Source organism: Brevibacillus reuszeri (genome assembly GCF_001187725.1).
Taxonomy (GTDB): domain Bacteria; phylum Bacillota; class Bacilli; order Brevibacillales; family Brevibacillaceae; genus Brevibacillus; species Brevibacillus reuszeri.
This window is the reverse complement of record NZ_LGIQ01000016.1, coordinates 1-56,704: the sequence shown is the minus strand read 5'-3', so window position 1 is coordinate 56,704 and position 56,704 is coordinate 1. Positions and strand designations below refer to the sequence as shown.

The 56,704-nt window shown below is 48.4% G+C and carries 60 protein-coding genes (1 of these 60 cut by a window edge); 51 read left to right on the top strand and 9 right to left on the bottom strand.

Features of this window, described 5'->3' with window-relative positions:
* Positions 1–829 carry the 3' portion of a peptide ABC transporter substrate-binding protein gene (locus ADS79_RS30850; protein WP_049742317.1) on the top strand. It extends 824 nt beyond the left edge of the window, so 829 of the gene's 1,653 nt are visible here — the last part of the coding sequence; its start codon lies off the left edge, out of view; the stop codon is at positions 827–829.
* 173 nt (positions 830–1,002) lie between these two features.
* On the opposite strand, the gene ADS79_RS30845 is transcribed toward ADS79_RS30850, so the two are convergent.
* On the bottom strand, positions 1,003–1,452 hold the full coding sequence (locus tag ADS79_RS30845) for an SRPBCC family protein (protein WP_049742316.1): 450 nt from the start codon (positions 1,450–1,452) through the stop codon (positions 1,003–1,005).
* Positions 1,453–1,569: 117 nt separating this feature from the next.
* On the opposite strand from ADS79_RS30845, the gene ADS79_RS30840 reads away from it, so the two are divergent.
* Positions 1,570–2,370, top strand: a complete 801-nt coding sequence (locus tag ADS79_RS30840; protein ID WP_049742315.1) for a helix-turn-helix domain-containing protein — start codon at positions 1,570–1,572, stop codon at positions 2,368–2,370.
* A gap of 55 nt (positions 2,371–2,425) precedes the next feature.
* Here the strand turns inward: ADS79_RS30840 and ADS79_RS30835 are convergent, their stop codons facing one another.
* Together ADS79_RS30835 and ADS79_RS30830 are read right to left on the bottom strand one after the other, a co-directional pair.
* Entirely contained in the window at positions 2,426–2,671 is a 246-nt protein-coding gene (locus ADS79_RS30835; protein ID WP_049742314.1) for a hypothetical protein, read from the bottom strand.
* Positions 2,641–3,678: a nucleotide-binding protein gene (locus ADS79_RS30830; RefSeq protein ID WP_049742313.1), complete on the bottom strand. Its 1,038-nt coding sequence runs from the start codon at positions 3,676–3,678 to the stop codon at positions 2,641–2,643. The genes ADS79_RS30835 and ADS79_RS30830 overlap by 31 nt, the downstream gene beginning before the upstream one ends.
* Positions 3,679–3,942: 264 nt before the next feature.
* On the opposite strand from ADS79_RS30830, the gene ADS79_RS30825 reads away from it, so the two are divergent.
* The 10 genes from ADS79_RS30825 to pstB (ADS79_RS30780) all read left to right on the top strand — a co-directional run bounded on the left by ADS79_RS30825 (position 3,943) and on the right by pstB (ADS79_RS30780) (position 14,946).
* Positions 3,943–5,571, top strand: a complete 1,629-nt coding sequence (locus ADS79_RS30825; RefSeq protein WP_049742312.1) for a peptide ABC transporter substrate-binding protein — start codon at positions 3,943–3,945, stop codon at positions 5,569–5,571.
* Positions 5,572–5,919: 348 nt separating this feature from the next.
* Positions 5,920–7,569: a peptide ABC transporter substrate-binding protein gene (locus ADS79_RS30820; RefSeq protein WP_049742311.1), complete on the top strand. Its 1,650-nt coding sequence runs from the start codon at positions 5,920–5,922 to the stop codon at positions 7,567–7,569.
* A gap of 131 nt (positions 7,570–7,700) precedes the next feature.
* Positions 7,701–7,958 (top strand): hypothetical protein, encoded by a 258-nt coding sequence (locus ADS79_RS30815; RefSeq protein WP_049742310.1) that lies wholly within the window; start codon positions 7,701–7,703, stop codon positions 7,956–7,958.
* Positions 7,959–8,022: 64 nt separating this feature from the next.
* Entirely contained in the window at positions 8,023–8,475 is a 453-nt protein-coding gene (locus ADS79_RS30810) for a hypothetical protein (protein WP_236700160.1), read from the top strand.
* A gap of 225 nt (positions 8,476–8,700) precedes the next feature.
* Positions 8,701–10,383: an N-acetylmuramoyl-L-alanine amidase family protein gene (locus ADS79_RS30805; RefSeq protein ID WP_049742309.1), complete on the top strand. Its 1,683-nt coding sequence runs from the start codon at positions 8,701–8,703 to the stop codon at positions 10,381–10,383.
* A gap of 15 nt (positions 10,384–10,398) precedes the next feature.
* Entirely contained in the window at positions 10,399–10,947 is a 549-nt protein-coding gene (locus ADS79_RS30800) for a GerMN domain-containing protein (RefSeq protein WP_049742308.1), read from the top strand.
* A gap of 222 nt (positions 10,948–11,169) precedes the next feature.
* Positions 11,170–12,117 carry a phosphate ABC transporter substrate-binding protein gene (locus tag ADS79_RS30795; RefSeq protein ID WP_049742307.1) on the top strand — a complete coding sequence of 316 codons (948 nt, stop codon included), beginning with the start codon at positions 11,170–11,172 and terminating at the stop codon, positions 12,115–12,117.
* 178 nt (positions 12,118–12,295) lie between these two features.
* Positions 12,296–13,243: a phosphate ABC transporter permease subunit PstC gene (pstC, locus tag ADS79_RS30790; protein ID WP_049742306.1), complete on the top strand. Its 948-nt coding sequence runs from the start codon at positions 12,296–12,298 to the stop codon at positions 13,241–13,243.
* Positions 13,244–14,134, top strand: coding sequence for a phosphate ABC transporter permease PstA (gene pstA / locus ADS79_RS30785; protein ID WP_049742305.1), 891 nt, complete (start codon positions 13,244–13,246; stop codon positions 14,132–14,134).
* Positions 14,135–14,148: 14 nt separating this feature from the next.
* The gene (pstB, locus tag ADS79_RS30780; protein WP_049742304.1) at positions 14,149–14,946 is read left to right on the top strand and encodes a phosphate ABC transporter ATP-binding protein PstB; all 798 of its coding nucleotides are present in this window, start codon (positions 14,149–14,151) and stop codon (positions 14,944–14,946) included.
* Positions 14,947–15,017: 71 nt separating this feature from the next.
* On the opposite strand, the gene ADS79_RS30775 is transcribed toward pstB (ADS79_RS30780), so the two are convergent.
* A complete protein-coding gene (locus ADS79_RS30775) occupies positions 15,018–17,045 on the bottom strand; it encodes a methyl-accepting chemotaxis protein (protein ID WP_049742303.1) in 2,028 nt (675 codons plus the stop codon).
* 214 nt (positions 17,046–17,259) lie between these two features.
* Here ADS79_RS30775 and pstB (ADS79_RS30770) point away from each other — a divergent pair, with 214 nt between their 5' ends.
* From pstB (ADS79_RS30770) to ADS79_RS30745, 6 genes are all read left to right on the top strand, one after another.
* The gene (pstB, locus tag ADS79_RS30770; RefSeq protein WP_049742302.1) at positions 17,260–18,012 is read left to right on the top strand and encodes a phosphate ABC transporter ATP-binding protein PstB; all 753 of its coding nucleotides are present in this window, start codon (positions 17,260–17,262) and stop codon (positions 18,010–18,012) included.
* Positions 18,013–18,157: 145 nt separating this feature from the next.
* Positions 18,158–19,450: an arsenic transporter gene (locus ADS79_RS30765; RefSeq protein WP_049742301.1), complete on the top strand. Its 1,293-nt coding sequence runs from the start codon at positions 18,158–18,160 to the stop codon at positions 19,448–19,450.
* Between the two features lie 68 nt (positions 19,451–19,518).
* Entirely contained in the window at positions 19,519–19,911 is a 393-nt protein-coding gene (locus tag ADS79_RS30760; protein ID WP_049742300.1) for a hypothetical protein, read from the top strand.
* Between the two features lie 5 nt (positions 19,912–19,916).
* Positions 19,917–20,519, top strand: coding sequence for a gluconate 2-dehydrogenase subunit 3 family protein (locus ADS79_RS30755; protein ID WP_049742299.1), 603 nt, complete (start codon positions 19,917–19,919; stop codon positions 20,517–20,519).
* A gap of 49 nt (positions 20,520–20,568) precedes the next feature.
* Positions 20,569–22,143, top strand: a complete 1,575-nt coding sequence (locus ADS79_RS30750; protein WP_141261096.1) for a GMC family oxidoreductase — start codon at positions 20,569–20,571, stop codon at positions 22,141–22,143.
* Between the two features lie 95 nt (positions 22,144–22,238).
* A complete protein-coding gene (locus ADS79_RS30745) occupies positions 22,239–22,574 on the top strand; it encodes an ArsR/SmtB family transcription factor (protein ID WP_049742297.1) in 336 nt (111 codons plus the stop codon).
* A gap of 66 nt (positions 22,575–22,640) precedes the next feature.
* Here the strand turns inward: ADS79_RS30745 and ADS79_RS30740 are convergent, their stop codons facing one another.
* On the bottom strand, positions 22,641–22,886 hold the full coding sequence (locus ADS79_RS30740; RefSeq protein WP_049742296.1) for a glutaredoxin family protein: 246 nt from the start codon (positions 22,884–22,886) through the stop codon (positions 22,641–22,643).
* 207 nt (positions 22,887–23,093) lie between these two features.
* On the opposite strand from ADS79_RS30740, the gene ADS79_RS30735 reads away from it, so the two are divergent.
* The 14 genes from ADS79_RS30735 (at position 23,094) to ADS79_RS30670 (ending at position 35,048) form a co-directional block, all read left to right on the top strand.
* Complete coding sequence (locus ADS79_RS30735) at positions 23,094–23,282, top strand: gamma-type small acid-soluble spore protein (RefSeq protein WP_084766145.1); 189 nt, start codon at positions 23,094–23,096, stop codon at positions 23,280–23,282.
* A gap of 116 nt (positions 23,283–23,398) precedes the next feature.
* Complete coding sequence (gene acpS, locus ADS79_RS30730) at positions 23,399–23,785, top strand: holo-ACP synthase (protein WP_049742294.1); 387 nt, start codon at positions 23,399–23,401, stop codon at positions 23,783–23,785.
* Positions 23,786–24,025: 240 nt separating this feature from the next.
* Positions 24,026–25,060: an outer membrane lipoprotein-sorting protein gene (locus ADS79_RS30725; protein WP_049742293.1), complete on the top strand. Its 1,035-nt coding sequence runs from the start codon at positions 24,026–24,028 to the stop codon at positions 25,058–25,060.
* 183 nt (positions 25,061–25,243) lie between these two features.
* Positions 25,244–26,671: a coiled-coil domain-containing protein gene (locus tag ADS79_RS30720; protein ID WP_049742433.1), complete on the top strand. Its 1,428-nt coding sequence runs from the start codon at positions 25,244–25,246 to the stop codon at positions 26,669–26,671.
* Positions 26,672–26,806: 135 nt separating this feature from the next.
* The gene (locus tag ADS79_RS30715; RefSeq protein ID WP_049742292.1) at positions 26,807–27,247 is read left to right on the top strand and encodes a hypothetical protein; all 441 of its coding nucleotides are present in this window, start codon (positions 26,807–26,809) and stop codon (positions 27,245–27,247) included.
* 2 nt (positions 27,248–27,249) lie between these two features.
* Positions 27,250–28,452, top strand: a complete 1,203-nt coding sequence (gene alr, locus ADS79_RS30710; protein ID WP_049742291.1) for an alanine racemase — start codon at positions 27,250–27,252, stop codon at positions 28,450–28,452.
* A gap of 365 nt (positions 28,453–28,817) precedes the next feature.
* Positions 28,818–29,117, top strand: coding sequence for a CopG family ribbon-helix-helix protein (locus tag ADS79_RS30705; RefSeq protein ID WP_025845698.1), 300 nt, complete (start codon positions 28,818–28,820; stop codon positions 29,115–29,117).
* A gap of 3 nt (positions 29,118–29,120) precedes the next feature.
* Complete coding sequence (locus ADS79_RS30700; RefSeq protein ID WP_005830205.1) at positions 29,121–29,471, top strand: type II toxin-antitoxin system PemK/MazF family toxin; 351 nt, start codon at positions 29,121–29,123, stop codon at positions 29,469–29,471.
* Between the two features lie 320 nt (positions 29,472–29,791).
* A complete protein-coding gene (locus tag ADS79_RS30695; RefSeq protein ID WP_328135989.1) occupies positions 29,792–30,175 on the top strand; it encodes an anti-sigma regulatory factor in 384 nt (127 codons plus the stop codon).
* Positions 30,169–31,170: a PP2C family protein-serine/threonine phosphatase gene (locus ADS79_RS30690; protein ID WP_049742289.1), complete on the top strand. Its 1,002-nt coding sequence runs from the start codon at positions 30,169–30,171 to the stop codon at positions 31,168–31,170. Before ADS79_RS30695 ends, ADS79_RS30690 begins: the two co-directional genes overlap by 7 nt.
* A 25-nt stretch (positions 31,171–31,195) precedes the next feature.
* Positions 31,196–31,522, top strand: a complete 327-nt coding sequence (locus tag ADS79_RS30685; RefSeq protein ID WP_049742288.1) for an anti-sigma factor antagonist — start codon at positions 31,196–31,198, stop codon at positions 31,520–31,522.
* On the top strand, positions 31,522–32,019 hold the full coding sequence (gene rsbW / locus ADS79_RS30680; RefSeq protein ID WP_049742287.1) for an anti-sigma B factor RsbW: 498 nt from the start codon (positions 31,522–31,524) through the stop codon (positions 32,017–32,019). Before ADS79_RS30685 ends, rsbW begins: the two co-directional genes overlap by 1 nt.
* Positions 31,988–32,776: an RNA polymerase sigma factor SigB gene (gene sigB / locus ADS79_RS30675; RefSeq protein ID WP_049742286.1), complete on the top strand. Its 789-nt coding sequence runs from the start codon at positions 31,988–31,990 to the stop codon at positions 32,774–32,776. Before rsbW ends, sigB begins: the two co-directional genes overlap by 32 nt.
* A gap of 109 nt (positions 32,777–32,885) precedes the next feature.
* Positions 32,886–35,048 (top strand): Tex family protein, encoded by a 2,163-nt coding sequence (locus ADS79_RS30670; RefSeq protein WP_049742285.1) that lies wholly within the window; start codon positions 32,886–32,888, stop codon positions 35,046–35,048.
* Positions 35,049–35,081: 33 nt separating this feature from the next.
* On the opposite strand, the gene cmpA is transcribed toward ADS79_RS30670, so the two are convergent.
* Together cmpA and ADS79_RS30665 are read right to left on the bottom strand one after the other, a co-directional pair.
* Entirely contained in the window at positions 35,082–35,204 is a 123-nt protein-coding gene (gene cmpA / locus ADS79_RS35135; RefSeq protein ID WP_141261090.1) for a cortex morphogenetic protein CmpA, read from the bottom strand.
* Between the two features lie 77 nt (positions 35,205–35,281).
* Complete coding sequence (locus ADS79_RS30665) at positions 35,282–35,617, bottom strand: hypothetical protein (protein ID WP_049742432.1); 336 nt, start codon at positions 35,615–35,617, stop codon at positions 35,282–35,284.
* 108 nt (positions 35,618–35,725) lie between these two features.
* On the opposite strand from ADS79_RS30665, the gene ADS79_RS30660 reads away from it, so the two are divergent.
* From ADS79_RS30660 to ADS79_RS30630, 7 genes are all read left to right on the top strand, one after another.
* Positions 35,726–36,199: a SprT family protein gene (locus ADS79_RS30660; protein ID WP_049742284.1), complete on the top strand. Its 474-nt coding sequence runs from the start codon at positions 35,726–35,728 to the stop codon at positions 36,197–36,199.
* Positions 36,200–36,282: 83 nt separating this feature from the next.
* Positions 36,283–37,296 carry a thiamine-phosphate kinase gene (gene thiL / locus ADS79_RS30655; protein ID WP_049742283.1) on the top strand — a complete coding sequence of 338 codons (1,014 nt, stop codon included), beginning with the start codon at positions 36,283–36,285 and terminating at the stop codon, positions 37,294–37,296.
* Positions 37,297–37,311: 15 nt separating this feature from the next.
* Entirely contained in the window at positions 37,312–37,782 is a 471-nt protein-coding gene (tsaE, locus tag ADS79_RS30650) for a tRNA (adenosine(37)-N6)-threonylcarbamoyltransferase complex ATPase subunit type 1 TsaE (RefSeq protein WP_049742282.1), read from the top strand.
* Positions 37,763–38,485: a tRNA (adenosine(37)-N6)-threonylcarbamoyltransferase complex dimerization subunit type 1 TsaB gene (tsaB, locus tag ADS79_RS30645; RefSeq protein WP_049742281.1), complete on the top strand. Its 723-nt coding sequence runs from the start codon at positions 37,763–37,765 to the stop codon at positions 38,483–38,485. Before tsaE ends, tsaB begins: the two co-directional genes overlap by 20 nt.
* A gap of 4 nt (positions 38,486–38,489) precedes the next feature.
* Positions 38,490–38,945, top strand: a complete 456-nt coding sequence (gene rimI / locus ADS79_RS30640) for a ribosomal protein S18-alanine N-acetyltransferase (protein WP_049742280.1) — start codon at positions 38,490–38,492, stop codon at positions 38,943–38,945.
* A complete protein-coding gene (tsaD, locus tag ADS79_RS30635) occupies positions 38,945–40,027 on the top strand; it encodes a tRNA (adenosine(37)-N6)-threonylcarbamoyltransferase complex transferase subunit TsaD (protein ID WP_049742279.1) in 1,083 nt (360 codons plus the stop codon). The genes rimI and tsaD overlap by 1 nt, the downstream gene beginning before the upstream one ends.
* Positions 40,028–40,293: 266 nt before the next feature.
* Entirely contained in the window at positions 40,294–42,540 is a 2,247-nt protein-coding gene (locus tag ADS79_RS30630) for an alkaline phosphatase family protein (RefSeq protein ID WP_049742278.1), read from the top strand.
* Between the two features lie 2 nt (positions 42,541–42,542).
* Here ADS79_RS30630 and ADS79_RS30625 read toward each other — a convergent pair whose 3' ends face one another.
* Complete coding sequence (locus ADS79_RS30625; protein WP_049742277.1) at positions 42,543–44,477, bottom strand: ABC-F family ATP-binding cassette domain-containing protein; 1,935 nt, start codon at positions 44,475–44,477, stop codon at positions 42,543–42,545.
* A 106-nt stretch (positions 44,478–44,583) separates the two neighbouring features.
* Between ADS79_RS30625 and ADS79_RS30620 the strand changes: the two genes are divergently transcribed.
* From ADS79_RS30620 to ADS79_RS30595, 6 genes are all read left to right on the top strand, one after another.
* The gene (locus ADS79_RS30620; RefSeq protein WP_049742276.1) at positions 44,584–45,162 is read left to right on the top strand and encodes a 5-formyltetrahydrofolate cyclo-ligase; all 579 of its coding nucleotides are present in this window, start codon (positions 44,584–44,586) and stop codon (positions 45,160–45,162) included.
* A 98-nt stretch (positions 45,163–45,260) separates the two neighbouring features.
* Complete coding sequence (locus ADS79_RS30615) at positions 45,261–45,776, top strand: MogA/MoaB family molybdenum cofactor biosynthesis protein (RefSeq protein ID WP_049742275.1); 516 nt, start codon at positions 45,261–45,263, stop codon at positions 45,774–45,776.
* Complete coding sequence (locus ADS79_RS30610; RefSeq protein ID WP_049742274.1) at positions 45,770–46,771, top strand: molybdopterin-binding protein; 1,002 nt, start codon at positions 45,770–45,772, stop codon at positions 46,769–46,771. The genes ADS79_RS30615 and ADS79_RS30610 overlap by 7 nt, the downstream gene beginning before the upstream one ends.
* Positions 46,772–46,813: 42 nt before the next feature.
* Positions 46,814–47,194: a twin-arginine translocase TatA/TatE family subunit gene (locus ADS79_RS30605; RefSeq protein WP_049742273.1), complete on the top strand. Its 381-nt coding sequence runs from the start codon at positions 46,814–46,816 to the stop codon at positions 47,192–47,194.
* An 18-nt stretch (positions 47,195–47,212) separates the two neighbouring features.
* Complete coding sequence (gene tatC, locus ADS79_RS30600; RefSeq protein WP_049742272.1) at positions 47,213–47,986, top strand: twin-arginine translocase subunit TatC; 774 nt, start codon at positions 47,213–47,215, stop codon at positions 47,984–47,986.
* A gap of 164 nt (positions 47,987–48,150) precedes the next feature.
* Positions 48,151–48,561, top strand: coding sequence for a hypothetical protein (locus ADS79_RS30595; RefSeq protein WP_049742271.1), 411 nt, complete (start codon positions 48,151–48,153; stop codon positions 48,559–48,561).
* Between the two features lie 70 nt (positions 48,562–48,631).
* Here ADS79_RS30595 and ADS79_RS30590 read toward each other — a convergent pair whose 3' ends face one another.
* Positions 48,632–49,969 carry a CAP domain-containing protein gene (locus ADS79_RS30590; RefSeq protein WP_049742270.1) on the bottom strand — a complete coding sequence of 446 codons (1,338 nt, stop codon included), beginning with the start codon at positions 49,967–49,969 and terminating at the stop codon, positions 48,632–48,634.
* A 262-nt stretch (positions 49,970–50,231) separates the two neighbouring features.
* Between ADS79_RS30590 and groES the strand changes: the two genes are divergently transcribed.
* The 6 genes from groES (at position 50,232) to ADS79_RS30560 (ending at position 56,464) form a co-directional block, all read left to right on the top strand.
* Complete coding sequence (gene groES / locus ADS79_RS30585) at positions 50,232–50,516, top strand: co-chaperone GroES (RefSeq protein WP_049742269.1); 285 nt, start codon at positions 50,232–50,234, stop codon at positions 50,514–50,516.
* 54 nt (positions 50,517–50,570) lie between these two features.
* Positions 50,571–52,202 (top strand): chaperonin GroEL, encoded by a 1,632-nt coding sequence (gene groL / locus ADS79_RS30580; RefSeq protein WP_049742268.1) that lies wholly within the window; start codon positions 50,571–50,573, stop codon positions 52,200–52,202.
* Positions 52,203–52,507: 305 nt separating this feature from the next.
* A complete protein-coding gene (locus ADS79_RS30575) occupies positions 52,508–53,815 on the top strand; it encodes an ABC transporter substrate-binding protein (RefSeq protein ID WP_049742267.1) in 1,308 nt (435 codons plus the stop codon).
* Positions 53,816–53,893: 78 nt separating this feature from the next.
* A complete protein-coding gene (locus ADS79_RS30570) occupies positions 53,894–54,853 on the top strand; it encodes a carbohydrate ABC transporter permease (RefSeq protein ID WP_049742266.1) in 960 nt (319 codons plus the stop codon).
* A gap of 10 nt (positions 54,854–54,863) precedes the next feature.
* Positions 54,864–55,685 carry a carbohydrate ABC transporter permease gene (locus ADS79_RS30565; protein WP_049742265.1) on the top strand — a complete coding sequence of 274 codons (822 nt, stop codon included), beginning with the start codon at positions 54,864–54,866 and terminating at the stop codon, positions 55,683–55,685.
* Positions 55,682–56,464, top strand: coding sequence for an HAD family hydrolase (locus ADS79_RS30560; protein WP_049742264.1), 783 nt, complete (start codon positions 55,682–55,684; stop codon positions 56,462–56,464). Before ADS79_RS30565 ends, ADS79_RS30560 begins: the two co-directional genes overlap by 4 nt.
* Positions 56,465–56,704 lie beyond the last annotated feature (240 nt).

Sequence of the window (56,704 nt, the reverse complement as noted above, 5' to 3'; positions counted from 1 at the left end):
CAATGAGCTGGACTGGGCAGGTCAACCATTGGGGGGATTGCCGGTAGATGCGATTCCATCCCTGAAGGAATCCGGAAAGCTGGTCATTCATCCAAAAGCGACCATGTACTGGTACAAGATCAACACGACCAAAGGACCGCTTAGCAATGCGAAAATTCGCAAAGCATTGGCCTATGCGGTAAACCGTCAAACGATCGTGGACAACATCACACAGGTAGGACAGGTGCCAACGATGGGCCTCTTGCCGCAGTCCATGATTGTGAAGCCAGAGGGCTACTTCAAGGATAATGATGTCGAGACAGCCAAAAAGCTGCTTGCAGAAGGAATGGCAGAGCTAGGCTTGACCAAGCTGCCTCCAATCTCACTCTCGTATAATACGACAGATCGCCACACCAAGATCGCTGAAGCGCTGCAAGACCAATGGAAAAAGGGCCTCGGCATTGATGTGAAGCTTTCCAACAAAGAATTCAAGGTGCATTTGCAAGACATGCATGAGCTGAAATACGAGCTGGGACGCCTCGGCTGGAACGCAGACTTTAATGACCCGATCAACTACCTGGAAATGTTCCGTGACGCCAATACGGGAAACAACGATACAGGCTGGGAGGACCCACGCTACCAAGAGCTGTTGAAGCAATCTGCCTTGGAAGGAAATCCGGAGAAGCGTAAAGAGCTGTTTGCTCAAGCTGAACAGATTTTCATGGATGCTATGCCTGTGATCCCGCTCTTTACGGATGTAGACGTATGGGTACAAAGTGACAAGGTAAAAGATGTACAAGTAGATGGACTCGGCTTCATTGATTTGAAGTGGGCAAGCAAAACAGAGTAAACGATTGAACGGTCCGTAACAAAAGGGTCATGACCGTTTTATGAAAAACGTCGAGATCGCTTTTCACAGAAAAAAGCGGGCAAGAAGAGGAATCCCGTAGCCATTGAGTGAGGCTGCCAGAAAAACTTCTTGTCCGCGTTTTTTTAGTCAGAGAGAATGCCTATATCACGGAATTAAAATCCCAAATCGAGCGTTTTGCCTGTTTCTGCGTAGGTTTTGATGTTGGAGAGAATCATTGGCCAGTGATTGCTTGTATTGGCGTAAGAGGGATGATCCTTTGTCCATTGGTCGTTCATTAGGGTTAACTTTGTGCATTGGCCGACCGGCTCTAGAGTAATAGTGACACGTGTCTCTAGTTCAGCATGGTTTTCATAGTAAGAAGGACCAGGATGCTCGAGGTAGCTGATGATTCGGTTTGGTTCGAACTCCAGCAACTTGCCATATACATGTACGGTTTGGTCACCATCGTTTCCAGGACCCACATAAGCTAACTCGTCACCTACTTGAAAAGAAGAGCGAATCGTGCACCCCCAGAAAATTGCAGATACACCTTCATCAGAAACAAGAACATGCCATACTTGCTCGGGGGTAGCTCCGATATAAAAATCGTAATGAAGATCCATATTCGTGCCTCCTGTGATTTCTAAAGTTTGGAATTGAAAACATTCCTTTCAACCACTACTCTTAGTATAAACAGGAATGGATAGGTCGTATTGTAAAAACGCGACAGGAGGCCGGGCATGGATAAAATAGCAGAAAAGTTTCCGAAGGGCGTTCTGCACGCATTGATCGGAGAGAAAAAATTCTCGCTCAGCAGATTGCAGCCGTCAGCAGAAATTGGTTATTTTGTGCAGCATTATTGGATTGTCAGATGGGATTTACGAGGACAAGCCCCCTATTCCCAAGTCGTCATTGCGCATCCAAATGTAAACCTCGTTTTTGAAAAAGGGGCGAGCGGGATCTTCGGGGTAGCGAAAACGACCTCCTCCCACTTGCTGAAAGAACAGGGCTGGGTCTTCGGAATAAAGTTCAAGCCAGGGGGCTTTTATCCGTTTTTGCAGGCGCCTGTCTCTACATTAACTGGCGGTGTGATCGGTCTTGAGGAAGTATTCGGCATCGATACAAATCAGCTGGAGGCTGAGATCCTAAGCCAGCCTGATGACGCAGCGATGTTGAGACTGGCCGAACAATTGTTAACTGCCCATATGCCAGAGCAAGATCCAAACACCGCGCTGGTTGCCGATATCGTCCAGATGATTCAGCAAGACCGGACGATCCTGAGAGTAGAGGATGTAGTACATCTTACTGGCATGAATAAGCGTACCATGCAGCGAATGTTTGACCGGTATGTAGGCGTCAGTCCGAAGTCGGTCATTCAGCGCTATCGCCTGCATGAGGCGGCTGAGCGTATGGATCAGGGAACCGCAGGGGATTGGCTGGATCTGTCCATCGCGCTTGGTTATTACGATCACTCGCATTTTATTCGCGATTTCCGTTCGATCGTAGGGGTTTCACCAGAAGAATATCGCCAATACAAGTAAAAAAAGAGCTGACCTCCGCTATTGAACGGATGTATCAGCTCTTTTTTCTATTATATTAGCCGATGTATCGCGGTCTTTTAAAGCCTGCCTCTTTGGTCGCTATCACAACGATGCCTTCATCTGAATCCAGTACAGACGGCCCATCGTGATAAATGACGCCCTGAAGAGAGGGTATGGAGCCATGAACCTTTCTCGCTCGTTGTGCCAACAAAGAGCGCCAAACTTGGCGAGCAACATGTCTGGATACAGGTCTGACGTGACCCGATACAGTCATGTGGGCATTCGATTTTCGAGATGGCATGGCATCGTTCCCCTTTCTAATATGGTTTCAAAGTAATAGAAGAGATCTTCATTCAGACGGATCAGCTCTTCTGCGATTTCGTTCAGCTCCATCGGCACTTCTTTGGCTAACAGATGAATAGTAAAGACAAATATTTTCGCCACAGTAAAACTGAGGATGAGCTCTTTTTCATTCCCGTATTTCTTGCCCGTATACGAAATAACCTTTTTGTTTGTTAGAAAGGAATCGACTACGTAGCTTCTGGGATGGCTGCTACTTACATTGTATTCCAAAAAGTACGTTTTTGCATGATCTTTTATCGCGCCTGACACGCCGATTTGAACCAATGCTTTGCCATCTTCTGTCAATTGAAACAGCGTTGTGCCTTTTACTCGAAAATCGGCCATCGGGTAAAACTCGTTGTGTAAAGCGCCGAGCACAGCATGAATACGGGGAATCATCTGGTCGCTGGACTCGATGGCGGAGAGGAGAAACCGCGCATGAGACTCTAGTCTGTGGATGTAGCTCTGGCTTTCTTTTTCCGATACGCCCTGCGCCAGCGGTCCAAGCTTCTGCAGCTGTCGCCTGATTTGATGACAGGCAGAACCGATTTTTGCTGGAAAAAGGGTGGGGTCAGCCGTGTGTTCATACGTGATGGGCGCAATCCCGAGCAAATCTGTTGGCAGATGCAATCCGGGAACATGGCGTGGCGTTAGAAAGAAGACCCGTTCGATCCCGAGCCGTCCGGTAAAGAGACCAAATTCAAATAGCACATTGTCACGGACCGTTTTGACTTCCTGTTTCCGATAGGTAGTCAGATCGTCTGGTGTAAAAACAAAAACGGCAAAATCCACCTGTTTGCTCATTTCGATCAGATCGTGCAGCGTGACACTGCTTGGATCAAAAACACCCTGGGGCCAAACGATGCAGTCAGCATCATGCTCAAGAGCAGACTGAATTTCGTAGGCAACAGGGAGGCCTTCCACGGATGATCCGATAAAAATTTCCGGCTTTTGCTTATTGTGCATGCTGCCACACTCCTTCTGGCAACCCATTCCTTACCAAACCAATTACTTCCAGTGTAGAGGAATTCTCCTATTTTGCATAGTTTTTCTTGCCCGAGGCATACTTCCTTTGATGAAGGTTTCGAATTTATTTCCCTTAATATACTTTGATATTCGAATAAAACATAATTAAACTTGCTTAAAATGTCTTCAATATTACTAAAAATGAAGTATATTGTTGGAGTAGCTTTCAATGGAGTTTTACCGATATAAAGGGGGTCAACACCAATGAAAAAAAGCGTATTTGCAGCTATGAGTTCTATTCTGGTTTTGAGTGCGGCGCTGGCAGGCTGTGGCGGCGGCGGTGAAAAAACCGGTGAACAAGGAGCTTCTACTGGTAAGGAGCAAACTAGCGGTCCAAAAGTATTGCGCATGAACATGCACAGCGAGCCACCAACAGCTGACCCTGCGTTGGCTGAGGATTCAACATCCGGTGCGCTTCTCCGTGCAACATTTGATGGACTTACTCGTATTAATGAAGATGGTAAACCTCACGAGTCCGTAGCTGAAAAAGTTGATGTATCTGAAGATGGCTTGACATACACGTTCCACCTGCGTGACAGCAAATGGAGCAACGGCGACGCTGTTACTGCAAAAGACTTTGAATATGCATGGAAGCGAGCGCTCGATCCGAAGCTTGGCTCCACTTACGCATATCAGTTGTACTACCTGAAAAATGCTGAAGAGTACAACATGGGTAAAGCGAAAGCAGACGAGGTTGGCGTAAAAGCACAAGATGATAAAACTCTTGTAGTGACATTGAAAAACCCAACTCCATTCTTCCTGGAGCTGACTGCTTTCTACACGTACTTCCCTGTTAACCAAAAAGTAGTTGAGTCCGATGCAAAATGGGCAGGAGAAGCAAAATCCCACGTAGGTAACGGTCCATTCAAGATCGACACTTGGGAGCACAAGAGCAAACTCGTTCTCGCGAAAAACGACAACTACTGGGATAAAGATGCTGTAAAACTGGACAAGATTGATTTCTCCATGGTTGAGGATGAAAACACAGAGCTGTCCATGTTTGACAATGGCGATCTGGACTGGGCAGGAGCTCCTATGAGCGCACTCCCTACTGACGCTGTTCCAGCATTGAAAGATTCCGGCAAAATGGAAACTCGTGCAATTGCGGGAACTTACATGTACAAATTCAATACGGAGAAAGCACCTTTCAACAACGCGAAAATCCGTAAAGCGTTTGCGTATGCAATTGATCGTAAATCCATCATCGACAACGTAACGCAAACGAACCAAGAGCCAGCAATGGGCCTCGTACCTCCAACAATGGCTGTGGCAACAAGCCCTTACTTCAAGGACAATGATGCAGAAACAGCGAAAAAATTGCTGGAAGAAGGTATGAAAGAAGAAGGCATCACCAAAATGCCTACTCTGACTCTGTCCTTCAATACTTCCGAGGGTCACAAAAAGATTGCAGAAGCGATCCAAGACCAATGGAAAAAAGTATTGGGTGTAGACGTGAAGCTGGAAAACAAAGAGTGGAAAGTATTCTTGGATGACATGCACCAAGGTAAATTCCAAATCGCTCGTTCCAGCTGGACTGGCGACTACAACGATCCATACACTTTCCTGGATCTGTTCAAGAACAAAAAAGGCAGCAACAACGATACCAACTGGGAAAATCCTAAATATCAGGAGCTGCTGAACAAATCTGCTCTTGAAAAGGACCCAGAAAAACGTAAACAAATCCTGGCTGAAGCAGAAGCAATCTTCATGGATGAAATGCCTGCAGCGCCAATCTACTACTACACTCATTCCTACGTGAAGAGCGACAAAGTAAAAGGTGTTGTTCTCGACGGTCTGGGCTTCGTAGACTGGAAATGGGCAGACATTCAATAATCGAACAACCATATGCGATACAAGAAGAAGGGCAATTACGCCCTTCTTTTTTTGTTTACATACTTGAACAATAAACTTTCTATTTATTCAAAATTTTATAACTAAAATAAAATAAAGTTGACTCTGCAGGCAGTTCAGATGGGTGAATAGCGAAAAGTAAAAAATGGAGAAGGTTCATAAATCCCTATTTTATAAGGTTTTATTGGCTTTTATAGAAGGGAGGAATCTTTTTCCGTTTTATTTTATCGATAAATTTATTTTTATAANTTAAATCAATCTAAAACATGTTTAAAAATAATATAAAAGGATGTATATTGAGAAAAGATTTAGAAAAGGGGGATTACTTGTATGAAAAAGAATGTTTTCGTAGCAATGAGTTCCATCCTCGTCCTTGGTGCAGCCCTCGCAGGTTGTGGCGGCGCAGGTAATGAAGCAGCTAAACCCGCAGACAACAACGCATCTCAAGGAGCTACAGCTGAAAAACCAGCTGCTGGACCAAAAGTATTGAGACTGAACCTGCACTCTGAGCCACCAACAGCTGACCCAGGTATTGCAGAAGATTCCACTTCCGGTACAATCATTCGTGCAACTTTCGAAGGTCTGACTCGTAACGCCGGCGACGGTAAAGTACACGAGGCAGCAGCAGAAAGCTACACTGTTTCCGAAGATGGTAAAACATATACATTCAAAATCCGCGATGCAAAATGGAGCAATGGCGATGCTGTAACTGCTAAAGACTTCGAATATGCATGGAAACGCGCTTTGGATCCAAAAACAGCTTCCAACTATGCTTACCAGCTGTACTATGTAAAGAACGGTGAAGCATTCAACAAAGGAACTGCAAAAGTAGAAGACGTAGGCGTAAAAGCGCTTGACGATAAAACACTGGAAGTTGTTCTGGAAAACCCAACTCCTTTCTTCCCTGAGTTGACAGCTTTCTACACATACTTCCCTGTAAACCAAAAAGTAGTAGAAGCTAACGACAAGTGGGCTGCTGATGCAAAAACTCACGTAGGTAACGGACCGTTCAAGCTTGACCTGTGGGAGCACAAAAACAAGCTGAACCTGGTGAAAAACGATAACTACTGGGATAAAGACAACGTAAAATTGGACAAGATCGAATTCTCCATGGTAGAGGATGAGAATACAGAGCTGTCCATGTTCGATAACGGCGAACTTGACTGGGCTGGTGCACCTACAAGCGCACTGCCAACAGACGCTATCCCAGCTTTGAAAGATGCTGGAAAAATGAAAACCCAGCCAATCGCGGGTACTTACTGGTACAAATTCAATACGGAAAAAGCACCGTTTAACAACGTGAAAATCCGTAAAGCATTCGCATACTCCATCGATCGTCAAGCTCTGATCGACAACGTACTGCAAGCAGGTCAACTCCCTGCTACAGGTGCAGTACCACCGTCCATGGCTCTGAACAAAGATGGCTATTACAAAGACAAAGACCTGGAAACAGCGAAAAAGCTGTTGGAAGAGGGTATGAAAGAAGAAGGCATCACCAAGCTGCCAACCGTCACTCTTTCTTACAACACTTCCGAAGGTCACAAAAAGATTGCAGAAGCAATCCAAGACCAATGGAAAAAGCAACTCGGCGTAGACGTGAAGCTCGAAAACAAAGAGTGGAAAGTATACATCGAAGATTTGCATCAAGGCAGCTTCCAAATCGGTCGTATGGGCTGGTTGGGTGACTTCAACGATCCAATCAACTTCCTGGAGCTGTACAAGGACAAAAAAGGTGGCAACAACGACACCAACTGGGAAAATCCGAAGTACAAAGAGCTCTTGAACCAATCCGCTCTGGAGCAAGATCCAGAGAAGCGTAAAGCAATCCTGGCACAGGCTGAGCAAATCCTGATGGATGACATGCCGATCATGCCAATCTACTTCTACACGCAATCTTGGGTACAAAACGATAAAGTTACTGGCGTAGTTATCGACGGTCTCGGCCAAGTTGACTACAAAAATGCTGACATCGCTCAGTAATAGAAGGATGAGAAGAGAGGCGCCTAGCGTGCCTCTCTTCTTTTTTTGCTGACTTATGGACAAATGACCAAACCATCGTACGCCTCCTGACATAGATTGAAGGGAACAAACTGTGATCAGGGGGGATAACTGTGGATATCGGCAAATTGCTGAGTATTGTGGGCTCGATTCCTAAGGATAAGTTGAAGACGGATGCAGGTTTAAAGGAAGTTATCCGCGACATGGGCAAAAAGGTAGGAAAGAATTTCTCGGATAAGGAATTGAACAGCTATGTAGCGCAGTTCAGGCAAATGTCCAAAACGGAGAGCGTCGGCAGTCTGATGAATAAGCTATCCAAAAAGGGAATCAATACGAAAGATTTAAACAACCTCAAGAAACGCTTCAAATAAGAGAAAGCGTCAAAAGGAGGGAGGTGGGATTATCGCTACCAAGACGAAGAAGAAGCAAAAGCTATTGGTTTCCCAAGATCGACTGCTCGAGTCGGTGAATAAGCTCGCGGATGCTCAGAATTCGAACAGTGCACAGATGCTTCGCGAGATGAACCAGGTTCGTCAGGAGCTGCAAGATATGAAGGATACTTTGGGCCGTCTCAAAGCCAGGCCATTGCCAGACCAGCGGAGAAGCCTTTTATTCGGAGGTAGGCGGCAAACGATTCCTGTACAACCCATTCCAGAAAAAACAAAGCCTGCGTTTTCTATAGAAGACCTGTTGCCCCTTTTGCCTCATTTGAGTGGTGCTTTCCCTCAATTAAAGAATTCGAAAGTGGCCGATTCAATCAAGGTTCTTTCCAATCCAGCCGTTTTGTCGATGATCCAGCAGTTTGTCGCAAATGGAGGATTAAACATGCTGAAGGGACCTGTTGAGCAGGTGAGCAAGAGAGAGCGACGTGGATTGTTTCGCTTATAATAGAATAGCGGCAAATGGGTTGCCAAACACACCTAGAGGGAGACTGTCTTTCAACAAAAAAAGAGACAGTCTTTTTCTATTTGCCCAAAAAATCGCTCAGTTTATGACGATTTTGGTACCAAAAGACTACAAACTTTACAGAGAGTGATGCGTCTAATAAAATGGTGAACGTTGCACAATGGCGTCATGCCACAAAACAAAACAGACATCACGGAGGAGGACAGGATGAAAAGACGATTGTACCCGTTACTTCTTGCGATGCTAGTCCTGCTGCTAATCCCCGGTTGGGCAACAGCGGCAAAGGCAGCGAGCGAGGAAGCCGTCAAGCTGATCATTGGTGGACAAGCTACCGTACCTGATGTGCCGCCAGTCATCAAGAATGGGCGGACATTGGTTCCTGTTCGTGTAATCGCGGAAGGTCTCGGGGCTGAGGTAGAATGGAATGAAAAATCCCGAACAGCCGTCATTACACGAGGAGCCCAGCAGCTATCTCTCACACTGGATTCAAAAAAAGCAGTGGTGAACGGCAAGCAGGTAAGCCTCGACACGGCACCTGTCATCGCAAAGCAGCGCATGTTATTGCCACTGCGTTTTGTCGGAGAATCACTTGGTGTTACGGTGGGCTGGGATAACAGCAGCCGTACAGTGATCGCCAACGAAACACCGCAGGTCCTTTTAAATGGACATGCCCCTTCACAAGCGATCAAGACGTACCAGGTGTCTGATACGATGTATGTGTCGGCACAGACAGTAGCAGAGCAAGTTGGACAAAAAGGATTTGCCTGGAAAAGACCCGAGCGTGGAATGACGATTGATGATCAGCTGGTTCTTCCACTAGAGCAAATCGAGAATGAGCTTGGCGGTTCGTTCACATGGAATAAGAAAAAGAACGTGGTTGAAATCGATCGATTGAATCATCTGAAGGATTTAACGATGGATAAAGAACGCGTTCACATTAAAACCTCGATGCCCGTTCAGGCACAGGCGTTTGTACTGACCGGACCACATCGCATCGTACTCGACCTGCCGCAAACCTCCTTGGACGACAACCTCAAGGAGCTGTTGGAAGAGCAGAACAGCAACATTGGCAGTATCGGAGAGAGTGAAGAAAAGCAGCGAGCTTCGCAAGCCGATGAGGATGAGGACATGGATGAGGATACAGAACAGTCCTTCTCTTCCGACGATCAGGCAGCCAAAGCTGCAGAGCCAAAAGAAGAACCTTTGATTTCAGCACTGCGCTTTAGCCAATACAGTGCTTCGCCTGATACTGTCCGTGTGGTGATTGAATTAAACCAAAAGAGCCAATACAATTTGGTGAATACAGATGATGGCATTGAGGTGCAGCTGACGCCGAAGCCAAAGAAAACAGGATATTTGATTGTCATTGATGCGGGTCACGGTGGAAAAGACCCAGGTACACTAGGGACTGCAGGCAACCATGAAAAGGATTATAATTTGGCTGTAGCCAACAAGGTTGTTGAGCTCTTGAAACAGTACCCGGAGTTTCAAGTCGTGCCTGTTCGCACAACAGATGTGTTTTATGAGCTGTCAGAGCGTGCGGCTATCGCGAACGATCGAGAGGCTGATTTATTCCTGTCGATCCATGCAAACGCGGCTCCAAGCGCGACGGCTGGTGGTACGGAAACCTTCTACTATAATGCAAACAGTAAGACATTTGCGGAAGTTGTACATAAACATCTGCAGGGCGCAACGAAATTCCAGGACCGTGGAGTCAAGGCAAGCGGTTTTTACGTCATTAAAAACACGAATATGCCAGCCGTTCTGACGGAAACGGGCTTCCTGTCCAATCCGACAGAGAACGCGCAGCTGATGAATCCGGCGTTCCAGGACAAAATCGCGAAAGCGCTTGTAGCAGCGATCCGCGAATACTATCAGTCGTATCAGTAAGGGAGGTTTATTCCGATGAAAAAAAGTCGTTTGATCTGGATGGCAGCTCTCGCTATGGTGCTCATGGCTGGTTGTGGGCAAAAAGCGGCTCCCGCCCCGCAGCCGACGACTCCGGTCGAACAGCCGTCTGGCTCGACTCCATCGACACCTGAGCCGAAGCTGACGAAGCAAAATATTACGGTATACTATTCGGATAGTGATCTGATGGATCTGCAAAAGGAGGAGCAGGAAGTTTCTTTTGCCGAAGACATCGAAAAGTACAAAAAAACGCTCACGATGCTAGAGAAGCCGCAGAAGACAGAGGAGCATTTTCCACTTTGGAAAGACTTCCACTATCATTCCGTGACATTTGACAAAGGAACGTTGACAATCGATGCAGACAGTAAAAACCAGTACAATCTTGGAGCTGGCGGCGAAGGAATGGCACTGACTGCATTGCTGAAAACCTTTTTCCAATACGCGGAAGTACAAAAGATCGTGATTTTGGAAGATGGGAAAAAGACAGAATCGTTGATGGGGCACGTAGAGATTACCGATCCATTCACACGCGATAGTTTAAAATAGCTCGTATAGAAAACGGCACGTCCTGAAGACTTCGGATGCGCCGTTTTTTTGTTTCGATGATCAGGTTCTTTCCCTGCAATTGAACGGCTCATTTATACAATTTGGTCCTCATCTTTAAGAAAGCTTAACAATGGCAACACAATACAACAACATTCGAGCTGTATAGTTTGTACTTGTAAGAGAGAAAAAATACCCGACCCTTTTAAGGAGGATTTTCATCAAATGAAAAAACTCAGCAAAATGTTTATGGCGCTGACTTTTGTAGGAGCTTTGCTCGCAGGTTGCGGAAGCAATAATGCCGCACCAGCACCAGCGCAACAACCAGCAACATCAACACCAGCACCAACGACTCCTGCTCCAGCACCAGAAGCTAGCAAGCCAGCAGCTTCCAGTGAGCCAGTTACGGCAGTGGGTTCTACAGCATTGCAACCTCTCGTAGAGCAAACAGCTAAAGACTTCATGGCAAAAAATGAGGGCGTTCAAATTCAAGTACAAGGTGGAGGAAGCGGTACTGGCCTTAGCCAAGTAGCGAGCGGAGCGGCAACAATCGGTAACTCCGACATTTTTGCAGAAGAGAAAAAAGGAATTCCAGCGAATGAGCTGGTCGACCATAAAGTAGCTGTCGTAGGTATGGCAGCAGCAGTAAGCCCTAAAGTAAAAGTAGACGACTTGACGAAGCAACAGCTGATCGACATCTTTACAGGTAAAATCACAAACTGGAAAGAGGTTGGCGGCGATGATATGAAAATCACGCTTGTAAACCGTCCGAAATCTTCCGGTACTCGTGCAACATTCAGCAAATTCGCATTGGATGGAAAAGAAGAAGCAGAAGGTATCACAGAGGATTCCTCGGGTACTGTTCGCAAAATCATTGCTGAAACACCAGGCGCAATCGGTTACCTCGCTCTGTCCTATTTCAACGATACTGTTAAAGCAGTGAAGTTGGATGGAGTAGAAGCAAATGCAGAAAACATCACGTCAAATAAATACCCAGTTTGGGCATATGAGCATATGTACACGAAAGGTGAGGCTTCTGGCAACGCAAAAGCATTCCTGGACTTCATCCTGACAGACGAAGTACAAAAGAAAACAATCACAGAGCTCGGCTTCCTGCCTATTACTGACATGAAGGTAGAGCGCGATGCAGAAGGAAAAGTAACGCAAAAATAAATAGTCAAGCAGTTAAAGCAAGATAGAGGGGTGGGTGGGGGCACTTACCCCTCATTTTGCTTGTAAAGATGTAAAAACCTATACCTTTTTCGAGATAAATAACACGCTCGTACCTCCATGAGGAGGTCTCAGAAGAAGCTTTCTGATGTTAAGTCGTTTTCTTTCCAGGAGGGAGAACATGAACCATCGTACCTACGGGTCAAAGACAGAAAGGCAATCCATGATTGCGCGAAAAATGCTGACGTACAATAAACGCCAGTTTACAGAGAATATAACAGGCAGAACGATCGCAATGGTTTGTGCGGCCTTGCTAGTCGTTGTCGTTTTGTCCATCACGTATTTCATTGCTTCCAAAGGATTGTCCACGTTCTTTGTGAACGGAATTAGCATCACGGAATTTTTAACACAGCTTAAATGGGACCCAGAGGGCGAGCCTTCGGTATACGGTGTGTTTCCCTTTATTCTTGGTTCGTTTTTAGTAACGGCTTTGGCTGCGCTGATTGCTGCTCCGCTTGGCATTGGTGCTGCGATTTTCATGACAGAGATCTTCCCGAACTTCGGTAAAAAAGTGTTGAAGCCGGTTATTGAGCTGTTGGTGGGGATTCCATCCGTTGTTTACGGCTATGTGGGTCTTACCTTGCTTGTTCCTTTTATTCGTGAACAATTTGATGTATTGGGCTTTAGCTTGCTGGCAGGGGGTCTTGTACTTGCTCTGATGATCTTGCCAACGATCACAAGTGTGGCTACTGATGCGATTCAGGCAGTGCCACAGGATTTGCGCAATGCCTCACTGGCATTGGGAGCCACACGCTGGCAAACGATTTGGAATGTCGTTTTGCACTCCTCGCTTCCAGGTTGTTTAACGGCAATTGTTTTGGGTATGGCGCGCGCGTTTGGAGAGGCTTTGGCGGTTCAGATGGTTATCGGGAATACGACAAAGCTGCCAGGCAGCCTCTTGGACCCAATCAGTACGCTGACGAGCGGAATTACGCTCAACATGGGGAATACGATTCAAGGTACCCCATACAATAATGCGCTTTGGTCGATGGCATTGTTGCTCTTGCTCATGTCTTTCATCTTCATCATGATTTTGCGTATCTTGGGCAGAAAAAGGATGGTGAAATAGATGAAAGCAAGAATAATGGACCGCGCTGCAACGATTATATTGACACTGATCGCCGTTTTGATTATCGGCACGCTGGTAGGACTTCTCGGCTTCATTTTGTCGCAGGGGTGGCATAAGCTCAATCTGGACTTCCTGACGTCACCACCTGACATCGTCAATGCAGGCGGCGGGATCGGACCGCAGCTGTTTAACTCTTTGTACCTGCTTGTTTTAACGATGCTGATTGCATTGCCGCTCGGTATTGGCGCAGGTATTTATATGGCTGAATATGCGCCGGATAACAAGTTTACGCAGTTTATCCGGATGAGTATAGAAGTATTGTCTTCTCTTCCTTCGATTGTTGTCGGTTTGTTTGGTTTGCTAGTGTTTGTAAATATGACTGGTTGGGGATATACCCTGTTTTCCGGTGCCTTGGCCCTGACAGTGTTTAATCTGCCATTACTGGTTCGTGTTACAGAAGATGCGCTGCGCAACGTACCGCGCAGTCAAAAAGAAGCGAGCTTGGCGCTTGGCATCACCAAATGGCGGACGATTGTCTCAGTCATTTTGCCGGCAGCTTTGCCAGGGATTCTTACAGGAGCAATCCTCGCATCGGGACGTGTGTTTGGGGAGGCCGCAGCTTTGCTGTTTACTGCGGGTATGTCTTCTCCAAACCTGAATTTCACCGATTTCACATTAAACAGTCCGACTTCACCACTGAATCCGTTCCGTCCAGCTGAAACTCTTGCTGTACACATCTGGAAAGTAAACAGCGAAGGGTTGACGCCGGATGCACGCGATGTTGCAGATGGAGCCGCTGCCGTACTCATCATTGCCGTGTTGCTCTTTAACGTCTCGGCCCGTTGGTTTGGTACATGGGTATACAAAAAGATGACGTCAGGATCAAACTAAGAGGAGTGGTAAGTATGTCCGTACTCACGATGCAAGACACAGTGCAAGACGCTGTCAAAGATACGATTATTCAGACCCAGGGTGTCTCTGTCTTCTACGGGGAAAAACGTGCAGTGAACAGTATTAGCATGGAGATCGAGCGGAATTCTGTCACGGCCTTCATCGGGCCGTCTGGCTGCGGCAAGTCTACGCTGCTCAGAAGCTTGAACCGTATGAACGATCTGGTTCCCTCTTGCCGTGTAACAGGCTCGATCATTGTTGATGGGATTGATATTACGAGTGAGCAAGTAAACATCGAAGGCTTGCGTCAAGTTGTTGGGATGGTATTTCAACGGGCGAATCCATTCTTTAAATCAATTTACGAAAACATCGCGTTTGCCCCTAGATTTCATGGCTTGACCGATAGACGCGCACTCGATGAATTGGTAGAGAACAGCTTGCGCAAGGCTGCACTTTGGGATGAGGTCAAAGACCGCTTGCGTGACTCAGCCTTGTCACTCTCTGGTGGACAGCAGCAGCGCCTTTGCATCGCTCGCGCCATCGCCATGCAGCCAACTATTTTGCTGCTGGATGAGCCGGCTTCCGCGCTCGATCCAATCTCTACAATGAAAATCGAAGAGCTGGTCATGCAGCTAAAAGAAGAATACACAATCGTGATTGTGACGCATAATTTGCATCAAGCAGCACGTATCTCTGAAAAAACGGCTTTCTTCCTGTTAGGTGAGCTGGTGGAGATGGATCACACATCCAAAATCTTTACTTCTCCGGAAAATGAAAAGACCGAGGCATATATTAGCGGTCGATTTGGTTGATGTATATGCCCTCCGTTTCAGCTTCTTGCTGCGGGGAGGGTTTTTGTATACCAAGAAAAAGAAAAGGCCCTCTATGCGGAGGGCCTTTCGATTGTGCGGAAGAAGCGTATTTCTTGTTCCAGATCTTCTACGATGCCTGTCAGACGCTCCGAATCGTGTAAGAACTGCTCCGAGAGGGAGAGGCTTTCCTGGTTGGCTGCGACGGCTTGCTGTGTGCCAGAGACGACCTCTGTAGCGGATAAGGCGAGGCTGTCTACTCGGTCCTGAATCACCTGGCTCTGGCTGTAAATCCATTCCGAGAGCTTCTCAATCGATTCAAACTGGCTCGTGAGGACTTCACTGATCTGCACGGTTTTTGTAAAAATATCGGTAGCTTGGTGCAAGGTATTGATGCCATCTACAGTCGCGTGGTCCGTTGTTTCCAAGCATTCTGAGACGTGAGCCATTCGGTTTTCACCTGATTGGAGGACTTGCTGGATGCGCGTCGTGGCTTCTTCCGTTTGCTCGGACAGCTGGCGGATTTCGTCTGCGACAACACCGAAGCCGAGTCCAGCTTGTCCGGCTCTCGAAGCTTCAATGCGAGCGTTAAAGGACAGGAGCTTTGTTCTTTTGGAGATGGAGGAGATCAAAGCGAGAATATCCCTGATGTCGTTCATGCTTTCTTTCATCGAGGACATAGCGTGAAGAGATGCTCGCATGTCTTCTGAAATCTTTTGCATGTTTTCTTTTAAGTGATCGATGGATAGGGCGGCTTTGGCGCTTTGCTCGCGCGACTCCTGATTTTGCATGACAGCTGTTTGCATGGAGCTGTTAATCTCGGACATTTCCGTAGTAATACTCTCCATGATGGAGTGGATCGTGTCGATTTGTACTTGTTGCTCATCCATCTCCAGGGATAGTTTTTCTGTCACAGCGACAACCTCGGTCTGCATGGCATGGGAGTGACGGGAGCTTTTTCCGACGTGATCGGCGACTTGCCTGACGTCCGAGATGACGTATTGAATTTTTCCGATGATGGTGCGGATTTGCCCGCTCATACGATTGAAGCTGTCTGCGAGCTGTCGTATTTCATCATTGCTTTTAACTTGCATGTTTAAAAAGAGATCGCCTTCGCTAAACGCAGTCATTTTTTGTTGAACTTCCTTGATCGGCTGCGTAATTTTACGAACAAACAAATATAAGAGTAGGCCCAGTGCACAAAGACCGATCAGGGAGACGGCCAATATCGTCAGCTGCAGACGATTCACCACTTGCTTGACCTCGATAATGGATTGGACGACGATGATTCCCCAGCGGAGTGAGTCGTCAAAGCGATAGGCTGCGAAATAGCTCGTCCCATTCATCGTCATTTCGTTCACACCCGTCTGACCGGACAGGACGTACTGTACGACAGGCAGTTGATACAATCCAGGGCGCTGCAAAGCGTAGTTTTGATCAGGATGAGCAACGAGCTTGCCGGTTTGATCGACAATCATGGCGTATCCGGTTTCCCCTAGCTTGATTTTACTGATGGATTCACTCAGCTTGGGTACAGAGACAAAGGCAACTACGACTCCGATAGGCTCTTCCTCTTCATTTCGCAAGGCAATGGAGATTGCTATTTTTGGAAACTCGGTTTTAGAAAACTGGAAAACATCCGACACATAGGTTTTCTCTTTGTCGAAAGCACCTTTGAACCAGTCTGTTTTTCTAGGATCATATTCGCTATCGAGCGGAGAACCGGGAAAAGTGAGGAAGCGTCCATCATTGGTGGCTACCTGTAATTCAGAAATAGTAGGATTGCTTGATACGATCTCGGAAAAAATTCCAAACGTCTGACCATTTGATACTTTGCCATTCTTGTAAGTCGATGCGTATGACTGTAAGGCTGTGACGATTGTCTGTACCTTGCTGTCGACCTCCTGCAAAGCAGCACCGGATGCATCCTGCAATTGTTGCTTTGTTTTTTCGTTAAGCATGGCCTCTGATTGAGAACTGATGAAAAAGGCCGTAATCGCCATCATTCCGATAACCATTGCCATCATTCCGAAGAACAGCCGGGTAAAAATAGAACGATAATGAAACGACGAGTTGCCTAATGTACTTTTTTTTCTTAGCATCAAATATGCTCTCCCCTTATTCGACAAAACGTTCAGCTTTATTGTAGGTTTTGCCAGAAGGGGCGTATATGGTTTACCGGCAACATTTACCATAACTTTACCTTGGGTGAAATCTTTATGGAAACTTAATAAACATCACATAGAAGCATAACATTATGGCGCTATAGTGATGGAGATGAAGTAATGCTGCAACAGGAAAAGGAGCGAGGACCGTATGAGCGTTATTTCGGTGCGAGAGTTAAACCTCTTTTACGGAAATAAGCAAGCCCTCTATGATATAAATTTAGATGTAGATTCCCATTCCATTACCGCTTTGATCGGGCCATCAGGCTGTGGGAAGTCCACCTTTTTACGAACGCTGAATCGCATGAATGATTCCGTTCCCAATACAAAAATTACAGGCTCTGTGAAAGTATTTGATGAAGATATTTATAGCTACAACGTAGAAGTAGAAAGACTGCGTAAAAATATCGGGATGGTTTTTCAGCACCCGAATCCGTTTCCGAAGAGTATTTATGACAACGTGACATACGGACCCAAGCTGCATGGCTTGATGGATCGACATAAGCTGGACGAGATCGTAGAGACAAGCCTCAAGGCGGCTGCCCTCTGGGATGAGGTCAAGGATGTGCTGAAAAAGCCTGCAACTGGCTTGTCTGGTGGACAGCAGCAGCGTCTGTGTATCGCCCGTGCCTTAGCAGTTCAGCCGCAGATTTTGCTCATGGATGAGCCAACCTCCGCATTGGACCCGATCTCAACTGCGAAAATCGAGGAATTGCTGGAGGAGCTGAAGGGTGTCTACACGATCGTAATTGTGACGCATAACATGCAGCAGGCAGCGCGAATCTCAGACAAAACAGCCTTTTTCTTGAACGGCGAGCTTGTCGAGTTTGATCAAACACCTACCATTTTCCAAAATCCTTGTGATAAAAGAACAGAGGATTACATTACCGGACGTTTCGGATAATTCTCTCTTGTAGTATCGTAGAAAGAGCGACCACTTTCCTGGTCAGCTCTTTTTCTTTTTGTCCAATAGAAGTGCAGCCGCGGCTTTGCCAAACGCCAAAATGCAAGACGCAGCTAGGTTTTCTACTTGTGAGGTGAATCATACAGTGGTTTGGATTTCCTTGAGTATTTTTGTAGTCACGTTGACGCTTGTCATTTGGCAGCCACGCGGAATGTCGATTGGCTACCCGGCGGTAGGGGGAGCGCTCTTGGCGCTGGCAACGGGCGTCGTGACCATGGTGGATGTGGCGGAGGTAACCTCCATCGTCTGGAATGCGACCTTTGCCTTGATCGGTATTATCATTATTTCTCTTATTTTGGATGAAATCGGCTTTTTTGAATGGTCGGCACTGCATATGGCGCGGCTGTCCAAAGGGAAGGGCCGGCTGATGTTTGTTTATGTCATTTTGCTCGGGACACTCGTATCTGCCTTGTTTACCAACGATGGGACGGCATTGATCCTAACACCGATCGTTCTGGCGCAGGTACGCGCGCTGAAGCTTGATACGAGAATGGTCTTGGCTTTTGTGATGGCTAGCGGCTTTATCGCGGATACGAGCTCCTTGCCCTTTGTGGTCAGCAATTTGGTGAATATCGTATCCGCCGACTATTTTGACATCGGCTTTGCTGAGTATGCGGCTCGTATGGTGCTGCCTAACATCTTTTCCGTTGGCGGCAGCCTGCTGGTATTGTTTTTGTATTTCCGCAAAGACATTCCGCTGCAGGTGGATCTGACACAGCTGAAACAGCCGCACGAAGCGATACGTGATCATGGCTTGTTCCGTCTGTCCTGGCTGATTCTTGGAGTCCTTTTGCTTGGATTTTTTATCAGTGAGTCTATCCATACACCTGTGTCGTTCATTATTACGGGTGCAGCAGCGATTTTTTGCCTTGCTGCCCGTAACAGCAAAGCTATACAGATGCGGCGAATTATGAAAGAAGCGCCATGGGTCGTTGTCATTTTCTCGATTGGGATGTATGTCATTGTGTGGGGCGTACACAATGCAGGGATCACTGATCTGGTCAGAATGATGCTCGATGGATTGAGTGAGATGGGGCTACTGGCTACTACGATTGGAACAGGCTTTATTGCGGCCGTGCTGTCCTCGCTAATGAACAACCTCCCTACTGTCATGTTCAATGCTCTCGCCATTACGGGAACGCATGCAGAAGGAGTGCTTAGAGAAGCGATGATTTATGCCAACGTCATCGGCAGTGACTTGGGACCTAAAATTACGCCGATTGGCTCACTGGCAACCTTGCTATGGCTGCACGTGCTGGGACGTAAGGATGTGAAGATCACGTGGGGACAATATTTTCGGACAGGGATCGTGCTGACCGTGCCGACCTTGCTCATTACGTTGGTCGGGTTGTATCTCACGCTTCGTTTCATAGGTTAGGTCAGCGAATAGGAGAGCAGGTGCTCGGAGAAAATAGGCGCATCGTACCGTAAAAGGAGGATGTTTCCATGTGGCAAGGTTGGCCGATTGAACGCGTGCTGATTTTGTTTGCAGGACTTGCATTTGCGCTGATTGCTGTTCAGGTCACGCTTTTTCATGCAAGGCAAAATTTTCGCCATTGGGCAATGTGGGTACCTGTGCTTGAGCTCCCGGTGTTTGCCGTGACGGCTATTGTTTTATCATTCATGAATGCAGGGTGGCTTCGCTGGGTGTTTGCCTTGATGATGGTCATCGGATTTGCTGGCGGAGTGTATGGAGCTTATCTGCATGCGGCAGGCGTTAGGCAGCGGGTAGGTGGCTACTCGCAAAGTCAGAATTTCCTCGTAGGTCCACCCATTATCCTTCCCTTACTCATCACCGCCATGTCGGCATTGGGGCTTCTCGCCCTGTTTTGGGGGTGAGCGAGATGTCCAAGCATAGTCGCTATCCTGCCTATGATGTCTGGGAGCAGCACCAGGAATGGGATGATCACACGCAAAAAATCGTTGGCAAAAGGCGGACGCCTCACGTTACTCATCAATTTTTTACGGAAACAGAAGCACTGCTTCTGCAAACCGTAGTGAGTGTACTGGTCGATGATCACCGATTGGAGGTGTTGACGTTTGTTACACAGCATCTGGATGATTCGGCTGCAAGCCCGATTGGAGAGTCTCAGAGAAAGGTCGGGGTACCGCCTAAAAAGGAGCTGTACCGTTTAGGGCTGGCAGGGGTAGAAGCAGAGAGTCACAGTATGTACAAAGTCAGCTTTGTTGCGTTAAAGCCAGAGGAACAGGAACGGGTGCTGCAGGCTGTAGAAAGCGGGAACACGCAGAACGGCCAAGCCTGGTCAGAAGTTGCTCCTGCTGATTTTTTCAAGAAGCTTTTGCATGATACGGTAGGTGCCTACTATTCCCATCCGTTGGTTTGGTCGGATATCGGGTATGGTGGTCCTGCTTATCCACGCGGGTATGTTCGGGTAGAAAAAGGTTTGACGGACCCATGGGAGGCGAAAGCGAATGGCAACGGATGACCGGGTTACGCATAACAGTGATCATTACGAAGGGTACCGCTCAAGGGGGATGGAGCAGCGAAAGTACGCCGACGAGGCAGATGTTTGTATCGTTGGGGCTGGAGCGGCAGGAGGGGTGCTTGCTTACGAATTGGCAAAAGCGGGCCTCAAGGTCGTTGTGATTGAAGCAGGACCATTTTGGGACCCGCAAAGTGATTTTGCCAGCGATGAATTAGCGATGCGCAGACTGGCGTGGCAGGAGACGCGGCTGGTGGCGGGGAATGACCCGCTCAAGCTCGGTCATAACAATTCGGGGCGAGGTGTAGGCGGGGGAACCGTACATTTTACCGGTGTCTTCCTGCGGCTTCACGAAAGCGATTTTCAGACGAGGTCGATGGACGGAGTCGGAGAAGACTGGCCGATCCGTTACAAGGATCTTGCCCCGTATTATGACAAAATCGAGCGAGAGATTGCCGTGTCAGGCCCGAATCATTTTCCCTGGGGTGAATTCAATGGCCCCTATCCTTATCCTGTCCGAGAGCCGATCAGCGCCAACGCCCAATTGTTCCGGGAAGGCTGTGACAAGCTGGGCTTCGAAAGTGTCGTTGCACCATTAGCGATCCTGTCTGCTCCCTTTGAGGGGCGTCCGCCGTGTATCAATCGTGGCTTCTGTAACCAAGGCTGCATGCCGAATGCCAAATATAGCGGGCTGGTTCACCATATTCCCAAAGCCATTGCCCATGGGGCTGAGGTGCTTTCCGACTGTATGGTCACGGAAATCTTGATGGCAGGCGGCCGGGTAAGTGGCGTTCTTTTTCAGCATGAAGGCTTGACGCATCGGCAAATGGCGCGAGTGGTCATTCTTGCCGGCTTTGTTGTGGAGACACCGCGACTATTGCTTCATTCAGCCACCTCTCATTTTCCAAATGGACTAGCCAATTCGAGCGGGTGGGTGGGCAAGGCGATTATGCCTCATTCCAGCCATGACGTTTATGGACGTTTGCCAGATGAGGTTCGCTTGTACAAAGGAACTCCTGTACTTGCCCTCACGCAGCATTTTTACGAAACGGATCAGAAACGTGGTTTTGCCCGCGGTTATACCTTGAGCGCGCACGGGTCAAGACCAGTCGCTATGGCAGGGGCTATCTCAGCGGAGCGGGAAGATGGCTCGTTTTTATGGGGGAAAAAGCTGCGAGAGACGATGCTCGACTACAATCAGTTTGCTAGAATCACATTGGTAGGTGAGGTTCTGCCAAATCCGGAAAATGCTGTGACCTTAACTAGGAAAAAGGATGAGTACGGCATGCCGATCCCGCAGGTGACATTTAGCTATGGCGAAAATGATCGCAAGCTTTATCAGCATGCGATCGGACAAATGAAGCGAATTATTGAGGCGGTTGGAGGAACTCCCGAGCATGTCGTCTCTGATACTGCTCATTTGATGGGGGGCTGTCGTATGGGGGATGATCCGGAGACCTCCGTCGTCAACGATTTTGGTCAGACTCACGACATTCCCAATCTTTTCATAGCAGGCGCCTCTACGTTTGTCACATCGGGCGGAGGTAATCCAACAAATACAGTAATGGCGCTGGCTGCACGTACTGCTGACAAGCTGATTGAGGCAATGTCCCGTAGAGATGTTTAGCGATCTTTCACGGAACTTTTACGTTCATCTCTTCCCGACCTGATGAAGCATATAGTATACTGGGATACAGATATGCAAGGCAAAGGTGGGTTCGTATGGAAATGGATTTGATGCAGGTACTGTTTTTGTCAGAGGTTTACAAGCTGCTTGGTGACAAGACGCGCTTGACGATCATGGCCCTCCTGCAAGTGCAGTCCTTATGTGTTCGTGATCTTGTGGAGATTCTGCAAACGTCCCAACCCTCGGTTTCCCAGCACTTAGCTAAGCTAAAGACACATGGTTTGGTAAAAGAGCGCAGGAAAGGGCCATGGGTATTTTATTCAGTCAATACGGAGTGTACCCCTGCGGTCAAGCAGATTCTTTCAAACTTGCCGGATATGTCACCAGTCATCAAACAAAAATCAGCCGAGAATGAACTATCCTTCGGCTGATGCATCTTAGGAGCGTTGGATCAGATTAGATCCAGCGCTTTTTTATCGTTTAAGAATTAATTCATTTTACAATAAATGCTTTGTTAATTCTTCCTTGTCGAAGCCATGAACGACGATTTCCTCGCCATTTTCTTTTTTGATATGCGTGACGGGTGTCATGCTTGCACCGAGGGTGATAGCCTCCTGGAAGTAGGTATCATTTTTGCGGATATCCCTGTCTTCAAACGGAATTTGCTGCTGGGTCAGCCACATTTTCTCTTCCTGGCAAGGACCGCAAGTAGTTTGTGTGTAAATAATCACAGTATGGGCCATTTTAAATGCTCCTTTCGCATGGGAAAACTCGAGTGAAAACAAATCAATTCGCGTATCGCAAAGAAAATCCTGCTCGCGTCAACACTTCTAGGATGCCCAAAAGACAAATCCATTTTTTCTACCAGTATTCTGGAAAAATGAGGATGGATACGATTGAGGAGCAACGCACAAATTAACCTCAGTGACGTCGAGGAGGTGAATGGAACAATGCCTAAGCAAAACAAACAAGCTGGTCAAGCTGGTATGCAAGCAAACCAAGCGAATCAAGCGAATCAAGCGCAAAACACTGCAACTGAATTCGCAAGCGAGACTAACGTATCGGAAGTTCGTCGTCAAAACCAACAATCCGCTACGAAGTCTGCTTCTCAACAATCTTCTGGCCAAGCTACTGAGTAGCCAGTGGAAACGAACCCTCGCATCTTGCGAGGGTTTTTTTGTGTGGCAGCTTGCCAACACTATAGGCGAGTGATACTGTGAGGCATAAAGCCAGATGACGGGAGAGAGCGTAGTCAATGATTGTTGGCATTGGGGTAGATATCGTGGAGATTGAAAGGATTTCGAAGCTGGTCAAAAGGCAAAAAAGTGCGATCAGTCGATTTTTAACCATAGAGGAGCAGCGGTACCTGCAAGACAAGGCAGAAGCGAGACAGGCTGAGATTATTACCGGACGTTTTGCAGCAAAAGAGGCGGGAGCAAAAGCGCTTGGGACGGGGATTGGAGTAACGATAGGCTTTCTTGACATGGAGATTGTTCCAACGGCACTTGGAAAGCCAGAAATGAAAATAAAAGACGAGGTATTCGAACGACTTGGGTTGGACCCTGCTCGCATACGGGTGCATCTGAGTATTTCACATAGCAGGGCATATGCCATTGCGCAAGTTGTTGTGGAACAACTATAAACTTGTCTGCATATTGGGACGAGGATGGACATACATTTATATCGCGTAGATCAGGAGGGACTACCTGCTCTGACAGGAAGAGTAAGTCTTTAGCCGATCAAGCGATATCGCGTCCCCATAGGCATAAACCGACAAGTGACACGATGAACGCTGCATGAGGCGATAGACTGACAGATTTCCCAGGAAATAGACAGGGATGCCCTTCTTTGTCGAAAATTTTGACAAGGAGGAATTCATTGAATGAAACGGGCAGCTTTACCACTGGTGTTCATGTTGGTCTTCTCTCTGCTGCTCGGCGGCTGCTTTGGTCAGAAAACACCAGAAGATGTGGTGAGCGACTTGAGCGGTACGCTGGGAAAAATGTCGGGGTACAAGTCTCAAGCAGTTTTGACCATGCAGACGGGCTCTACGCCGATGGAGTACGATGTTCAGGTATGGTATGAGAAACCGAATAACTATCGGGTGGCTCTTACCTCCAAGCAGCGTGGCATCACGCAAATCATCCTGAGAAATGGAGAAGGGGTTTTCGTCCTCACGCCTCATTTGAACAAGAGCTTCCGCTTCCAAAGTGGCTGGCCAGAAAACAACGGACCACTCTATCTTTATGAAACACTCGCGCGCAGTATTATTGACGATGCAGAGCGACAAATGAAGATGGAAGAAAAGCAATATGTTTTCGAGGTCAAAGCCAACTACAGTGGCAATCGATCGCTTACGAAGCAAAAGATTTGGATGACAGAAGATTTCAAACCTACTCACGCAGAAATCATGGATTCTAGTATGCAGCCACTGGTAAAAATCAACTTTACTGAATTTATGTTCAACCCATCCTTTGAAAAGGATGCGTTTGACAAGGACCGCAACATGACGACCAGTTCACTGAACGCAGTTCCAACCATGGGTACAAACGGACAGGTCATGGAGCAGCCAAATAGTCAGTTTGGAGTGATTGTGCCGACTTATGTTCCAGAAGGTGTGAAGCAAGGCGATATTGAGCCAGTGACTAAGAATGGTGTACGGACTGTCGTTTTGAATTACAAAGGCAACTACAATTACAAGCTGGTTGAGGCACGTCCTACAGAGGTCTCCGTCACCTATGAGCAAGGCATGCCAGTCAACCTCGGATTTACAGTTGGTGTGCTCGCCCAGACAGACGACAATCGACGCATTCTTACGTGGGAGCTGGATGGCGTAGAATTTATGCTCGCAGGCGATTTGCCAGAAGAAGAAATGATCACCGTCGCACAGTCTACGTATGGTGTCGGTGGCAAATAACTCTTGGGAGAGGGGACGGACTATCCGTCCCTTTTTTTGTACCATTTTCCAAACATATCTCCACGACTTTCCCTCAAGTTTTCCACTTTTATCAAAGGGGAATCTAATAAACCCCTTGTACACTTAGTCATGTACCCAGGAGGTACGGTACATCACAACAGCAGATGAAAGGATTGAGTGTATATGTTTAGCAAAGCAAAATTGGGAATGCTTTTGGGAACGATGGCAGCAGTTCTGAGTCTGGGTAGCCTGGGCAGCGCCCTGGCGGCAGATACAGCACAAACACAAGCACAAGACCAACAATGGAATAAACCAGCACATGTAAAATTCGCAGGAGACAAAATGGATCACCGTGGTGGATTCGGCATGAAGGTTTCCTTCAAAGAAAACACAGAGCTGCTCTCCCTCTTGAAGCTGGATGCGGATCAGCTGCAAGAAGAGCTCCAGGCAGGCAAGTCTTTGGCTGAGATAGCAAAAGCACAAGGAGTGGATACCGATGATGTGGTAGCTCTTCTGGTGAAGGAGCAGGAAGCCAAGCTGGCGGAAGCGGTAAAAGCAGGCAAGCTGACGCAGGAGCAGGCTGACAAAATGACGGAAAATGCTAGCGAGCGTCTCAAAGAGCAGGTAGAAAACACACATACCGGCAAAGGCTTTGACAAAGGAAGAGGCTTCGGTGGTGGCTTCGAGAAAAACGAAGAGCTGCTCTCCCTGCTGAAGCTGGATGCTGACAAACTCCAAGAAGAGCTCAAGGCAGGAAAATCCTTGGCAGAGGTAGCAAAAGCACAAGGAGTGGATACCGATGATGTGGTAGCCCTTCTGGTGAAGGAGCAGGAAGCCAAGCTGGCAGAAGCGGTAAAAGCGGGCAAGCTGACACAGGAGCAAGCTGACAAGATGGCGGAAAAGTCGAGTGAGCACGCCAAAGCTCAAGTAGAAAATACACACCAGGGTAGAGGCTTCGGCAAGGCTTTTGGTGGAGGATTTGAAAAGAATGAAGAGCTGCTCTCCCTCTTGAAGCTGGATGCTGACGGACTTAAAGAAGCATTGAAAGCAGACAAATCACTCGCTGCGGTGGCACAGGCTCAGGGCGTTTCTACCGATGATGTGGTAGCTCTCCTGGTAAAAGAGCAGGAAGCTAAACTGGCAGAGGCGGTAAAAGCCGGCAAGCTGACACAGGAGCAGGCTGACAAGATGAATGAAAACGCAACTGACCGCGTAAAAGCGATGGTAGAGGGCACACATCAGGGCAGAGGACCGGGCAAAGGTATGGGCTTCGGCTTTGGCATCGACAAAAATGAAGAGCTGCTCTCCCTGCTGAACGTGGACGCTGCCAAGCTGCAGGAAGCCCTGAAATCGGGTAAATCTCTGGCGACGATTGCTAAAGAACAAGGTGTAGATGTAGAGGATGTCGTAGCGACCTTGGTCAAGCAGCATGAAGCACAAGTAAAAGAAGCGGTAGCAGCAGGCAAGCTGACACAGGAGCAAGCTGACGAGCGCAACGAGAAATTGACTGAAATGGTCCAAAAAATGGTGGATGGAAGCTTTGAAAAAGTAGTCTTCCCACGCAAAGACAAAGACGAAAAAGAAGCAAAAGCACAGACAAGCGAAGAGTAATTTGCAGCATGTCCTGCATTGAGAGAAGAAACCCCGCATAAGTCGGGGTTTCTTTTGCATTCCTTCAATTGACACATGACCGCAAAAAAGGATACATTCAGAGTAACTTATATCGATTGAGGTGGCATGCTTTACATGAAAAAACCGACTACCGATGTTCTGTACCAGGAGGAATCTAGCTACAAGGATATGCTCTTGCGAAAAACATGGCGCATGCGTATCAGCGAGACCGTCTTGTTTGTATTAGGGATGATGATTCTTGCACAGATTCTTCCAACCAACAACACTACCTTCAAGGTGCTTGCCTTTGCTATTGCAATCGCAGTTGTAGGTCTGTCGCCCTTTTTGTACAAGTCGATGCTTCGTCCGATGTACAAGCTGACGAAGACGCATCTGATCATCTCGATGTCTGGCAAGGAAACCAGCTATCCGTTGTCAGAGGTGGAGCAGGTCATCGAAGGACGTCATTTTTACAGACTCTCAGGCAAAAAAGAATCGTTGATGGTTTCCAGGCAGTTTCTCAGTCATTTGAATGAACGCTTGTTTTACTATAAAAAAGGGAACAAGAGGAGATAAAAATGAAACCGTTTTGTCGTGACACTTGGGTTGAGGTTAATCTGGACGCTATCCGGGCCAATGTCGAGACGTTCAGAAGCCATATTCCTGCGAGCACAAGCATTATCGCTGTTGTGAAGGCGGATGGCTACGGACATGGGTCTGTCCGAGTAGGAGAAGAAGCACTTGCGAGTGGAGCTGAATCGCTGGCTGTTGCTATGCTGGATGAAGCGATCGTCCTGCGTGAGGCGGGGATTGAAGCGCCGATTCTGGTGCTTGGCTTCACTCCTGTTGAGTCCGTAGAGCTTGCCAGCCGGATGAACGTGGAACTGACCGCTTACAACAGCGATTGGATTATACAAGCCAATACGCTTTTACAACAGGCTAATCTGAAGCCGATTGGATTGCAGATCAAGGTAGACACAGGCATGGGACGACTGGGAGTTCGGACGCAGGAGGAGCTGCTGCAGGTCGTGTCTGCACTTGAGCAGTCACCCAAGCTGGTCTGGAGTGGCGTCTTCACCCACTTTGCTTGTGCAGACGAGAAGAATACTACCCATGTGCGACGACAACACGAAACGTTTCAATCATTGCTGCAATCTTTGCGCGACGCTGGTAAAAAACTGCCCAAGATTCACTGCTGCAATACGGCTGCAGCGATTGCTTTTCCCGAATGGGGGTATGATAGCATCCGATTGGGCATAGGTTTATACGGATTGTATCCTTCGCCCTACATGAAAGAACGCAAGGATGTATCGCTTGTTCCAGCCCTTACGCTCAAAACCAGAATTGCTCATGTGAAAACAGCAACAGAGCCTATGACGATCAGTTACGGGGCAACGTATTGCGCTCAGCCTGGCGAACAGGTAGCGACACTGCCAATCGGCTATGCAGATGGCTTCTCTCGCCTGCTGTCAAACCGGGGAGATGTTCTGTACAACGGCTCTCGGGCTCCTATTATTGGCAAGGTTTGTATGGATCAGTTTATGGTGAGACTGGAACAAGGAACGGGTCAGGTCGGGGACGAGGTCGTCCTCTATGGAAAGCAGGGTGACGAGGAAATCTCGTTGGATGAGGTAGCGGCACAAATTGGCACCATCAATTATGAGGTTCCCTGCATGCTGAACTACCGGATTCCTCGCGTCTATTTCCGCAACCAGACAGAGGTCGGTGTGTTTCATCCACTGACGATGAAACAGACACCGCAAAAGACTGTAAATAACTAGCAGGGAAAACCGAGCAGGAATTTGAATGCGAACCGCGAATACTAGTTAAGCGCAAAAACAGGCTATTCCTGTGGAAAGCAATCTCGATGTTTTTCACGAAAGCTAGATGTGGCCGCTTGCGGTCTGCAAAACGCTGTGAACGTTTTGTTTAACGTATAAGAATTTATAGGCCTAGGCTTATAAATTCTGGAGCGCATGATAACCTTCCGCTAGAACGCGGTCGCTCCTGCTTGAGGAAGCTTCGATAGAGGTTTTATTAAGAGCGTACGGATAGGTATATTTTTGCAATGGTTTCGACATAATGGTATTGTTCATACTGACACATTTTATCAGTAGAACACACGTAGCGGATGGAAGTTACGGTCATGGTTGGAGGTGGATTTGTCTTGTCGAAGTCAAACACGAAACGCATCATGATCAGTTTGCCACAACACTTGCTTCAAGAAGTTGATGGCGTCATTCAAAAGGAAAAATCCAATCGCAGCGAATTTATTCGCCAGGCGATGCATTTGTATTTGAAGGAGCGTAAGAAACGCACGATCCGTGAGACGATGCAAAAAGGTTACATGGAAATGGCTAAGATCAATCTGAAAATGGCATCGGAGGCTTTTGGCGCTGAGGAAGAGGCTGACCATACTCTTGTCCGCTTAGTTAGCGGGGTGTAACCAATGATTGTCAAACGCGGCGATGTGTTTTTCGCGGACCTGTCACCGGTCGTTGGTTCTGAGCAAGGAGGCGTGCGGCCTGTTTTAGTCATTCAAAACGACATTGGAAATCGATTTAGTCCGACGGTCATCGTCGCAGCCATTACGGCGCAGATACAAAAGGCAAAATTGCCTACGCATGTTGAGATTGACGCAAAAACATATGGATTTGATCGTGACTCCGTCATTTTGTTGGAACAAATTCGAACCATTGACAAGCAACGGCTGACCGATAAGATAACCCACCTTGATGATGAGATGATGGATCGAGTAAACGAATCCTTGCAAATCAGTTTGGGACTTATTGATTTTTAAACCTTTGATCAGCGTATTCAACGGCTAAGGTTTTTTAAGAATGGATCAGACCTTGGAGAGGAAAAGCCACTTGGGTAAACAAGTGGTTTTTTTGTATGTTCAGAAGTTTGGGGGCAGGGAATCCTTGCGCGAGTAGCGAATGTAGTTCGAGGAGAATTGTAGACAAAATGTGACACGATTTGCTTTATATTCCGAGGTAGAGAAAAACTTCGCTTCGCATTCATTTTATTTCTACCTATCAAGTGAGGGCGGAAGGGGTTTTTTGATTGTGGCAGTGCTGTTACCCTGAGACAATCAACATTGAAAAAGAGACGGATATTGTGGCAGCTAGACAAGTAGGGCGAAATATGTCGAGACAGCTTGGCTTTGGCACAATCATGCAGTCCCGAATTGCCACCTCCATTTCAGAATTGGCTCGCAATATTTATTTGTACGCAGGCAAAGGAACGATCACCATATCACCAGTAGAACGTAAAGGAACGATCGGATTACAGCTGACAGCCGTTGATCAGGGACCTGGAATTCGTGATATTCGCAAGGCGTTGGAAGACGGATTTTCTACTTCTGGGGCACTCGGAGCAGGGTTGCCAGGAGTCAGGCGCATGATGGATGAGTTTGATATCCAAAGCTCGCCAGAAGAAGGAACCCGTGTCGTCGTCGTGAAGTGGCACAACCAACCAGAGGAAGGTGGACGGGAATGGTAGCCCGGAGCTTGGAAGAAGAGTACGTAAAAATTCTTCGGGATTACCTGAGTGGCCTCTCAGAAGACCAGTTGTATGATGCGCAGCAGTTGGGAAAATGGCTTCTTTCCCGGGATATTTCGCCAGAAGAGCTAACTGACCTGCACGGAAGAGCACTGGAGATGCTGGGGGAGGTACCAGAGTTTGTGCGGGCCTCCTTTTCCATTCTGACCGAAGTAATGATTGAATACGGAATCGAGCACAGATCTGTGAATAGCTGGAGAAACCGTCACCAACAGATAGAGTCAGAGATCGCGGTAGCATCTGCTATGCAACAGACTCTGCTGCCAAAGGAAATTCCAGTCTACCCGGACATGGAAATTGGGGTGGTAAGTGTTGCTGCCCATCAGATTTCAGGTGATTTCTATAATATGATCGCACAGGACGATCAGCGATTTTGTCTTACCATTGCTGATATTACGGGAAAAGGAATACCCGCTGCAATGTGCATGTCCATGTTGAAATACGCCATGGATAGTCTGGGTGAAATTCAGATGGGGCCAAGTGATATGCTGCACCATCTGAATCGAGTGGTGGAGCGCAACATCGATACCAGTATGTTTGTCACGATGGTATTGGGGAGCTACGATACGAGAAACCATCGCTTTCGATATGCTGTGGCAGGACACGAACCGGGCTTTCTTTACCGAGCAAAAACAGGCCGCTTTTACGATCTCGAGGGACAGGGCGCTGCACTCGGTCTTTTCCCGGACACGGAGTACGAGGAAAATGAAATCCAATTGGAGAAAGAAGATGTTCTGATTCTTCTGACTGATGGTGTAACAGAACGCAAAATAAACCGATACTACTTGCAAAGGGATGAGCTTGTATCCTATTTGCAGGCAGAGGTAGGCACATCCGCACAGCATATGGCCGATGCACTCTACAGCAGGCTGCTTCTGCTTTCCCAGTTTGAACTGCCAGATGATTACACCATGATCGTGCTACGAAGAAACTGAGCAAAGCTCGGGAGGGAGCCTGAGGATGGATCTTACAATCGAAACAATGACCCAAGGAACAGAGCATTATGTGACCTTGAGGGGCGATATCGACGCCTATACAGGCACAAAGGTAAAGGAAACGCTGATGATGCTGGCCAAGCAGCCGGATGCGACTGTACTTAGCGTCAATTTGGAAGAAGTAGAGTATATGGATAGCACGGGAATAGGAATTTTCATCGCGGTCATGAAAGCTTGCAAGCAGACGGATTGTATCTTTCAGGTCAACAAACTGTCTTCTCGCGTGGAAAGGCTGTTTCGCATTACCGGGTTGTACGAGCATATTGCCACCCGCAAAGGAGAGAGCGAGTAATGGGTCAAACAGGACCTAAGGCAGACAAGATTCAGTTGACCTTCCCTAGCCAGGCAGAGTATCTGGGTGTGGCTCGTCTGACTGTATCTGGTGTAGCCAATCGCATGGGATTTTCCTATGAGGACATAGAAGACATCAAGCTAGCGGTGGGAGAAGCCTGCACGAACGCGGTTGAACATGCCTATGGAGAAGACGGAGAGGCTGGCTCGATTCAGATGTCGTGCCACGTTTATCCTGATCGTTTGGTAATTGTCATAACGGATGAAGGAATGGGATTCGCAGGAGAGTTTAAAGCGGATCAGCTGACTCCGATTTATTCGGGCAGGGAGATTGATGATCTGGAGGAGGGCGGACTGGGGCTCTATCTGATTCACACACTAATGGATGAAGTAGTGATTCGTTCGGACTCAGGAGTGGCAATTTCCATGACCAAGTATGTTCGGCGAGATGAGGTGGCTGGTGATGATGACTGGACAATCTCGAAAGCAGAAGTATAACGCCGAGGAGTTAAAGGAGCTTATCCACCAATATTGGCAAACCGGGCATCCACACCAGCAGGAACAGTTGGTGAGTGCCTATACTCCTCTCGTAGAGACACTGGCCAAAAAATTTGTTCGTGGGCAAATCATGCACGAAGACTTGATTCAGGTCGGAATGATTGGTTTGCTTGCTTCCCTGCGCCGATTTGATCCGTCTTTTGAGAGAAGTTTCGAAAGCTTTGCCATTCCCACCATCGTGGGTGAAATCAAGCGTTATATTCGGGACAAGACCTGGAGTGTCCACGTTCCGCGAAGAGTAAAGGAACTGAGTCCAAAAATTAAGCGTGTCGTTGACGAGTTGACCACGCAGCTCCAAAGATCTCCCCAAATATCGGATATCGCGCAGCATCTGGGTGTGACCGAAGAGGCCGTGCTGGAGACATTGGAAATGGGGCGCAGCTACCATTCCCTCTCCATGGACAGCGAGCTGGAAGCAGATAACGATGGGCATACCATTACGCTGTTAGACCTCGTAGGCTCGGCGGATCCGGGATATGACCAGGTCGAGCAGCACATGATGCTGGATCGAGCCCTGCATGTACTGGACAAACGGGAAAAAGAAATCATTCACTTAACTTTTTATCAAAATTTGAGCCAGAAGCAGGCGGGGGATGTCATGGGAATGTCCCAGATGCATATCTCCCGATTACAGCGCAGAGCATTGGGAAAGCTGCGGGAAGCATTGAGAGTGGAGCATTTGGAAACGGTAACCTGAAGAGGGTGTAAAAAGGTGTCGGCGGGCACCTTTTTTCTTTTCCCGTTTCCAGTCTCTGCAAGCAAATATGGTACAATAAACGGCGAAGTACGAGCGCAGGAGGATATGTATGGAGCTTACGTTGATGATCCAGACCGTTGCCCAGGATACGGGCGTTAAGCCTCATCAAGCAGAACGCACAATTGCTCTTCTCGATGAGGGAAATACGGTTCCATTCATCGCCCGTTATCGAAAAGAGATGACCGGGCAGCTGGATGAGACGCAGATTCGAGCTATTGAAGAACGCGTTCGCTATTTGCGTAATTTGTCTGTACGCAAAGAGGAAGTCGTGCGTCTCATTGAAGAACAAGGGAAGCTGACGGAAGAACTGAAGGCAGCAATCGAGCGTTCAACGAAACTACAGGAAGTAGAGGACCTGTACCGTCCGTATCGTCAAAAACGGCGTACAAGAGCGACCATGGCAAAGGAAAAAGGCCTGGAGCCACTCGCTGCTTACCTGCTCAGTCTGCCGAAAACAGGGGCGCCTGAAGAAGAGGCTGCCAAGTATGTCAACCCGGAAAAAGGAGTAGAAACGGCGGAGCAAGCGTTGCAAGGTGCTATGGATATCATTGCCGAGCAATACTCAGATGACCCGGATATTCGCCAATGGGTTCGGGAACGTACCATGCAAAAAGGTTTGCTGGTGTCCGAGCAAAAAGCGGATGAAGCTGACGAAAAAAATGTGTATCAAATGTATTATGCATACAGTGAACCTTTGAAAAAGGTAGTTCCTCACAGAGTTTTGGCAATTAATCGCGGGGAGAATGAGGGGATTCTCAAGGTAGCAGTGGAGGCTCCTGTGCCGGAAATTCTCGCCTGGATACAGCGGCGCGTCATCCCGAGAGAAACGGTCGCGCGCGCTATATTGGAGATGACGGTGGAGGATGCGTATAAACGCTTGATCTCACCATCCATCGAGCGCGAGGTACGCACTGAACTGACCGAGGTCGCCGAAGAACGGGCAATTCATATTTTTTCGGAGAACCTTCGGAATTTGCTGCTGCAGCCGCCCATAAAGGGGAAAGTCGTACTCGGTGTGGACCCGGCATTTCGCACGGGCTGCAAACTGGCAGTCGTCGATGAAACAGGCAAGCTGCTGGAGGTAGCGGTCGTTTACCCGACACCACCCGTGAACAAAGTGGCAGAGGCATCGGCAAAGGTTAAGCAGATGATTGCAGCTTATCGTGTTACCGTCGTCGCCATCGGTAATGGTACGGCGTCAAGGGAGACGGAGCAGTTCATTGCTACCCTGCTAAAAGAACTGAAGCAAGACGTGATGTATATCATCGTCAACGAAGCAGGAGCATCTGTCTATTCGGCTTCTGCCGTTGCCAAGGAAGAATTCCCTGACCTGGATGTGGCAGAGCGCAGTGCGGCTTCCATCGCTCGTCGCTTGCAGGACCCGCTCGCCGAACTGGTCAAGATTGATCCGAAGTCAGTAGGAGTAGGACAATACCAGCACGACGTATCCCAGTCGCGTCTGGCGGACAGCCTCCAGTTTGTCGTCGAATCGGCAGTTAACCATGTCGGCGTCGACGTTAACACGGCATCGCCCTCCCTGCTTCAATATGTGTCAGGGATCAGTCGTCAGGTGGCGGGCAATATCGTGAAAAAGCGCGAAGAGATCGGGAAATTCACGACCCGCTCCCAGCTGAAGAATGTTCCTCGTCTAGGGGCTAAAACCTATGAGCAATGTATTGGCTTTCTACGGATTATCGAAGGCTCCGATCCGTTGGACAAGACTCCGATTCACCCAGAGTCCTACTCGGCTACTTACAAGCTTTTGGATATGATCGGCATCTCGCCTGAGCAAATCGGTAGTGATTTGTGCAAGGAGCGGCTGCAAGCGCTTGATGTAGCTGCAACAGCAGGGCAGCTGGGGATTGGCGAGCCAACGCTGCAAGACATCGTAGAGAGCTTGCTACGCCCGGGGCGCGATCCGCGTGATGAATTGCCTAAACCGCTATTGCGCAGCGATGTTCTCCAATTGTCCGACCTTGCTGTAGGTATGAAGCTACAAGGAACGGTACGCAATGTAGTTGACTTCGGTGCATTTGTGGATATCGGCTTGAAAAATGATGGTCTGGTGCACATTTCCCGCTTGAAAAAAGGGTTTGTCAAACATCCACTCGATGTGGTCACAGTCGGGGATATTGTGGATGTGTGGGTAGTTGAAATTGACGAGAAGCGTCAGCGCGTCGGAATGACGATGATTGCGCCCGCAGAAGCGTAACAGCTTTTTGGATACAGCAAAAAGGCGGTCTCCTTACTCAGGACGACCGCCATGTTTTTCCCAATATAGGAACCAACAACTGTTCAACAAACGAATTTGCCGAACGTCCTTCCCAATGAAGGCACGCTGCAATTGCCTACGCATCCATTGTGGCATGAAGGTACCTCCTGGAATTATTCGTCTATTGGCAATGTATGCAAAAGACGAGCAGGAGGTACCTTTTTTCGTAAAACTTATTCTTCTTCGTTTAAAAACTCCAGCTGTGCTTGCAGTGCACGAATCTCCGTCAGCAAGGAGATCAGTGGATACTCGCTCTCCTGTAGAGAGGCAAAACGCCGCTCCAGCCCGCTTACATAATCAAGCCCATCTGTGATCGATAGCTCGCTTCCCAAAAGCTCGAGATCAGCACACTCTGCCAGAACCGTTGGCAGCACAGGCCGATCCGAAATCGTCAATTTGTCGATTTCCTTATGCAGTCGCTTGAAAAGCGCGACCAGCTGATACATATGCGATTCAGGGAGTGCAACAAATTGCAGCCCTGAGTTCTCCTGCAACATCAAATAGCGCATGAGCTCCTCCACCATTCTACTTTTCTTCCACCCAGTGTAGCCTATCTGTCTAGCACTTTTCAACATTAACTGCTATCGTGAAAGAAGAAGAGAAGCGGAGGAGATGAGATGACCGATCAGGAATTGCAAATGCTGGTGGAGGAAATATCCAGCGAGTTTTTTGCCACGCCCTTTCGCCATCAGGCCCGCTTCAACAGCAGATTGCGTACCACAGGCGGGCGATACTTGCTGCGCTCGCACGATATTGAACTCAATCCACGGCATCTGGAGGAGCATGGACGAGAGGAGCTTACAGCGATCATCAAGCATGAGCTCTGCCACTATCATCTGCATATTGCCAAGCGGGGTTACCGTCATGCCGATCGAGATTTTCAGGTTTTGCTTAAACAGGTAGGAGGAAGCCGATACTGTCAGCAAGTAGGCAATGGTCGTACCGTCTTGCCCTATCGCTATGTGCTTGTTTGCCTGGCGTGTGGGATGAGCTACAAGCGCAAGCGAAAAATGAACCCGGCCAAATACAGGTGCGGGCGCTGCAGTGGCAAGCTTGTGCTCAGAGAAATAAAAGAGAAATCCCAGCCCTAAGGTACGCAGTGCCGGGGCTTTCTTGCAGGTCTTTTGACAGCAGAGGTATAATGAACTGACTATGCAGTAAAGGAGCGTTTGAGGTGGCACACGATGAATTTTCCCTGATCCGGCAATGGACGAGTCGGTCGGACGGACAGGAAGGGGACGGCTTGACCGTCGGGCTCGGGGATGATGCCGCCGTTTTTGCGCCAGGTCACGCGATGGAAGTAGTCGCTTGTTGCGATGCCATGGTGGAAACCGTCCATTTTTTAAAATCCACCATGAGTCCAAGCGATATTGGCTACAAGGCAGTGATGAGCAACATCAGTGACGTAGCAGCCATGGGCGGATACGCGAGGTATGCTCTGGTAAGTATTGCGGTATCACCCAAGTGGACGCCAGAGGAATGCAGTCAAATTTACGATGGGATCTATCAGGCCTGTGAGCTGTACGGAGTACGTGTGATTGGCGGAGATACGGTTTCTGCGCCAGACGCCCTGCATTTGTCCGTAACGGTACTTGGCGAGGTGGAAAAAGGAAGGGCGATTCGCCGCTCGCAGGCAGTAGCTGGGCATGCCGTGTTTGTTACAGGGCATGTAGGATCCTCCGCTGCTGGGCTGCATCTGCTTTTGCAAAAGGACCGTGGGAATGGTGAGTGGAGGGAGCTGGAGAGAGCGCATCAGCGTCCACTTGCACAGGTCGCGGCAGGGAGATTGCTTCTGGCTTCTGGCGCTTGCAGTGCCTTAAATGATGTGAGTGATGGCTTGGCATCAGAATTATGGGAGATTGCTGAAGCGAGTCAGGTAGCAATAACGGTCGATTCCACGAAAATTCCGATTCGAGAAGATGTCCGCGCGTATGCTGTTCAGGTAAACAAGGACCCATTGGAGTGGGCATTTTATGGGGGCGAGGATTACCAGCTCGTTGGCACGGTGGAACCAGGCAGGATTGAGGAGCTCACACAAAAGTTCGCGGCTGCTGACATTCCGTTTACCGTAATCGGCCGGGTAGAGGCAAACAGAGAGGACGGAGAGTCGGCCCTCTTATTGATACGTGACGGTACGCAGAGTCCGCTGTCCAAAGCCGGATTTAATCATTTTGGGCGGCGTGGATGAGGAGTGATGACGAACATGACATATACATGGAGGCTTACCGGTGCAGCTCAAACGCAGCGTTTTGCTGCATGTCTGGCAGAGCTGCTGCAGCCTGGCGATCTCATGGCGCTTGAAGGGGATCTTGGCGCCGGCAAGACTACGTTTACCCAAGGCTTGGGACGAGGACTTGACGTTTCCCAAGTAGTGAACAGTCCGACGTTTACAATCATAAAAGAATATCAGGGGCGTTTACCGTTATACCATATGGATGTGTATCGGGTAGGCGATGATGTGGACTCGCTTGGGCTTGATGATTATTTTTTTGGTGAAGGTGTCTGTGTGGTAGAGTGGGCTTCCTTGATTGAAGAGGTGCTTCCACAGGAGCGACTGACCGTTTACCTGCGCACGGACGGGGCAGACGAGCGGACGATCAAGCTCGTACCACAGGGCGCGCGATATGTGAAATTGTGTGAGGAGTTTGATTTTGATGCGTGTATTGGCGATTGATACATCCAACCTGGTATTAAGTGTAGCTATCGTTGAGGAAGAACGGGTCCTCGCGGAGATGACAACCAACCAGCAAAAAAACCATTCGATTCGCCTCATGGATTGTGTGAATGAATTGCTGGATACAACAGGAACGTTACCAGAGCAGCTGAGCGGTCTGGGTGTAGCCAATGGCCCTGGTTCCTACACGGGTGTAAGGATTGGGGTAGCCTCGGCAAAAACGATGGCATGGTCCCTCGACATTCCTGTTATCGGAATTTCCAGTCTGCAGGCAGTGGCGATGAATGCTCTTGGATTTCCAGGTATGATTGTGCCGCTGTTTGATGCACGCAGGGGACAGGTTTACACAGGATGCTATCGCACTGAAGGCATGGAGAGTGTACGGGCTTGTGAAAATGAAAAAATCATTCTGCTCCAGGAATGGCTTCCACAGCTTCGGGATCAGGCACAGGGAGAGGCAATCCTGTTTCTTGGCGAAGATGTTCGGATACACAAAGAAGCGATTGTACAGGCGCTGGGTGAGCAGGCGAGATTTGCCTCCCCCGCTTCGAATCATCCGCGAGCAGCACACATCGGCTATTTGGCGATGAAAAAGCTGCAGAATGAAAGCAATGTGCATGAGCTCGTTCCGGAATATCTTCAATTGGCGGAAGCGGAAGCGAAATGGCTGGCACAAAAGCAGGAGGGTTTGGTAAAGGAGTAATCATATGAGTCAACAATCAGGCTTGGAATACCGCTTTATGACAATGCAAGATGTCGGGGCAGTCGCCGAGCTGGAGCGGTTGTCCTTTTCAACACCATGGCCGCACGATGCTTTCGTCAACGAGCTGACGATGAATCCGAATGCGCGTTATGTCGTTGTCGTTCATCAGAATCGGATCGTCGCTTACTGCGGCATGTGGATTGTGATTGATGAAGCGCATATCACGAATGTTGCAGTCCATCCGCTGTTTCGCGGAAAGAAAATCGGGCTGGGACTTATGATCAAAATGATGAGCGTAGCAAGATCGTTTGGAGCACACAGCATGACATTAGAAGTACGACCATCCAACGTCGTGGCGAGAAATATGTACATCAAGCTCGGATTCAAAGAGCATGGCGTACGTAAAAGGTATTATTCGGACAATAACGAGGACGCAATAATTATGTGGGTGACATTGTAATGAACAAGACATATACCTCGCGCTACGAGAAGCGCGTACAAGAAGCTTATCAGGCACATAAGGAGTCAGGCGCTCCAACCTATATTTTGGGGATTGAGACCAGCTGTGATGAAACCTCTGCATCTGTTGTCCGTGACGGGCGTGAGGTGCTCTCCAATGTGATTGCCTCCCAAGCCGACATTCACAAGCGCTTTGGGGGTGTCGTGCCAGAGGTTGCTTCTCGCAGACACGTAGAGAACATTACGTTAACGATCGAAGAAGCATTGGCGGATGCAGGCAAGACGCTGGCTGATATCCAGGCGATTGCGGTTACGTATGGTCCCGGTCTCGTCGGTGCACTTTTGGTCGGAGTTGCAGCAGCCAAAGCCGTTTCTTTGGCGAGAGGGATTCCGCTGATTGGCGTACATCATATTGCGGGTCACATCTATGCGAACCGCTTGGTTGAGGAAATGGACTTTCCATTGATTGCGCTGGTCGTCTCTGGCGGACACACCGAGCTGGTCTGGATGAAGGGGCATGGGCAGTTTGAAATTTTGGGTGAAACGCGTGATGACGCTGCAGGTGAAGCGTACGACAAGGTAGCTCGAGCACTGAATTTACCGTACCCGGGCGGACCACATATTGACCGGCTTGCACACGAAGGCGTGGCAAATGTACCACTTCCTCGCTCGTGGCTGGAGCCAGGCTCGTACGACTTCAGCTTTAGTGGTTTGAAATCAGCTGTGCTCAACACGCTGCACAATGCTGCTCAGCGGGGAGAATCCATTGAGCCAGTGAATCTGGCGGCCAGCTTCCAAAACTCCGTGACAGAGGTGCTTGTAGAAAAAACGCTGCGGGCCGTGCGCGAATACGGAGCGAAGCAGGTGCTTCTGGCGGGCGGTGTAGCTGCCAATCGGGGATTGCGTGATCGGCTGCAGGAGCGGTGCAAGGCAGAAGGAGTTCCGCTTGTTATCCCGCCATTTTCGCTTTGTACGGACAATGCTGCCATGATCGCAGCGGCAGGATATATCAAGTATGAAAAAGGGCAGTTTGCCAAGCTGGATCTGAACGGCGTACCTGGCTTGTCGCTTACTGAACAGTAATACACACTTTCTCAATCAAGCTACAGGGGTCTATCCACGGAGGATAAACCCCTGTTTTTTATTTGTCAGTGCCCTGATTCTCGAGCAGAACAATAATTATCCACAAAGCAGGATAACTTTGTAGGTTGATCACACCCCTACCTGTGAATACTGGTGATAACGTAGAAAAAGCCCGGAAAGACCGCTGGATGAGACAAGCACAGCCTGTGGATTATCTTGTGGAAAATGTGGATAAGACGACCGAAGTTATCAACAGGAGGCATCTCGTGAAGACAAAGATTCTGCTTAGTGCATTGTCATTCCTGATATTGCTTGCGTCTACCAATATCGGAAATGGTGTGGTGAAGGCGAAGGAAGGGCAACAAGTTGTCATGCTGTTTGTGGAGGGAATGTCTTTTTTGGATATGGAGGCATTCATAGGCAATCCGGCTGTGGATAAATGGATAAAGGAATCCTCTGCAGGCGCGGTTTCCATGCGCACACCTGGAGCGCGAACAGCCCCAAATGGCTATTTGCTTTTGGGAAGCGGAGGACAGGCCCAGTACAGTGTGAAAAGTGGAACGGCTTATCATGCCGACGAGCTGTTATCTGGCAGAGAAACAGCGGGAGATCGGGTGCGGGAGCTAGGTGGAGTCGCTGGTTTCGGACGGGAGAGCACATCTATTGTGTATCCTGGTATTTATCGTTTGCTCACAGAAAATGAAAACAAGCCGTTTTCTGCACGGATTGGGCTTTTGGGAGAGACACTTGCTGCAAATGGAATGAGGGTCACGTCCTATGGCAATGGCGATTATGAAGAGGTTCGTCAGCGTCACGGTGTTTTGTTTGCAATGGATGAGGCCGGTCGTGTGCCGTACGGTGATATAACAGAAAGCAGCTTGTTGCCTGCAACAGGGTATCCGTATGGGGTAAAAACGAACTACGAATATATCAGCAAACAAATACAAGCTGATCAAAAGTCAGGACTCATCTCTGTTCAACTAGCAGACTTGTCCCGTCTCTACCAGCTCGCTGATGATATGGAGCCGAGCCAGTTTGCCCGTCACTATCAGCAGGTGCTGACGGATTTGTCTTTGTTTTTGGATCAAGTTTTGCAGGAGCGCAGAGAGAACCAGCTCATCATGCTCCTGTCACCGGCAGTTCATGCGAGGGCGACAAAGGAGAAAGCACTGCTGTCACCGATTTTAGTCTGGGGCAACAAAGACAACGGTCTCCTCACGTCAGCAACGACGCGTCAATCAGGTCTGATCAGCGGCGTAGATATTTTGCCTACAATTTTAGCGTGGTTGAACGTTCCGCAGCCGAGCGGGTTGACTGGGCATGTGCTGCGGGTCGATAGAGAGAGGACGACGATAAGTGAACTGCTGGATCAGGTAAAGCAAATTCATCACACCTATGCGACCCGGCCGGCTGTAATCTACACCTATGTCATGCTGCAAATCATTACACTTGCCTGCGCTGCACTTATGTGGCTGTGGGGAAAAAGAAGGGAAGGAGCAATCTACACCGGACTGCGTCGAGGGGTTCGCCTCGCTCTGCTTGCTCTACTCTGGTTTCCCTTTCTCCTGCTTGTAGAAGGACTGCTCGGGTGGAAGGCTTCAGGTCAGATAGTACTGGGCCTTCTTATTACGGTCGCACTATTGGCTGCCTTTTTGCAGGAGCATCGCTCACTTGCCCATACGACGCTGACTATTAGTGGTGTAACGATGTTTTCCATATTGATTGATGGATGGACTGGAGCAACGATGATGCGCCATTCGTATCTGGGATATGATCCGGTTATTGGAGCTCGCTTTTATGGATTGGGAAACGAATATGAGGGTGTATTGATCGGCAGTGCCATTCTCTTTGTCGCTTCACTTTATCAGGTTAGCAGGTTATCTGGCAGTAAGGAATTGACTCGGAAAAGCAATCTGGTGCCGATTGGTGCCACCCTTTTGTTCGGGACAATCCTGTACTATATGGTGGCACCAGGCTTGGGTACAGATGCAGGTGGCTTCCTCGCCGGTTTAGTCGGTTTTTTCGTGGCCTTTGCGAGGCTGCAGGACTGGCGGTTGGGCAAAAAAGGCCTCCTGCTGTTGGCAGGCGGCCTCATGATCGGTATCATTACGCTGATTGCCGGAAGCCTGTTGACCGACCAACCATTGACGCATGTCGGTCGTGTTTCCCAACAAATCGTGTCGGGAGAATGGGCAGAGGTCAGCAAAATGCTCGAGCGCAAGCTGGCTATGAACGTGCGGTTAATCCGAGTTTCGATGTGGAGTAAAGTATTTGTCGTCTCTCTCGTCGTGCTGGGCCTATTGGCGCTTAGAAACGATCGGTTCTTGCGTCATTTGGCGCTGGATACGCCTTATCTGGTAAAAGGCTTTGCGGGAGTCATTGCTGGTTCCTTGGCAGGACTCGTGCTGAATGACTCTGGTATCGTGACCGCAGCCACCTGCATCGTTTTTCTCGTCGTTCTGGCACTTTATGCTGCGCTGGAGGAGCCGGCACACGAGCGCTGCTCGACTTGAGCCTAAGCCTCGGACAGCTCGCTCCATTCTTCATAAAGCTGCTCCAGCTCGTTTTTGGCAGCATGAATCTGATCGTTTCTTTCTTTTGCCTGAACATGGTCGCTATAGATTTCGGGAAGACACAGCTCCTCTTCCCATTTGGCAATATCCGCTTCTCTCTTTTGGATTGTCGCCTCGATCTCTTCCAAACGTCGCTGGCGTTGACGCTCGCGCTTCTTCGCTTCCTTATCCAGCTCGTAGGACGATTTTTCCGGTTGAGCGACGGCCGCCGTACCCTGCTTTTTTACTGAGAGTGCTGCTTGCTCGGCTGCAAGCTCCGCCAGTTCTTGCTTTTTTTCCACAAAGTAATCGTAGTTGCCCAAATAACTGGTTACGCCATCGCCTGTCAGCTCAAGCACCCGCGTGGAGATCTTATTCAGGAAGTAGCGGTCATGGGAGACGAACAGAATGGTTCCGGGATAATCATAGAGCGCATTCTCCAATACTTCCTTGCTGAAAATGTCCAGATGGTTGGTAGGCTCGTCAAAAATCAGGAAGTTCGCTTGCCTTAGCATCAGCTTTGCCAGGGATACACGTGCGCGTTCTCCACCAGACAGGTCGGAAATGCGCTTTTGTACATCGTCCCCACTGAACAGGAAGTTGCCCAGCAAAGTACGCACGTCCTTTTCCAGCATTTGCGGATATTCATCCCAAATTTCACCGAGCACCGTATTTCGCTCGTTCAGATTGCGATGCTCCTGATCGTAGTAGCCGATCGTGACGTTGCTGCCAAATTGAATACTGCCACGAAGAGCGCTCAGCTGCTCCACGATTGTTTTGAGCAAGGTGGACTTTCCGATTCCGTTAGGCCCAACTAGTGCAACCCTTTCTTCGCGTTCAAGCTCAAACGTAATGCCAGAGGAAAGGACAGCATCCGGGTAGCCAATCGCAACATGTGACGCCTTCATCACGATGGTTCCGCTCATTTTTGAGACATCGAAGGAAAAATGGACGGACTTGTTTTTCATGATCGGCTTGTCCATGCGGTCAATTTTTTCCAATGTTTTCCTTCTGCTTTGTGCACGTTTGGTTGTCGTAGCACGAGCGATGTTTCGAGCGATAAAATCTTCCAGCTTGGCGATTTCATCCTGCTGCTTTTCAAATCGCTTCAAATCCTGTTCGAGTCGCGCAGCCTTTTGATCGAGGAATTGACTGTAGTTGCCAACATAGCGTGTGGCGCGTGTCCGCTCGATTTCATACACCACCGTCACCAGCTTGTCCAGGAAGTAACGGTCATGGGAGACTACGAGGATGGCACCCTGATAGTTTTGCAGATACGCTTCGAGCCAGGTGAGTGTTTCAATATCCAGGTAGTTGGTCGGCTCGTCGAGTAGCAGGATGGTTGGTGATTGCAGCAGCAGCTTGGCTAGAGCCAGCCGCGTTTTTTGACCGCCACTCAGAGTGCGAATGAGAGTCTGGTAGTCCATATCGGCAAAGCGCAGCCCGTGCAGTACACCGCGGATCGCGCCTTCATAGCTGTAGCCCCCTCGTTCCTTGAACGCTTCCGAGCGGCGGGAATAATTCTCCAGCAGCTGTTGGTACCGTTTTTCATCGGCGAGAATGGCGGGATCACCCATCTTTGCCTCGAGCTCGCGCAGCTCCTTTTCCTCGACCTGTAGATGTTCAAAGACAGAAAGCAGCTCGTCCCAAATGCTTCTGTCCGATTCCAGTCCGCTGTTTTGGGCCAAGTAGCCGATCGAAACCTCTTTGGGAATCCGTACAATTCCGCCGTCATAGCTAAGCTCGCCAGCGAGAATCTTCATCAAGGTTGATTTTCCGGCGCCATTGACACCGACAAGGCCAACGCGTTCGCCCGTTTGTATTTGCAGGGAAATGTCCTGTAGAATGGTCTCGACGCCATACGTTTTTTCTATATGTTCAGCTTGTAGCAAGATCATGTGGTTCACCTCTTTATATACTAATGCAAGTGTAGCCTAGAGAGAGTGTACGGGACAAGCCTGCAGGGGGCGTTGTTTGGACTCGTGCAAAAGGAGAGCGGTTGTCATGGACAAAAAAGCGGATAAAAAACAGCTCCGAACCCATATTATGGAGGCGCGTAAAGCAATGCCGCCGGAAGAACGCAAGCTTCGCTCTGAGCAGGCGTGTCGACATTTGCTAGCATGTGAGCGAGTGGCTGGAGCCAAAGCAATTACGGCTTTTCATCCATTTGGCGCAGAATTGGATATTCTTCCGTTTGTGGAGCAGGCGAGAGGACGGGGACAGGAAATCTGGCTGCCGCTGACGCTTTTGGCTGAGAGAAGACTGGTTCCGTACGTATTTAGCGGACCGGAGATGTTAAAGCAGGGAGTATATGGAATCTGGGAGCCTGATCCCGAAAAAGCAGTAGAAGCAGATATAGCAAAGCTCGATGTAGTGCTTGTTCCAGGTGTTGCCTTTGATCGGTCTGGTGGACGGATGGGCTATGGAGGCGGATTTTATGATCGCTTTTTGGCAGGACTGATGGCGCGGCCTTATTTACTCGGAGTCGGATTCTCCATGCAGGTAGTTGACCATGTTCCGCTTGAGCCACACGATATTCCTCTGGATGCTGTGGTGACGGAGGAAGGCCTTTTTCATTCGTGAACGTTTTGTGTCAGGAACTCTCTTTTCTGCCAGCACTCTCTACAGCATGGACAAAAAAGTGTACAATACTATCGAATGAAAAAACGGAGGAATGAGCTGTGGGCAAATGGAAGGTAGGCGTAATTTCGGCAAGTGATTCGATTGCCAGAGGAGAGCGGACAGATGATCGTATTCCGATCATTCGTCATCTGACAAGGGAATGGCTGCACGTAGATGTCGCTGTATACCGTGCCGTTACCGATGATATGGAAGACTTGAAGGAAAACATGATCGAGTTTGTGGATCGAGAAAAGTGTGACCTATTGATCGTAACAGGCGGGACCGGTCTGAGCCCGCGCGATGTGACCCCGGAAGTAACGGCATGGGTAATGGACAGACCTGTACCTGGGCTGGCAGAAGAAATGCGCCGTGCCGGCCTGCAGCAATCTCGTCGGGCGATGTTGACGCGAGCCGTTGCGGGTACGCGTGGAAATTCATTGATTATCAACCTTCCTGGCAATCCGAAAGGCGTAGAAATCTGTTTTAACGCCATTGGCGATATGCTTGCGGATGCCTTGCACATTTTGCAGGGAACAGGAGAGGCCAATGAAGATTGGGGAGGATTGGGTTGGTAGAAAAACCGCAAATGCGTGAAGTGCCTGTACGTGAAGCGATTGGCATGATGCTGCCACACGACATGACACAAATTCTGCCCGGAGAATTCAAGGGCCGTCTGTTTAAAAAGGGTCATGTGGTTACAGAAGCGGATATCGAGCCTCTCTTGTCGATCGGAAAAGAACATATTTACGTTCTGGAAATGCCAGAAGGCTTTATTCATGAGGAAGAAGCAGGGATTCGGATCGCCAAGGCTGTTTCCGGCGAAGGCTTGACATTAACGCAGCCTTACGAGGGAAAAGTCTCGATGAAGGCATCCCGTTCCGGACTAGCCAAAATCAACGAGGAAGCTGTGCATGCGCTGAATGCACTGGAAGGAATCGCATTTTCAACCATGTACGGGGATCAGGTCGTTCATCCAGGTCACACGCTGGCGGCTACCCGGATTATCCCGTTGATTATGGAAGAGGCGCGCATCGTTGAATTGGAGCAGCTGGCGAAGCAGTTTGGTGAGCCGATCGTGCAAGTGAAGTCTTTCTTGGATAAATCGGTTGGTCTTGTCACTACGGGCGGTGAAGTTTTTTCCGGGCGTATTCCAGACAAATTCGGTCCAGTGATTCAATCCAAGGTGGAGGCACTTGGTTCAACGGTTGTCGAGCAGCGCTTTGCTCCTGATGACAAAGCAGCCATTGAGCAGGAGATTCACTATTTTCTCGATAAAGGTGTCGATTTGGTACTGGTTACAGGTGGTATGTCTGTTGACCCTGATGACCGCACGCCAGGAGCAATTGCAGGTGTAGGGGCAGAAGTGGTAAGATATGGCACACCGATGCTGCCTGGCTCCATGCTGATGGTTGCCTACAAAGGCGATGTCCCGATCTTGGGTCTGCCTGGAGCTGTCATGCACGAGCCATTTACCTCGTTTGACGTTTTTCTACCTCGGATTTTGGCGGGAGAAAAAATTGGGGCTTCTGACATGACGAGGTTGGGATATGGTGGTTTACGAAAGTTCTAGCTGGTTAGACTGACAAATAACAGGAAAAAGGAGTGGAGACAAATGAGCAGTATTGGGATTCCTGGATTAATTTTAATTTTGATTTTAGCGCTCGTTCTGTTTGGTCCGAAAAAGCTCCCAGAGCTGGGGCGTGCCGTTGGCCATACCTTGAAAGAATTCAAGAATGCCACCCGCAGTCTGACAAGTGATGAGGAAGACGACGATGAAGCAAAGCGCAAGGAGCTGGCCGCGAAAGACACATCTGCAGCTGGCAAGGACACGGCAGCAAAAGCTGCAGTAGTGACGGAAAAGGATGCGTTTGACCGCGAAAAGATTGAGCGAGAGATTCGCGAGAGAATCGAACGCGAGCGCATTGAAAAGGAAGTCCGCGAAAAGCTGGAAATGGAGCGCATGCAGCTAGAAAAAGAACAGCAAAAGGCGTAATTGGGTAAGGTGGTTGCCATGACGGATCAGGAAATGACAGTGGTCGAACACCTGACAGAATTGCGTAGGCGCATTATTTGGGTGTTGGCCGTATTTATTGTCGCGTTGATTGCCGGCTTCTTCTGTGCCGGTCCGCTCATTGAGTATTTGAAGCAAGAGCCGATTGCAGATGGAGTGCCGATCATCTCCTTGCATCCCTCGGACGCACTTCGCGTGTACATGCAGTTTGCTTTTCTCATTGGAGTTGTTGCCACTCTTCCTGTGGCGCTCTTTCATGTATGGCGGTTTGTTTCACCTGGTTTGCAGGAAAACGAGCGGAGAGGATCGCTTTATTTTATCCCTGCCGCAAGTTTTCTGTTTGTGACTGGCATTTTGTTTGGGTACTATGTCGTTTTTCCGATGATCATGCAGTTTATGACCTCGACATCTGCCAGCATTGGCGTAAATCCTAACTACGGTATCGGCGAGTATTACGGATTTATGTTCAATATGGTGATACCGTTTGGCGTGTTGTTTCAGCTGCCGATCATTGTTATGTTCCTCACGCGTTTACGTATTCTCAACCCGATGCGACTTGCAAAGGTCCGCAGGTTTGCCTATTTCGGTTTGACGGTTATAGGTGTTACGTTGACGCCGCCAGATATTGTGAGTGATATTCTCGTGATCATTCCATTGCTGCTTCTGTATGAACTCAGCATTTGGCTATCGCGAATTGTGTACCGCAAGCAGTTGAAGGAACAAGAGGAATGGGAAAGTGAATACAACCTGGAAGCGGACGAGGTAGTTCGCTAACGGGGTCGGGAAGTCTTCTGTTATTTATAGCAGAAGGCTTTTTTTCTGAGCAAAAGAGCTCGATGCTTTTCGGAAAAGGGGATGCGATTGCTTTGCGCATGGATGTATGAAACGAGATAGGAAATACTAGGAAAGTTATTCGAGGGGAGGTGCAGTTCAACGAGATGTGGCTGATTCTTTGCTTAGCCTTGTTTTTTTCCGGTGGGACAGCAAATGCGGCAGAGCAGGTGGAGTTATTTGACTCCGATCAACAAAAGGTCATCGCGACATTTGCAAATGCAGAAGCGTTTCAGGTGGAGGCGCAGAAGCTGTTGCATAGTGTAAGTGGGCGTGTGCTGGAGCTTAACCCGTCGCTTGAAAACGCGATGATTGTGAAAATTCCGCTGGCGCCGGTGCAGCACTTGAGCCATGCTTCTTCCGGAATCGATACAGATATTGCAGAGATGTTTGTCATTATGCCCAAAAAGGGAAGTCGCAGGCCATGGCTGATTTTGCATACGAAGGAATATGAGACAGTCGTTATGGAGTTTGGAGCAAAAGTGGACCAGCTGCGAAAGCAGGTCCAGCTTCCCTGATTCCAAGCATGGAAAAACCGGTCGTCTGTATAAAAAGACGTGCCGGTTTTATCCGATTCATGTAGTAGTTTTAATTGCTTGGTGTCAGAAAGGCTTGTGTGTAGTAGTCAGCGATTACACCTACTCCCAACTGAGTAAAGTCCTTTTCCAAAACGTTTTTGCGGTGACCTGGGCTGTTCATCCAGCTTTCATGGGCTTCAATCGCATCGGGGTAACCTGCTGCGATATTTTCGCCTGCCATGCTGTAAGAGATGGAGGCTTGCTTTAAACGATCAAAAGGACTGGCCCCTGTCGTTGCGGAGATATGATCGAAGAAATTATTTGCCTCCATGTCATGGCTATGGGTTCGTGCTACTTGTGCCGCCTTTTCATTCCACTGAAGCGCAGGCAGCTTGTAGCGATAGCGTGACACGTTGACGAGATCCAGAATCTGACGCTCATAGGCCGCGTTGACTAATTCACGCTCGCCAACACTGAGTGCTGGGGGATTGAAATCAGGGGACTTTCCTCGATACGTCCATTTGGTTTCGTAAAAACCGCCGCGCAGCAGCATCAGAGTGTCGATCATGCGCACGGCAGTCACTTTATTGCCGTTTTCCTTATCCAAATAATAGATATAGGGTGTGCCATTAGACATGACGAGAGGGCGCTGCTGCTTCTGGTTTGTCATTTGGATTTGGGCGCCCATATAGGAAAAGGAGACGATGCTTTGCAGATCGTATTGACGTTCAAGCGACTGCTGGTTCGTTCCAACCCCGACATTGCCGAGAGTGGCTTGTGGGGCGAGGGAGTATACATCCACAACCTTGTCGTCAGCTATCCCTATTTGCACGTACCGGGACGGATCGCTGTTATAAATCCACCATTGATAGCCCAGGCTGCTCGGCTCTTTTCGGGCTGGTTCACCGAGCTGCTTTGTTACTTCCTGTGCGGACATGCCAAGAGTCACGCCGAAAAGGGTGTTCGGCTGCTTTTTTTCCGAGGCTGCGGGGGGGGTGTTGTCGCCAGTGGGCTGAACAGCTGCACTTGCGGGTACGGCTGGTGGCAGATCAGCTGGCACAGCTTCTGTAGGGGAGCTTGCACTAGCGGCAGACTCACCCAAAGCGGGAGGCTGACCTACCCAGGCAAAATGAGTCGTATGATCCCAGCCTACTGGTTTGTTCAGATGACGGCCTACGATGGACAATGGAACGTAGACAGTACCGCGATATTCAATGGTTGCGGGCAGCTCTGAGCTTCCTTCTTTATAAAAGCCGGGCTTGTCCCCCGTGATGATTTCCCTCCCGTCCCAGTAAATCGAGGCAGGGTAAATGCTGACACGGATAAAGGAAGTGTTATCGGATGAGAAGAAGCGACCAATCACCAGGACACAGAGCACGATGATTCCGATCCAAAGCCATTTGTGCATGTGAGGGTTCCCTCCTTGAGGTAGCTCTAATCTGATTCTATGATTGATTTATATGAGCGAGTCTGATTACTAGAACTCTTTACTAGGGCGCTCTGCTAGAAAAAGTGGATTCAGAGATTTCAAATGGAAAAAAGTGAGGGAAACTACTTGCAAAGTACATAGTGATTCAATTATTATAGGAATTGGGTGTTAGCACTCATACAAGTCGAGTGCTAACAACAGTAAATTTGTTTACCTACATTTTTTGAGGAGGGTGTTTTTAGTGCTTAAGCCATTGGGTGACCGTGTGGTAATCGAAGCTATCTCCAAAGACGAAACGACTGCAAGCGGTATCGTTTTGCCTGATTCTGCAAAGGAAAAACCGCAAGAAGGCCGCGTAATCGCAGTAGGTTCTGGTCGTGTTGCTGACAACGGCGAGCGCATCGCGTTGGAAGTAAAAGACGGCGATAAAGTAATCTTCTCCAAATACGCTGGTACTGAAGTAAAGGTAGACAATAAAGAATACCTCGTGCTGCGCGAATCCGATATCCTCGCGATCATCGGTTAAGGCTCTTGACATAGGAAGTCGAACGAAAAACACATAACAGGAGGTAGAGATAAGATGGCAAAACAAGTGAAATTCTCTGAAGACGCTCGCCGCTCGATGCTCCGCGGTGTTGAAACACTGGCAAACGCAGTAAAAGTTACACTCGGTCCAAAAGGCCGTAACGTGGTACTGGAGAAAAAATTCGGCTCCCCATTGATCACAAACGACGGTGTAACCATCGCGAAAGAAATCGAGCTGGAAGATGCTTACGAAAACATGGGTGCGCAACTGGTTAAAGAAGTTGCTACCAAAACGAACGACATCGCGGGTGACGGTACTACTACTGCAACTGTTCTGGCTGCAGCTATGATCCGTGAAGGTCTGAAAAACGTAACTGCTGGCGCTAACCCAATGGTTATCCGTCGCGGTATGGAAAAAGCAGTTCGCGCTGCTGTTGAAGAAATCAAATCCATCGCGAAGCCGGTTGAGAACAAATCTTCTATCGCGCAAGTAGCTGCTATTTCCGCTGACGATCCTGAAGTAGGAAACCTGATCGCTGAAGCTATGGAAAAAGTGGGCAAAGATGGCGTAATCACTGTTGAAGAATCCAAAGGATTCGTAACAGAGCTGGAAGTAGTAGAAGGTATGCAATTTGACCGCGGCTACGCTTCCCCTTACATGATCACTGACACTGACAAGATGGAAGCAGTTCTCTCCAACCCTTACATCTTGATCACTGACAAAAAAATCTCCAACATCCAAGAAGTTCTGCCTGTACTGGAGCAAGTAGTACAAAGCGGCAAACCTCTCTTGATCATCGCTGAAGATGTAGAAGGCGAAGCTTTGGCTACTCTCGTAGTAAACAAACTGCGTGGTACCTTCACAGCTGTAGCGGTTAAAGCACCTGGCTTCGGCGATCGCCGCAAAGCTATGCTGCAAGACATCGCTGCTCTGACTGGTGGCGAAGTGATCACAGAGGAGCTGGGTCTGGATCTGAAATCCACCAAGCTGGACCAATTGGGCCGCGCTGGCAAAATCGTGGTTACCAAAGAAAACACAACTGTTGTTGAAGGTGCTGGCGACAAAGCTGCAATCGAAGGCCGCGTAGCTCAAATCCGTCAACAAATCGAAGATACGACTTCCGATTTCGATCGTGAAAAACTGCAAGAGCGTCTGGCTAAACTGGCTGGTGGCGTAGCAGTAGTTAAAGTTGGCGCAGCTACTGAAACCGAATTGAAAGAGAAGAAACTCCGCATCGAGGACGCTCTCAACTCTACTCGTGCTGCAGTAGAAGAGGGTATCGTACCTGGTGGTGGTACTGCTCTGATCAATGCAATTAAAGCAGTTGAAGCAATCAAAGTAGACGGCGAAGAGGCTGTTGGTGTACAAATCGTACTCCGCTCCCTGGAAGAGCCAGTTCGTCAAATCGCAGCGAACGCAGGTCTGGAAGGATCTGTAATCGTAGAGCGTCTGAAAAAAGAAGCTGTAGGTATCGGCTTCAACGCTGCTACCGAAGAGTATGTGAACATGCTCGAAGCTGGTATCGTAGACGCGGCGAAAGTTACTCGTTCCGCACTGTCCAATGCAGCATCTGTAGCAGCTATGTTCCTGACTACAGAAGCAGTAATTGCTGACAAACCAGAAGAAAACAAAGCTCCTATGGGCATGCCAGATATGGGTGGCATGGGCGGTATGGGCATGATGTAAGAAACGGACTACCGTTTCGAGAGAGGCAGACAAACGTCTGCCTCTCTTTTTTTTGTACGTATAAGAATTTATAAGCATAAGGCTAGCGCATGATAACTTTCCACTAAACGCGATCGCTCCTTGAGGTCTCGATAGAGGTTTTCTTAATGACAAGGGCGTAATTCTTTTGAACTATTATCTGAAAAATACGAATATTTTGTTGAAAAAATATTTCCTGAATTTATAATAGATTGTAAAATATTACTACAAAGAGAATTTTGCACAGAAGACAAGCACCATAAATCTTGCATGGAGGAGATTTTTTAATGAGACGTGTAGGGGTTTGGTTGTTTTGTGTAGTGCTAATGTTAGTCTTGGCTGCGTGTAATGGTGGGACATCGGCGCCAGTGTCAGGGGGACAAACCGAGGGAACGTCCGCACCAGCCGCAGAACCGGCAAAAGGGGAGCCGGTAGAGCTTGTCATGTACAGCTGGCGCACAGAGGATAAGGATGCCTACGCCAAGTTTCTTACTGAGTTTGAAAAGCAGCATACCAACATCAAGGTGAAATTCAAATCGTTTAAATCAACGGAATACAACACGATTCTAAGTAATTCTCTCACATCAGGGACGGGTGTAGATATTGTGCAGCTCCGACCGTACTCAGGTGCGACCTCGATTGCAGACGCAGGTTATTTGCTTCCGCTCGATGATGTGAAGGGAGTCGCAGAAATAGAGCAATCGTACTTGGATGCAGCACGCGGCAGCGATCAAAAGGTGTACGGAATACCACTCTCGATCAACTCCGCAGTCATTTTTTATAACAAAAAGCTATTTGAGGAGAATGGTCTAGTACCACCGCAAACATGGGACGAGCTGTTACAGGTATCCTCTGAGCTTCAGAAAAAAGGAATCATACCAATCGCACAAGCGGGCAAGGCATCCTATCTGCTGTCTATCGCCCATAGCGTGATTGGAACAAGCTCCTATGGCGGAAACGAGTACGTGGAACAGCTCTTGTCCGGTCAAGCCAAATTTACCGATCCGGCTTTTACAGAGTCTATCAAGCGGATGCAGGAATTAGCTCCCTTTTTCCCACCTGACTTTATAGGAATTGATGACAAAGATGCGCAAGCGCTTTTCTATACGGGCAAGGCTGCCATGTATATCAACGGCAGCTATCGACTGGAGACGTTTGAAAAGCAAAGCCCTGACTTACCTATCGATATTCTGCCGGCTTTAGCGAAGGAAAAGGGCGGAGAGACTCCCATGATCAATTGGGTGGATGGCTCTTATGGCATTGCCAAGTCAACTAAGCATCCGGAAGAGTCCAAGATTTTTGTCGAGTGGATTGCGTCTAAGGAATTTGGACAAATGTTTAGTGATGATCTGAATCGACTAAGCGCGATTTCTGGAGTAACTCCGAAGCATCCACTGGTGCAGAAAATGACACAGCTAAGCGAAAAGAGCATGGCGCCCTTTTTGATGCTCGTTCACTTTGGAGAAGGAACGCCTACAACGAAGACCACGTTTGAAGATTCCCTGCAAGGGCTGTATATCAATCAGATCGATGTTGAAAAGGTAGCGGGCGATACGCAAGCTTCTGCTGATAAATGGTTCAAACCGAAAAAGTAAGGCCGGAACGAGGAAAATGAAGGTACAGTCAGAGCTGGCTGCTTGGCTGTACCTTTTTTAGAGAGGAGCTTCACTACCATGCCTGTACTGGAAAAAAAGACTGCGATCAAAACAAAGACGGCTAGCGCGCGGAGCGTAAATTGGAAAAAGCACATGGTCCATTTGTTTTTGTTACCTGCTCTGCTTTTCTACATTTGGTTTCAGGTATTTCCGATCTTTTCAGCATTTCTAAACAGCTTCTTTGCCTGGGATGGTCTGAAGCGCGGTGCATTTATCGGTTTAGAAAACTTCGTGAGGCTGTTTACAGAGTCCCCTTTCAAGGAGACGTTTTTCCGTGGACTCGGCCATAACGTTATCTTTTTTATCGGAATTGTGGTTAGCAAGCTGATTGTGGCCTTTCTGATTGCGCTCGTTATTAACAGCAAAATCCGTGGCAAAGAGTTTTTCAAGATGGTGATTTTTCTGCCGAAGCTGCTGTCGGTGATTGTGGTTGGTTTCTTGTTTAGTTTGATTCTGAATCCTACTTATGGTGCCTTGAATACGTTTCTTACTTTTATTGGATTGGAGGAATGGGCTAGACCATGGCTTGGGAGCCCGGATACGGCCTTGTACACAATCATTTTGGTCAATAGCTGGTATGGCTTGGGGTTTGCTGTGCTTATTTTCCTTGCAGGCTTGCAGGCAATCCCGACGGAAATATACGATGCCGCCAAAATTGATGGAGCCTCTGGCTTTACTATGCTTTGGAAGATAACCGTTCCACTCGCTATGCCTTCGATTATGGTAATGACGATTCTTAGCTTTATTGGCGCGTTTGAGACGTTTGAGCTCATTTTTGCGATGCAGGGCTCACAGGCAGGACCTTACTTTTCAACGGATGTGTTGGCTACCTATTTTTACAGGCTGGCATTTGGCTCTGTAGCGGGTGGCGAATCGATAGGACTTGGATCGGCACTGGCGGTAGTGCTTTTCCTAATGATTTCGAGTGCAACAGCCGTCCTGCTCTTTTTCTTTAAAAGAAAAGAATATGAACAGTAGGAGGGAGAACATGACGGTACGTCTCGGACAGTATGCAAAGTACCTGTTTCTGTCATTCTTTGCTTTTTTGGCCCTGTACCCAATTTTCCTGATGATCGCTTCTTCTTTTAAAAGCAATATGGAGATTCTCACTGAACCGCTAGGATTGCCGCATACTTTTTCGATCGAAAATTACGTGTCCGTATGGGAGAAGGTCAACTTTGGCGCTTATATATGGAATAGTATCTATGTGAGCGGACTCTCTGTCTTTTTCATCCTGTTTATTTCATCGCTCGCTGCCTTCTATCTCTCTCGCTATAAGTTTCGATGGAATTCGTACGTTTTGTTCTTTTTTATGGTTGGTCTGATGCTGCCGATGAAGCTCGCTATTTTGCCGCTGTATATGATGATGTTGAATCTTCAGCTTTTAGATACACTCACGTCGCTCGTGATTTTGTATGTGGCTGGTGGTATTCCTTTTGCTGTATTTGTGTTTTACGGATTTTTTCGAACGTTGCCGACGGAGCTTGATCAATCGGCGAGGCTAGATGGCTGCAACGGATTTCAAGTGTATTACAAAATCATCCTGCCTCTCATGAAGCCCGCCCTTGCAACTGTGGGGATTGTTCATCTGATTGGAGTATGGAACGATTTCTTTTACCCACTGATTTTTTTAAAAAGCGAGGAGCTGAGTACAATTCCTTTAGGGGTGCTTACTCTGTTTGGTGAATACGATACAGAGTGGAATATGTTGTTTGCTAGCTTAACCATCTCATCTTTGCCGATGATCATTGCTTTTTTGTTTGCATCGAAACAGTTTATTGAAGGACTGACGTCGGGGGCGATTAAATGAGCAAGCGTTGGGTAACTTTTGATTTGGATGGCACGCTCATGCAAAATCCGTTTGGAGTCTGGGTATTTCCGGAGATCGCAGCTGTGGTCTCCGGGAAGCTGGGATGGACCTGTGATGTAATTGCCGAGATGGTCGCTGAGCACGAGCGTCGCATGGAGCAAGGAAGGTACGTAGAAGCGTATGATTGGGACGATATTTTGGGCATGCAGTGCAAGCAGCTGGGAGTGACGGAGTCGTTTGAGATTGAGCCGCTACTACGCAAGCATGCGGTTTCCCCCAAGATTCATTTGCTTGAGCCCGGGATTTTGAAGGTGCTGCGCGCGATAAAGGACAGCGGTTTTGCGCTGGCAGTTGTAACTAATGGATTTTACAAGTTCCAGGCGCCTGTCATGGAAGCGCTGGGATTGCTCGATTTCTTCGATGAAGTATTGACGCCCGAAAGAGCTGGAACGGGAAAACCTGATCCGAAGATACTGGATATGCTCCCAGGAGATGTAGTCGCGCATGTTGGGGATAGACTGGATCATGATGTACGAATGGCTAATCTTCGAAATGTTACTTCTGTATTTATTGATAGAAAACTACCGGATGAATTAAGAGCTCTTGAAGCTCAGCTTCGCTCGGGTGATCAGAGAATGATCGCCCGATGCTTGGAGAAGTGGAAGAAAGAGAGTAGGAATTCTGCTGCAAGCACGCTTCCGAGCGAATTTTTACCCACTGTGGTGATCTATTCTATGGATGAGTTAATGCTGATTTTAAACGAGGAAAAGGGGGGATAAGATTTATTTGTTTTTCTTCTTGCATTTTTGTTTGCAAGTTGTTAAGATAGACCTTGTCGCTTTTGAAGGGAATTTTTAAAGAGAATGAAAAAAACTTGAACTTCTAAAAAATAACCCTTGATTTTGCGAGAAAGACCTGATATAGTTTAAAAGGTCGGCGCCACGAGCGCCAACGAAGAAAATGCTCTTTGAAAACTGAACAGCGAAAGCGTTAATGAGTCTATCATTAAATGATTTGCC

What these genes read in the sequence shown, in the direction of transcription:
- ADS79_RS30590 (WP_049742270.1), bottom strand. Translation starts at nt 49,969, where the DNA reads ATGCACAAATGGCTTTGGATCGGAATCATCGTGCTCTGTGTCCTGGTG.
- ADS79_RS30685 (WP_049742288.1), top strand. Translation starts at nt 31,196, where the DNA reads ATGGATCTTACAATCGAAACAATGACCCAAGGAACAGAGCATTATGTG.
- tsaE (WP_049742282.1), top strand. Translation starts at nt 37,312, where the DNA reads ATGACATATACATGGAGGCTTACCGGTGCAGCTCAAACGCAGCGTTTT.
- ADS79_RS30560 (WP_049742264.1), top strand. Translation starts at nt 55,682, where the DNA reads ATGAGCAAGCGTTGGGTAACTTTTGATTTGGATGGCACGCTCATGCAA.
- tsaB (WP_049742281.1), top strand. Translation starts at nt 37,763, where the DNA reads ATGCGTGTATTGGCGATTGATACATCCAACCTGGTATTAAGTGTAGCT.
- ADS79_RS30715 (WP_049742292.1), top strand. Translation starts at nt 26,807, where the DNA reads ATGAAAAAACCGACTACCGATGTTCTGTACCAGGAGGAATCTAGCTAC.
- ADS79_RS30800 (WP_049742308.1), top strand. Translation starts at nt 10,399, where the DNA reads ATGAAAAAAAGTCGTTTGATCTGGATGGCAGCTCTCGCTATGGTGCTC.
- ADS79_RS30735 (WP_084766145.1), top strand. Translation starts at nt 23,094, where the DNA reads ATGCCTAAGCAAAACAAACAAGCTGGTCAAGCTGGTATGCAAGCAAAC.
- alr (WP_049742291.1), top strand. Translation starts at nt 27,250, where the DNA reads ATGAAACCGTTTTGTCGTGACACTTGGGTTGAGGTTAATCTGGACGCT.
- ADS79_RS30700 (WP_005830205.1), top strand. Translation starts at nt 29,121, where the DNA reads ATGATTGTCAAACGCGGCGATGTGTTTTTCGCGGACCTGTCACCGGTC.
- pstC (WP_049742306.1), top strand. Translation starts at nt 12,296, where the DNA reads ATGAACCATCGTACCTACGGGTCAAAGACAGAAAGGCAATCCATGATT.
- ADS79_RS30565 (WP_049742265.1), top strand. Translation starts at nt 54,864, where the DNA reads ATGACGGTACGTCTCGGACAGTATGCAAAGTACCTGTTTCTGTCATTC.
- ADS79_RS30625 (WP_049742277.1), bottom strand. Translation starts at nt 44,477, where the DNA reads ATGATCTTGCTACAAGCTGAACATATAGAAAAAACGTATGGCGTCGAG.
- ADS79_RS30605 (WP_049742273.1), top strand. Translation starts at nt 46,814, where the DNA reads ATGAGCAGTATTGGGATTCCTGGATTAATTTTAATTTTGATTTTAGCG.
- rsbW (WP_049742287.1), top strand. Translation starts at nt 31,522, where the DNA reads ATGGGTCAAACAGGACCTAAGGCAGACAAGATTCAGTTGACCTTCCCT.
- ADS79_RS30670 (WP_049742285.1), top strand. Translation starts at nt 32,886, where the DNA reads ATGGAGCTTACGTTGATGATCCAGACCGTTGCCCAGGATACGGGCGTT.
- pstA (WP_049742305.1), top strand. Translation starts at nt 13,244, where the DNA reads ATGAAAGCAAGAATAATGGACCGCGCTGCAACGATTATATTGACACTG.
- ADS79_RS30705 (WP_025845698.1), top strand. Translation starts at nt 28,818, where the DNA reads ATGGTTGGAGGTGGATTTGTCTTGTCGAAGTCAAACACGAAACGCATC.
- ADS79_RS30740 (WP_049742296.1), bottom strand. Translation starts at nt 22,886, where the DNA reads ATGGCCCATACTGTGATTATTTACACACAAACTACTTGCGGTCCTTGC.
- ADS79_RS30805 (WP_049742309.1), top strand. Translation starts at nt 8,701, where the DNA reads ATGAAAAGACGATTGTACCCGTTACTTCTTGCGATGCTAGTCCTGCTG.
- ADS79_RS30825 (WP_049742312.1), top strand. Translation starts at nt 3,943, where the DNA reads ATGAAAAAAAGCGTATTTGCAGCTATGAGTTCTATTCTGGTTTTGAGT.
- rimI (WP_049742280.1), top strand. Translation starts at nt 38,490, where the DNA reads ATGAGTCAACAATCAGGCTTGGAATACCGCTTTATGACAATGCAAGAT.
- ADS79_RS30690 (WP_049742289.1), top strand. Translation starts at nt 30,169, where the DNA reads ATGGTAGCCCGGAGCTTGGAAGAAGAGTACGTAAAAATTCTTCGGGAT.
- ADS79_RS30795 (WP_049742307.1), top strand. Translation starts at nt 11,170, where the DNA reads ATGAAAAAACTCAGCAAAATGTTTATGGCGCTGACTTTTGTAGGAGCT.
- cmpA (WP_141261090.1), bottom strand. Translation starts at nt 35,204, where the DNA reads ATGCCACAATGGATGCGTAGGCAATTGCAGCGTGCCTTCATTGGGAAG.
- ADS79_RS30595 (WP_049742271.1), top strand. Translation starts at nt 48,151, where the DNA reads ATGTGGCTGATTCTTTGCTTAGCCTTGTTTTTTTCCGGTGGGACAGCA.
- ADS79_RS30750 (WP_141261096.1), top strand. Translation starts at nt 20,569, where the DNA reads ATGGAGCAGCGAAAGTACGCCGACGAGGCAGATGTTTGTATCGTTGGG.
- pstB (WP_049742302.1), top strand. Translation starts at nt 17,260, where the DNA reads ATGAGCGTTATTTCGGTGCGAGAGTTAAACCTCTTTTACGGAAATAAG.
- ADS79_RS30755 (WP_049742299.1), top strand. Translation starts at nt 19,917, where the DNA reads ATGTCCAAGCATAGTCGCTATCCTGCCTATGATGTCTGGGAGCAGCAC.
- tatC (WP_049742272.1), top strand. Translation starts at nt 47,213, where the DNA reads ATGACGGATCAGGAAATGACAGTGGTCGAACACCTGACAGAATTGCGT.
- ADS79_RS30660 (WP_049742284.1), top strand. Translation starts at nt 35,726, where the DNA reads ATGACCGATCAGGAATTGCAAATGCTGGTGGAGGAAATATCCAGCGAG.
- ADS79_RS30745 (WP_049742297.1), top strand. Translation starts at nt 22,239, where the DNA reads ATGGAAATGGATTTGATGCAGGTACTGTTTTTGTCAGAGGTTTACAAG.
- ADS79_RS30820 (WP_049742311.1), top strand. Translation starts at nt 5,920, where the DNA reads ATGAAAAAGAATGTTTTCGTAGCAATGAGTTCCATCCTCGTCCTTGGT.
- tsaD (WP_049742279.1), top strand. Translation starts at nt 38,945, where the DNA reads ATGAACAAGACATATACCTCGCGCTACGAGAAGCGCGTACAAGAAGCT.
- ADS79_RS30620 (WP_049742276.1), top strand. Translation starts at nt 44,584, where the DNA reads ATGGACAAAAAAGCGGATAAAAAACAGCTCCGAACCCATATTATGGAG.
- ADS79_RS30760 (WP_049742300.1), top strand. Translation starts at nt 19,519, where the DNA reads ATGTGGCAAGGTTGGCCGATTGAACGCGTGCTGATTTTGTTTGCAGGA.
- ADS79_RS30835 (WP_049742314.1), bottom strand. Translation starts at nt 2,671, where the DNA reads ATGCCATCTCGAAAATCGAATGCCCACATGACTGTATCGGGTCACGTC.
- ADS79_RS30775 (WP_049742303.1), bottom strand. Translation starts at nt 17,045, where the DNA reads ATGCTAAGAAAAAAAAGTACATTAGGCAACTCGTCGTTTCATTATCGT.
- ADS79_RS30845 (WP_049742316.1), bottom strand. Translation starts at nt 1,452, where the DNA reads ATGGATCTTCATTACGATTTTTATATCGGAGCTACCCCCGAGCAAGTA.
- ADS79_RS30840 (WP_049742315.1), top strand. Translation starts at nt 1,570, where the DNA reads ATGGATAAAATAGCAGAAAAGTTTCCGAAGGGCGTTCTGCACGCATTG.
- ADS79_RS30720 (WP_049742433.1), top strand. Translation starts at nt 25,244, where the DNA reads ATGTTTAGCAAAGCAAAATTGGGAATGCTTTTGGGAACGATGGCAGCA.
- ADS79_RS30725 (WP_049742293.1), top strand. Translation starts at nt 24,026, where the DNA reads ATGAAACGGGCAGCTTTACCACTGGTGTTCATGTTGGTCTTCTCTCTG.
- ADS79_RS30830 (WP_049742313.1), bottom strand. Translation starts at nt 3,678, where the DNA reads ATGCACAATAAGCAAAAGCCGGAAATTTTTATCGGATCATCCGTGGAA.
- sigB (WP_049742286.1), top strand. Translation starts at nt 31,988, where the DNA reads ATGACTGGACAATCTCGAAAGCAGAAGTATAACGCCGAGGAGTTAAAG.
- groL (WP_049742268.1), top strand. Translation starts at nt 50,571, where the DNA reads ATGGCAAAACAAGTGAAATTCTCTGAAGACGCTCGCCGCTCGATGCTC.
- pstB (WP_049742304.1), top strand. Translation starts at nt 14,149, where the DNA reads ATGTCCGTACTCACGATGCAAGACACAGTGCAAGACGCTGTCAAAGAT.
- ADS79_RS30575 (WP_049742267.1), top strand. Translation starts at nt 52,508, where the DNA reads ATGAGACGTGTAGGGGTTTGGTTGTTTTGTGTAGTGCTAATGTTAGTC.
- acpS (WP_049742294.1), top strand. Translation starts at nt 23,399, where the DNA reads ATGATTGTTGGCATTGGGGTAGATATCGTGGAGATTGAAAGGATTTCG.
- ADS79_RS30665 (WP_049742432.1), bottom strand. Translation starts at nt 35,617, where the DNA reads ATGCGCTATTTGATGTTGCAGGAGAACTCAGGGCTGCAATTTGTTGCA.
- ADS79_RS30570 (WP_049742266.1), top strand. Translation starts at nt 53,894, where the DNA reads ATGCCTGTACTGGAAAAAAAGACTGCGATCAAAACAAAGACGGCTAGC.